56 protein-coding genes, 1 rRNA gene and 1 pseudogene (1 of these 58 running past the window's edge) are annotated in these 57,671 nt (G+C 41.2%); 56 read left to right on the top strand and 2 right to left on the bottom strand.

Features of this window, described 5'->3' with window-relative positions:
• From BS63_RS0105635 to BS63_RS0105590, 10 genes are all read left to right on the top strand, one after another.
• Positions 1–854: the 3' portion of a primosomal protein N' gene (locus BS63_RS0105635; protein WP_414385675.1), read on the top strand. It extends 1,492 nt beyond the left edge of the window; only the last 854 of its 2,346 coding nucleotides appear in the window; its start codon lies beyond the left edge, outside the window; the stop codon is at positions 852–854.
• Positions 855–1,155: 301 nt separating this feature from the next.
• On the top strand, positions 1,156–2,091 hold the full coding sequence (gene fmt, locus BS63_RS0105630; RefSeq protein ID WP_002960303.1) for a methionyl-tRNA formyltransferase: 936 nt from the start codon (positions 1,156–1,158) through the stop codon (positions 2,089–2,091).
• Positions 2,075–3,400, top strand: coding sequence for a 16S rRNA (cytosine(967)-C(5))-methyltransferase RsmB (gene rsmB, locus BS63_RS0105625; RefSeq protein ID WP_019785496.1), 1,326 nt, complete (start codon positions 2,075–2,077; stop codon positions 3,398–3,400). Before fmt ends, rsmB begins: the two co-directional genes overlap by 17 nt.
• 149 nt (positions 3,401–3,549) lie before the next feature.
• Positions 3,550–4,293 (top strand): Stp1/IreP family PP2C-type Ser/Thr phosphatase, encoded by a 744-nt coding sequence (locus BS63_RS0105620; RefSeq protein ID WP_002960300.1) that lies wholly within the window; start codon positions 3,550–3,552, stop codon positions 4,291–4,293.
• Positions 4,290–6,155 (top strand): Stk1 family PASTA domain-containing Ser/Thr kinase, encoded by a 1,866-nt coding sequence (pknB, locus tag BS63_RS0105615; RefSeq protein WP_002960298.1) that lies wholly within the window; start codon positions 4,290–4,292, stop codon positions 6,153–6,155. The genes BS63_RS0105620 and pknB overlap by 4 nt, the downstream gene beginning before the upstream one ends.
• Positions 6,156–6,632: 477 nt before the next feature.
• Positions 6,633–7,331, top strand: a complete 699-nt coding sequence (gene liaF / locus BS63_RS0105610; protein ID WP_002960296.1) for a cell wall-active antibiotics response protein LiaF — start codon at positions 6,633–6,635, stop codon at positions 7,329–7,331.
• Positions 7,328–8,371, top strand: coding sequence for an envelope stress sensor histidine kinase LiaS (locus BS63_RS0105605; RefSeq protein WP_002960295.1), 1,044 nt, complete (start codon positions 7,328–7,330; stop codon positions 8,369–8,371). Before liaF ends, BS63_RS0105605 begins: the two co-directional genes overlap by 4 nt.
• Positions 8,358–8,999 carry a response regulator gene (locus tag BS63_RS0105600; protein WP_002960293.1) on the top strand — a complete coding sequence of 214 codons (642 nt, stop codon included), beginning with the start codon at positions 8,358–8,360 and terminating at the stop codon, positions 8,997–8,999. Before BS63_RS0105605 ends, BS63_RS0105600 begins: the two co-directional genes overlap by 14 nt.
• A 103-nt stretch (positions 9,000–9,102) precedes the next feature.
• A complete protein-coding gene (locus BS63_RS0105595; RefSeq protein ID WP_002960291.1) occupies positions 9,103–10,500 on the top strand; it encodes a bifunctional Cof-type HAD-IIB family hydrolase/peptidylprolyl isomerase in 1,398 nt (465 codons plus the stop codon).
• On the top strand, positions 10,500–10,850 hold the full coding sequence (locus tag BS63_RS0105590; protein ID WP_002960289.1) for a S1 RNA-binding domain-containing protein: 351 nt from the start codon (positions 10,500–10,502) through the stop codon (positions 10,848–10,850). The genes BS63_RS0105595 and BS63_RS0105590 overlap by 1 nt, the downstream gene beginning before the upstream one ends.
• A gap of 218 nt (positions 10,851–11,068) precedes the next feature.
• On the opposite strand, the gene cysK is transcribed toward BS63_RS0105590, so the two are convergent.
• The gene (gene cysK / locus BS63_RS0105585; protein WP_019769631.1) at positions 11,069–11,998 is read right to left on the bottom strand and encodes a cysteine synthase A; all 930 of its coding nucleotides are present in this window, start codon (positions 11,996–11,998) and stop codon (positions 11,069–11,071) included.
• Between the two features lie 99 nt (positions 11,999–12,097).
• Positions 12,098–12,736, bottom strand: coding sequence for a YigZ family protein (locus BS63_RS0105580; RefSeq protein WP_002960285.1), 639 nt, complete (start codon positions 12,734–12,736; stop codon positions 12,098–12,100).
• 46 nt (positions 12,737–12,782) lie between these two features.
• On the opposite strand from BS63_RS0105580, the gene BS63_RS0105575 reads away from it, so the two are divergent.
• The 46 genes and pseudogenes from BS63_RS0105575 to BS63_RS0105320 form a co-directional block, all read left to right on the top strand.
• On the top strand, positions 12,783–14,081 hold the full coding sequence (locus BS63_RS0105575; protein ID WP_028798478.1) for an ATP-dependent helicase ComFA: 1,299 nt from the start codon (positions 12,783–12,785) through the stop codon (positions 14,079–14,081).
• Positions 14,081–14,749 carry a ComFC family protein gene (locus BS63_RS0105570; protein WP_002960281.1) on the top strand — a complete coding sequence of 223 codons (669 nt, stop codon included), beginning with the start codon at positions 14,081–14,083 and terminating at the stop codon, positions 14,747–14,749. Before BS63_RS0105575 ends, BS63_RS0105570 begins: the two co-directional genes overlap by 1 nt.
• Positions 14,750–14,824: 75 nt before the next feature.
• The gene (gene hpf / locus BS63_RS0105565; protein WP_002960280.1) at positions 14,825–15,373 is read left to right on the top strand and encodes a ribosome hibernation-promoting factor, HPF/YfiA family; all 549 of its coding nucleotides are present in this window, start codon (positions 14,825–14,827) and stop codon (positions 15,371–15,373) included.
• 199 nt (positions 15,374–15,572) lie between these two features.
• Complete coding sequence (locus tag BS63_RS0105560) at positions 15,573–15,758, top strand: hypothetical protein (protein ID WP_002960278.1); 186 nt, start codon at positions 15,573–15,575, stop codon at positions 15,756–15,758.
• A gap of 80 nt (positions 15,759–15,838) precedes the next feature.
• Positions 15,839–17,323, top strand: a complete 1,485-nt coding sequence (locus BS63_RS0105555) for a primase C-terminal domain-containing protein (protein WP_002960276.1) — start codon at positions 15,839–15,841, stop codon at positions 17,321–17,323.
• 347 nt (positions 17,324–17,670) lie between these two features.
• Positions 17,671–18,096 carry a hypothetical protein gene (locus BS63_RS0105545; RefSeq protein WP_002960274.1) on the top strand — a complete coding sequence of 142 codons (426 nt, stop codon included), beginning with the start codon at positions 17,671–17,673 and terminating at the stop codon, positions 18,094–18,096.
• The gene (locus BS63_RS0105540; RefSeq protein ID WP_002960272.1) at positions 18,097–18,345 is read left to right on the top strand and encodes an ASCH/PUA domain-containing protein; all 249 of its coding nucleotides are present in this window, start codon (positions 18,097–18,099) and stop codon (positions 18,343–18,345) included.
• A 76-nt stretch (positions 18,346–18,421) separates the two neighbouring features.
• Complete coding sequence (locus BS63_RS0105530) at positions 18,422–19,219, top strand: DNA adenine methylase (protein WP_002960270.1); 798 nt, start codon at positions 18,422–18,424, stop codon at positions 19,217–19,219.
• A 27-nt stretch (positions 19,220–19,246) separates the two neighbouring features.
• The gene (locus BS63_RS0105525; protein WP_002960268.1) at positions 19,247–19,723 is read left to right on the top strand and encodes a hypothetical protein; all 477 of its coding nucleotides are present in this window, start codon (positions 19,247–19,249) and stop codon (positions 19,721–19,723) included.
• Between the two features lie 64 nt (positions 19,724–19,787).
• Entirely contained in the window at positions 19,788–19,970 is a 183-nt protein-coding gene (locus BS63_RS1000000112080) for a hypothetical protein (protein ID WP_162138121.1), read from the top strand.
• 15 nt (positions 19,971–19,985) lie between these two features.
• Positions 19,986–20,408, top strand: coding sequence for a thioredoxin domain-containing protein (locus BS63_RS0105515; RefSeq protein WP_002960264.1), 423 nt, complete (start codon positions 19,986–19,988; stop codon positions 20,406–20,408).
• A gap of 81 nt (positions 20,409–20,489) precedes the next feature.
• Positions 20,490–21,131: a hypothetical protein gene (locus BS63_RS0105510; protein ID WP_002960262.1), complete on the top strand. Its 642-nt coding sequence runs from the start codon at positions 20,490–20,492 to the stop codon at positions 21,129–21,131.
• Between the two features lie 437 nt (positions 21,132–21,568).
• A complete protein-coding gene (locus BS63_RS0105495) occupies positions 21,569–22,579 on the top strand; it encodes a hypothetical protein (protein WP_002960258.1) in 1,011 nt (336 codons plus the stop codon).
• Positions 22,580–22,596: 17 nt separating this feature from the next.
• The gene (locus tag BS63_RS0105490) at positions 22,597–23,466 is read left to right on the top strand and encodes a hypothetical protein (RefSeq protein WP_002960254.1); all 870 of its coding nucleotides are present in this window, start codon (positions 22,597–22,599) and stop codon (positions 23,464–23,466) included.
• Positions 23,444–23,704 carry a hypothetical protein gene (locus BS63_RS0105485; protein WP_028798477.1) on the top strand — a complete coding sequence of 87 codons (261 nt, stop codon included), beginning with the start codon at positions 23,444–23,446 and terminating at the stop codon, positions 23,702–23,704. The genes BS63_RS0105490 and BS63_RS0105485 overlap by 23 nt, the downstream gene beginning before the upstream one ends.
• Positions 23,705–24,234: 530 nt before the next feature.
• Positions 24,235–24,657: a hypothetical protein gene (locus BS63_RS0105475; RefSeq protein ID WP_028798475.1), complete on the top strand. Its 423-nt coding sequence runs from the start codon at positions 24,235–24,237 to the stop codon at positions 24,655–24,657.
• Entirely contained in the window at positions 24,654–25,004 is a 351-nt protein-coding gene (locus tag BS63_RS0105470) for a hypothetical protein (RefSeq protein ID WP_002960244.1), read from the top strand. Before BS63_RS0105475 ends, BS63_RS0105470 begins: the two co-directional genes overlap by 4 nt.
• A 157-nt stretch (positions 25,005–25,161) precedes the next feature.
• A complete protein-coding gene (locus BS63_RS0105460) occupies positions 25,162–25,614 on the top strand; it encodes a hypothetical protein (protein WP_002960242.1) in 453 nt (150 codons plus the stop codon).
• A gap of 17 nt (positions 25,615–25,631) precedes the next feature.
• Positions 25,632–26,132: a hypothetical protein gene (locus tag BS63_RS0105455; RefSeq protein ID WP_002960240.1), complete on the top strand. Its 501-nt coding sequence runs from the start codon at positions 25,632–25,634 to the stop codon at positions 26,130–26,132.
• A 52-nt stretch (positions 26,133–26,184) separates the two neighbouring features.
• Positions 26,185–28,559: pseudogene (gene mobP2, locus BS63_RS1000000111350) on the top strand (MobP2 family relaxase).
• 101 nt (positions 28,560–28,660) lie between these two features.
• Entirely contained in the window at positions 28,661–28,960 is a 300-nt protein-coding gene (locus tag BS63_RS01000000110935; RefSeq protein ID WP_002960238.1) for a hypothetical protein, read from the top strand.
• Positions 28,950–29,204, top strand: coding sequence for a hypothetical protein (locus BS63_RS0105440; protein ID WP_231910489.1), 255 nt, complete (start codon positions 28,950–28,952; stop codon positions 29,202–29,204). Before BS63_RS01000000110935 ends, BS63_RS0105440 begins: the two co-directional genes overlap by 11 nt.
• Positions 29,205–29,346: 142 nt before the next feature.
• Entirely contained in the window at positions 29,347–29,586 is a 240-nt protein-coding gene (locus BS63_RS0105435; protein WP_002960236.1) for a hypothetical protein, read from the top strand.
• 14 nt (positions 29,587–29,600) lie between these two features.
• Positions 29,601–33,668: a PBECR4 domain-containing protein gene (locus BS63_RS0105430; protein WP_028798473.1), complete on the top strand. Its 4,068-nt coding sequence runs from the start codon at positions 29,601–29,603 to the stop codon at positions 33,666–33,668.
• Positions 33,669–33,786: 118 nt separating this feature from the next.
• Positions 33,787–35,532 (top strand): type IA DNA topoisomerase, encoded by a 1,746-nt coding sequence (locus BS63_RS0105425; RefSeq protein ID WP_002960235.1) that lies wholly within the window; start codon positions 33,787–33,789, stop codon positions 35,530–35,532.
• Entirely contained in the window at positions 35,522–37,354 is a 1,833-nt protein-coding gene (locus BS63_RS0105420) for an AAA family ATPase (RefSeq protein WP_002960234.1), read from the top strand. Before BS63_RS0105425 ends, BS63_RS0105420 begins: the two co-directional genes overlap by 11 nt.
• Positions 37,355–37,454: 100 nt before the next feature.
• Positions 37,455–37,781: a hypothetical protein gene (locus BS63_RS0105415; protein ID WP_002960233.1), complete on the top strand. Its 327-nt coding sequence runs from the start codon at positions 37,455–37,457 to the stop codon at positions 37,779–37,781.
• A gap of 13 nt (positions 37,782–37,794) precedes the next feature.
• Positions 37,795–38,862: a hypothetical protein gene (locus BS63_RS0105410; RefSeq protein WP_002960232.1), complete on the top strand. Its 1,068-nt coding sequence runs from the start codon at positions 37,795–37,797 to the stop codon at positions 38,860–38,862.
• Positions 38,863–38,881: 19 nt separating this feature from the next.
• The gene (locus tag BS63_RS0105405) at positions 38,882–39,904 is read left to right on the top strand and encodes an LPXTG cell wall anchor domain-containing protein (RefSeq protein WP_002960231.1); all 1,023 of its coding nucleotides are present in this window, start codon (positions 38,882–38,884) and stop codon (positions 39,902–39,904) included.
• A gap of 34 nt (positions 39,905–39,938) precedes the next feature.
• On the top strand, positions 39,939–41,408 hold the full coding sequence (locus tag BS63_RS0105400) for an LPXTG cell wall anchor domain-containing protein (RefSeq protein WP_002960230.1): 1,470 nt from the start codon (positions 39,939–39,941) through the stop codon (positions 41,406–41,408).
• Between the two features lie 141 nt (positions 41,409–41,549).
• Positions 41,550–41,807, top strand: a complete 258-nt coding sequence (locus BS63_RS0105395; protein WP_002960229.1) for a hypothetical protein — start codon at positions 41,550–41,552, stop codon at positions 41,805–41,807.
• Positions 41,800–44,913, top strand: a complete 3,114-nt coding sequence (locus tag BS63_RS0105390) for a VirD4-like conjugal transfer protein, CD1115 family (RefSeq protein WP_002960228.1) — start codon at positions 41,800–41,802, stop codon at positions 44,911–44,913. The genes BS63_RS0105395 and BS63_RS0105390 overlap by 8 nt, the downstream gene beginning before the upstream one ends.
• Positions 44,914–45,059: 146 nt before the next feature.
• Positions 45,060–45,569 (top strand): hypothetical protein, encoded by a 510-nt coding sequence (locus BS63_RS0105385; RefSeq protein WP_019776010.1) that lies wholly within the window; start codon positions 45,060–45,062, stop codon positions 45,567–45,569.
• A 128-nt stretch (positions 45,570–45,697) separates the two neighbouring features.
• Entirely contained in the window at positions 45,698–47,686 is a 1,989-nt protein-coding gene (locus BS63_RS0105380) for a pLS20_p028 family conjugation system transmembrane protein (RefSeq protein ID WP_028798472.1), read from the top strand.
• 2 nt (positions 47,687–47,688) lie between these two features.
• The gene (locus tag BS63_RS0105375) at positions 47,689–47,970 is read left to right on the top strand and encodes a BRCT domain-containing protein (protein WP_002960222.1); all 282 of its coding nucleotides are present in this window, start codon (positions 47,689–47,691) and stop codon (positions 47,968–47,970) included.
• A gap of 99 nt (positions 47,971–48,069) precedes the next feature.
• A complete protein-coding gene (locus BS63_RS0105370; RefSeq protein WP_002960220.1) occupies positions 48,070–48,399 on the top strand; it encodes a hypothetical protein in 330 nt (109 codons plus the stop codon).
• Complete coding sequence (locus BS63_RS0105365; protein ID WP_002960218.1) at positions 48,389–49,042, top strand: hypothetical protein; 654 nt, start codon at positions 48,389–48,391, stop codon at positions 49,040–49,042. The genes BS63_RS0105370 and BS63_RS0105365 overlap by 11 nt, the downstream gene beginning before the upstream one ends.
• An 11-nt stretch (positions 49,043–49,053) precedes the next feature.
• Complete coding sequence (locus BS63_RS0105360; RefSeq protein WP_028798471.1) at positions 49,054–51,003, top strand: virulence factor; 1,950 nt, start codon at positions 49,054–49,056, stop codon at positions 51,001–51,003.
• Positions 51,004–51,016: 13 nt separating this feature from the next.
• A complete protein-coding gene (locus BS63_RS0105355) occupies positions 51,017–51,289 on the top strand; it encodes a hypothetical protein (protein ID WP_002960216.1) in 273 nt (90 codons plus the stop codon).
• A gap of 12 nt (positions 51,290–51,301) precedes the next feature.
• Positions 51,302–53,152 carry a peptidoglycan amidohydrolase family protein gene (locus BS63_RS0105350; RefSeq protein WP_002960213.1) on the top strand — a complete coding sequence of 617 codons (1,851 nt, stop codon included), beginning with the start codon at positions 51,302–51,304 and terminating at the stop codon, positions 53,150–53,152.
• 14 nt (positions 53,153–53,166) lie between these two features.
• Positions 53,167–53,745: a hypothetical protein gene (locus tag BS63_RS0105345; protein WP_002960211.1), complete on the top strand. Its 579-nt coding sequence runs from the start codon at positions 53,167–53,169 to the stop codon at positions 53,743–53,745.
• Between the two features lie 142 nt (positions 53,746–53,887).
• Positions 53,888–54,718, top strand: coding sequence for a ParA family protein (locus BS63_RS0105340; RefSeq protein WP_002960209.1), 831 nt, complete (start codon positions 53,888–53,890; stop codon positions 54,716–54,718).
• Positions 54,719–54,799: 81 nt separating this feature from the next.
• Positions 54,800–55,024, top strand: coding sequence for a hypothetical protein (locus BS63_RS0105335; RefSeq protein ID WP_002960207.1), 225 nt, complete (start codon positions 54,800–54,802; stop codon positions 55,022–55,024).
• A 67-nt stretch (positions 55,025–55,091) separates the two neighbouring features.
• Positions 55,092–55,442 carry a hypothetical protein gene (locus BS63_RS0105330; RefSeq protein ID WP_002960206.1) on the top strand — a complete coding sequence of 117 codons (351 nt, stop codon included), beginning with the start codon at positions 55,092–55,094 and terminating at the stop codon, positions 55,440–55,442.
• Positions 55,443–55,547: 105 nt separating this feature from the next.
• A complete protein-coding gene (locus BS63_RS0105325; RefSeq protein ID WP_002960204.1) occupies positions 55,548–56,885 on the top strand; it encodes an ISLre2 family transposase in 1,338 nt (445 codons plus the stop codon).
• 561 nt (positions 56,886–57,446) lie between these two features.
• Positions 57,447–57,671: ribosomal RNA gene (locus BS63_RS0105320) — 16S ribosomal RNA — on the top strand; the annotation flags it as partial.

Here is a 57,671-nt window from a genome sequence, read left to right as displayed (position 1 = left end):
ATTGTGATATTTCCCTGACTCTGCATATGGATACCAAAACCATGAACTGCCACTACTGTGGCTTCCAAAAGGCTATTCCTAGAACCTGTCCCAATTGTGGCAGTCGCAGTATTCGCTACTATGGGACAGGAACGCAAAAGGCCTATGATGAGTTGCAGGAAGTTCTGCCCCAAGCAAGGGTCTTACGGATGGATGTAGATACTACTCGAAAAAAAGGAGCCCATGAAAAAATTCTCCAAGAATTTGGTCAAGGCCAGGCGGACATTCTTCTGGGAACTCAGATGATTGCTAAGGGACTAGATTTTCCTAATGTCACCTTGGTCGGGGTGCTCAATGCTGACACCTCGCTCAATCTGCCTGATTTTCGCTCAGCCGAGCGGACCTTCCAGCTCCTAACCCAGGTTGCTGGTCGAGCCGGTCGGGCCGAGAAGGAAGGCCAAGTCATTATTCAGACCTATAATCCTAAGAATTATGCCATTCAATTGGCCAAGGAGCAGGACTACGAGGCTTTCTACACCTACGAGATGAAGGTTCGCCACCAACTGGCCTATCCGCCTTATTACTATACGGTGGGTCTGACTCTCTCCCACAAGAATGAAGAAGTTTTAGTGCAAAAATCCTTTGAAGTGCTGAATTTATTGAAGGGGCAACTGAGTGACCAGGTCAAGATCTTGGGTCCAACCCCAAAGCCTATTGCTAGGACGCACAATCTCTATCATTACCAAATTATTATCAAGTATCGTTTTGAGGACAAGTTGGAAGACGCCCTCAATCAGATTTTGGATTTAACTCAAGACAAGGGGAATAAGGACTTGCGTCTGATAATTGACCATGAACCACAAAGTTTTGTCTAGAAAATGGGCTAAGCCCGTCAATTTTTTCTAGCTGGACTTACTGTAAAATTTGCTAGGGAATGGCCTAGAGATTACTTTATACTGACTTAAAACCAAAATCACTCCGCTCTTACGTTATCGGCTATGGAGCTCTGCAGTTTTAGTAAGACCTGACCCTACCAGAGCCGATAGTTGAAAGGTCTGGACTAAAAAAGAGTATGATTCTTGGTTTCTGGGGCTTTGATGAATAGTCTTTTTGTCCTCCTAGTTTTGATTCCGTCGCACTATTCTAGAAAGGAAGGCCAGCAAGGCCGGAAGATAGATGAAAAAAATTATTTTTATGGGAACGCCCGACTTTGCGGCAACTGTTCTCCAAGGGCTGATTGACAGCTCGACTTATAAAATTTTAGCTGTTGTTACCCAACCCGATCGGGCAGTCGGTCGCAAGAAGGAAATCCGCCTGACACCAGTCAAAGAGGTTGCTCTCAAGTATGACCTAACGGTATACCAGCCTGAGAAGTTATCTGGATCGCAGGAAATGGCAGACCTGATGGACCTAGGGGCTGACGGTATCATCACGGCAGCCTATGGTCAATTTCTGCCCAGCAAGCTACTTGATAGCATGGATTTTTCCCTCAATGTCCATGCTTCCCTCCTACCCAAGTATCGCGGTGGGGCGCCTATTCACTATGCCCTCATAAATGGTGATGACAAGGCCGGTGTTACCATTATGGAAATGGTCAAGGAAATGGATGCTGGGGATATGGTCTCCCAAGCTAGCCTGCCTATCCTAGATGAGGACAATGTAGGGACCATGTTTGAAAAACTAGCTGTTTTGGGGCGGGATTTACTCTTGGACACCCTGCCCGATTATTTAGCTGGTAAACTGCAACCGCAAGCTCAGGACCCTGAACAAGTAAGCTTTTCGCCCAATATCACCCCTGAACAGGAGTGGTTGGACTGGGATAAGTCGGCCCGAGCCCTCTTTAATCAGGTTCGAGGCATGTATCCCTGGCCGGTTGCCCACACCCTCTTAAAGGGCCAACGTTTTAAGGTTTATCAGGCCAAGCCAGTAGAGGGTCAAGGCCAAGCTGGCCACATTATTGAGAAAACCAAGAAAAGTATGGTCGTGGCAACCGGAGACGGGGCCCTGTCTCTTCTGGAGGTCCAACCGGCTGGCAAACCCAAGATGCAAATCACTGATTTTCTTAATGGACTTGGTCAAAAGCTAGAAGTAGGTGATGCCTTTGGCGACTAAAGCGATAAGGTCTGCTCGGGCTCTGGCCCTAAAAATTCTTGAGGAAGTCTTTCAGGAAGGGGCCTATTCCAATTTGGCCCTCAAGCATGGCCTAGCTAAGTCCGACCTCAGTCAGCAGGACAAGGCTCTGGTGACCGAAATTGTCTATGGGACGGTAGCTCGAAAAATCACTCTGGAATGGCAGCTGGCTCATTTCATCGAGGATCGTGAAAAATTAGAACCTTGGGTCTATACCCTTCTCCTACTCAGTCTCTATCAGCTTATCTATCTGAACAAAATTCCCCATCATGCCATCGTCAATGAAGCTGTTAATCTGGCTAAGGTCCGCAGTCAAAAAGGTGCGGACAAACTAGTCAATGCCGTCTTGCGAAAATTAGCCAGGGGACCCCTAGCTGATCCGACCGCTATCAAGCGCAAGAACAAACGTTACTCTGTCCAATATTCCCTACCAGTCTGGCTGGTCAAAAAAACGATTGAACAGTATGGCGAAGATCGAGCTGTTAAAATTTTCGCGAGTCTCTTCATCCGCAACAAGGCCAGCGTTCGGGTGACCAATCCCGCCAAGTTGGCTGAAATTCAGGCAGCGACTGAGTCTGACAGGTCCCTGCTCTCGCCGGTCGGCTTGGTCAAAGAAACCGGCTATTTTGCTGGGACTGATTATTTTGAGCAGGGAGACCTGACGATTCAGGATGAATCCAGTCAGCTGGTGGCCCCTACTCTCAAACTTGAAGGGGATGAACAGGTCCTTGATGCCTGCGCCGCTCCCGGTGGTAAGACAGCCCATCTGGCTTCCTATCTGACGACAGGCCAAGTGACGGCGCTTGATCTTTACGACCACAAGCTGAAACTGATTGAAGAAAATGCCCGACGCCTGCATGTAGCAGACAGGGTTACAACTCGAAAACTAGATGCCCGTCAAGCTGATCAAGCTTTCTGTCCTGATAGCTTCAATAAGATTTTAGTTGATGCCCCTTGTTCGGGTATCGGCCTGATTCGTCGCAAGCCAGACATCAAGTATAGCAAGGGAAGTCAGGATTTTGCTGCCTTGCAAAAGATACAGTTTGATATTTTAAACAGTGTTTGTCAAACATTACGCAAAAATGGTATAATAACCTACAGCACCTGCACCATTTTTGAAGAGGAAAATCAGGATTTGATTAGCAAATTCCTTGAGGCCCACCCCAATTTTGAGCAGGTAAAACTGGAACATAGGCAGAAAGACATTCTGACAGATGGTTTTATCAGGATAACCCCTGAGTTACATTTGACGGATGGTTTCTTTATTGCCCAACTTAAGCGAGTTTATTAGCTTGCGACAGTCAGAAAAGAGAGCCGATAATGCTCGGTGATCTGGCTTAGTGAGAAGTTTAGGCAAGTCACCCTAGTGCTTGCCGTAGGAAATGGAGAGGTTTTAATCTCACATTTCCTTAACTTATCGAAAGGACAGTTACACACTTCATGGAAATTGCTCTGCGTACTGATATCGGTCAGAAACGTTCCGATAATCAGGATTTCATCAATCAATTTTATAATAAATCGGGTGTTCCTTTGATCATCTTAGCCGATGGGATGGGGGGGCATCGTGCTGGTAATATTGCTAGCGAATTAACCGTTACCGATTTGGGAAAAATTTGGGAGGAAACTGAATTTTCCGATTTAACCCAGATTCGGGACTGGATGATTGATGGTATAGAAAAAGAAAATAAAAAGATTCATGAGCTCGGTAAAGAGGAATCTTTTCGAGGTATGGGGACAACCATTGAAGCCGTCTCTGTTGTTGATAATGCCGTTCTCTATGCCCATTTAGGTGACTCTCGGATTGGTTTGATTAGGGATGGTCACTATCAACAGCTGACAACTGACCATTCCTTGGTTAACGAACTTTTGCGGGCCGGCCAGATTACTGAAGAAGAGGCAGCTGTTCATCCTCAGAAAAATATTATTACCCAGTCTATTGGTCAACAAAGTCCAATCGAACTTGATCTAGGTGTTCAACAATTGGAACCGGGCGATTTCATCTTGATGAATAGCGATGGTCTGACTAATATGATTTCTAATGACACCATTGTTAATGTCCTCTTGGCTGACGATGGCGGTGTTAAAGAAAAGGCAGAAGAATTAGTGGCCCAGGCCAACAAGGCAGGTGGTCTGGACAATATTACCGTGGGCTTGCTTCACGTAGAAGGTGAGGCTTTATTATGATTCAGATTGGCAAATTATTTGCTGGTCGCTATCGCATCCTCAAGTCCATCGGTCGAGGTGGGATGGCCGACGTTTACTTGGCTAACGATCTGATTTTAGAAGGAGAAGAAGTTGCCATCAAGGTACTTCGAACTAACTATCAGACCGACCAAGTCGCTGTGACTCGTTTTCAGCGAGAAGCGCGGGCCATGGCTGAACTCAGCCACCCTAATATCGTTTCTATTAGAGATATTGGCGAAGAAGATGGACAGCAATTCCTAGTAATGGAATACGTCGATGGTTTAGACCTCAAGCATTATATTCAAGAAAAGGCGCCATTATCCAATTCTGAAGTTGTCAGGATTATGGAAGAAGTCCTTTCAGCTATGACCCTGGCCCATGAGAAAGGAATCATTCACCGGGACCTCAAGCCTCAGAATATTCTTTTAACCAAGGAGGGAACAGTCAAAGTTACTGACTTCGGAATTGCCGTGGCCTTTGCGGAAACCAGCCTGACACAGACCAATTCTATGCTGGGTAGTGTCCACTATCTTTCGCCAGAACAGGCGCGTGGTTCCAAAGCAACGGTCCAGTCCGATATTTATGCCATGGGGATTATGCTCTTTGAAATGCTGACAGGTCACATTCCTTATGATGGCGACAGTGCCGTGACCATTGCCCTCCAGCATTTTCAAAAACCCCTGCCTTCCATTAGAGAAATCAATTCAGAGGTTCCCCAAGCCTTGGAAAATGTTGCCATTAAGGCAACAGCAAAAAGGTTGACGGATCGCTATCAATCAACCTATGAAATGAGTCGAGACCTCATGTCTAGTCTCAGCTATAACCGTAGCCGAGAAGCTAAATTGGTCTTTTCAGATGTGGCAGATACTAAAACCCTGCCTAAGATTGATACTAATACAGCTAACGCTTCCACAGAGCAGCTGCTGAAGGCTACCGATAAGAATGCTAAGGCTAAGGAGTCTGCAAATCCAGCACCTAAGAAAAAGGTTAAACCTAAGCGTAAGCATAAGGCTAGTGTCTTTAGCAAGGTTGCAATCGGTGTAGCCCTAGTGTTGATTGCACTGGTTGCCTTCTTCATGTTGCGAAATCCATCTTCGGTTAGTGTCCCAGATGTTTCTGGACAGGATTTATCAACAGCTCGATCAACTATTAAGAAATCCGGTTTTAAAGTCGGCCAAGTCATTAAGGTAGAGAGTGATTCTGTTGCTAAGGGTAAGGTTGTTCGGACCGACCCTGCTGCAGGAAGTTCGAAAAAAGAGGGAACCTCGGTCGATATCTATGTTTCTGGAAGTGGCAGTAAATTTAAGATGAAGGACTACACCGGCAAAGATATTGACACTGTCAAGAAGGAATTAGAGTCTGATTATGGTGTCAAAGAGTCCCAGATAGAGGTGACGGAAGTTTCCACATCTGATTACGATGAGGGCACCATCATCAGTCAAAGCCCTTCTAAGGGAGATAAATTTGATACCTCAGGTGATGATACCATTAAATTTACGGTTGCTGTTTCAGGGTCAACAACCATGCCTAATTTAACAGGGATGACTTATTCTCAAGCAATTTCTACCCTGACAGCCATTGGTGTTAAATCGTCACGGATTAAGATTTATTCATCATCAACAGGATCTGAAACCTCCCCTTCATCATCTAGCATCATTTCTGGACAAAATCCATACTATGGAGCTAGCCTAGATTTATCATCTAGCGACGAGATTGTTCTCTATGTACAGGATGCTTCATCGAGTTCATCCAGCTCATCAAGTTCAACGTCATCGAATTCGTCAAGTTCATCAAGTTCAGAAAATCCCCAACAAGATGATAGTGACAACTCAAATTCGTCTGAAAGCAACGGGAATCAATGAGCCCATTGTTAGTTTTCAATGAAAGTATTGTATTATAAGAAAAATCAGCCTAAGCCAGGCTGATTTTTCTTTCGGTCTCAGGATCGATATCAAGGTTCAAAAAGCCAAAGCCTACTGCAATTTGGTGGGATTTTTGGTACAATGGGCAAGTAATATTCAATGAAAATCAAAAGCTGGCGAGAACAAAGACATCAGTCGCTAAGGAGACGGACGTCTAACGGCGATCTGGCGATCTCTTAGCAATTGCCTGGTTTCCTCACTAACTTCACAAGGCTGGTAACATCGACCAACTTTGTTCAGCATCGCTAGGCGACGACCTTCAAGCGGGTCATAAGGTCTGGGAGATTTTTTGAGGTTAAAATGAGGGAGTTTTGCATTCCTCAGCAAGTACGTCAAGGTGAGCTAACGACGGAAAAATTTGATTTTCGAAGAGTATAAACTTAGCGACCTGCAGGCTGGTCCTTACAGAGGATATTTATGAAGAAATTTCAATTTTTCTTGTTAGTTGAGGCCCTTCTTTTATCTATGGCCCTGCTGACAATCCTGTCCAAAAGTTTAACCGCTTTTGTTCTTATTTTGGTTCTGACTCTACTGGCTCTTCTTTTCTTCAATAAAGACAATCGTGGGAGCTTCTTATTGACAGTCAGTTCCTTCTTTCTTTTTATGATTTTTATGCTGAACCCCTATATGATTGCGGCCGTCCTCTTAGCGGTGGCCTATACCATCATCAACCACTTTTCTGAGGTTAAGCACCGCAACCATTTTGCAGTATTGGAATTTGAAAAGGATAATTTGGTGGCCAACCCTCAACCTAACCAATGGATTGGGGCTAGCCGCCATATCAGCCAGGATTTCTATACTTTTGATGATATCAATGTCATCCGAATTAGTGGCTCTGACACCATTGATTTGACCAAGCTGATTGTAACAGGGCGAGACAATGTCATCATTATTCGAAAAATTTACGGACCCACAAAGATTCTTGTTCCAAGAGATGTAGCCGTTAAATTAGATGTTAGCGCGATTTATGCCAGTGTTTCCTATCTGGGCTTTCCTGAATACGACCTGCGCAACCAGTCTATCAAGTTGGAGCAAAAGGATGACCGTGAACTCCTGCGCTCCATCAAGGTGGTGGTTAATATCTTCGCAGGCTCAGTAGAGGTGGTGCGGTCATGAAACGAAATGATTTTCTCTTAATCTTCCTTTATGTCTGCGTGACCGTTGGCTTTATCATCTTTATCATTTTTGATAGTCTCAATCTAGATTCCAGACTTGTCTTCGCAGACCCAAGGGTTTTAGAACAATTCATTTTTTCGGTCGTTTTACTAATGTTTTCGGTTAGCTTCTTGCTAATCTTGGTTTGGCTGGTTGTCGATGATAATAGTAAACGCCACCTCAATAAGAGCCTCCGACGTATTATCAATAATCAGGCGGTAGGTAAGCAGCCAGAGTCTGAAGTTGGAAAGAATATCGAGCGTCTGTCAAAACAGATGAGCAGGATTACAGCTAACTTGCAGAAAACTGAGAATGCCTATATCTCTAATAGCCGGGCCATCGTTACCCAGGAGCGTAAGCGAATTGCTCGAGATTTGCACGATACGGTCAGCCAGGAGCTCTTTGCCTCTTCCATGATGTTGTCCGGTGTTGCTCAGAATCTGGAACATTTGGATAAAGAGCAGTTGCAAGAGCAATTAAGCCTAATCGAGACGACCCTGATCAGTGCTCAAAATGATCTGCGGGTCATGCTCTTGCACCTGAGACCAACTGAACTGCAGGGACGGACCCTCTCAGAAGGGATCTCCATGCTCCTCAAGGAACTCAAAGACAAGAGTAATATTGAAACAGTCTTTAAGGAGGCTGTTGATCAACTGCCTAAGGTCATTGAGGACAATCTCTTTCGAATTGCCCAAGAGTTTATCTCTAATACCCTCAAGCATGCCCATGCCAGTCGTCTGGAAGTTTATCTCTACCAGACCGAGAATGAAGTTCAGTTCAAGATGATTGATAATGGCCAGGGCTTTGATATGGATGCCAGTCGTGAACTCAGTTACGGCCTGAAAAATATTCAGGATCGGGTTGATGACTTGGCTGGAACCATGACCATGCTTTCAAGTAAGGGAAAGGGGGTATCCATGGATATTCGCCTGCCAATTTTAGATAATTTAGATAAAGACGAAGAAGAGAAAGTTGAGGATGAAAACGATGGACAAGACTAAAATTATACTGGTTGATGATCATGAAATGGTTCGTCTAGGATTAAAGAGCTTCTTTAATATGCAGCCGGACATTGAAGTTATCGGCGAAGCTGATAATGGTAAGGACGGGGTTGAAATGGCACTGGAGCTGAGACCAGACGTTGTCGTCATGGACCTGGTCATGCCTGAGATGGATGGAGTTGAAGCCACTCTAGCGATTCTTAAGGAATGGAAGGCTGCCAAAATTCTGGTTCTGACCTCCTATTTGGATAATGAAAAAATCTACCCTGTCATTGAGGCTGGAGCCAAGGGCTATATGCTCAAGACCTCCAGTGCTGCTGAAATTCTCAACAGTATTCGCAAGGTCGCCCAGGGCCAAGTGGCCATTGAAACCGAGGTTGATCAAAAGATTAAATACCACGATCAGCACCCCGACCTCCACGATGATTTGACAGCCCGAGAACGGGACGTTCTAGCCCTCTTGGCCAAGGGTTACGACAATCAAACCATCGCCGATGAACTCTTTATTTCGCTCAAGACGGTTAAAACCCATGTTTCAAACATTTTAGCTAAACTCAATGTTGAAGATCGAACCCAGGCTGTCGTCTATGCCTTCCAGCACAATCTGGTCCCCCAGGAAGACCAATAAATGCTATAATAAAAGGTGACGGTTCAGCAAGTCTATCAGTCAGCTGACTATTGTCCAGCTTCTTGGCTTGATGAACCATTAAAATAAGATAGGAAACTCTTTCATGGACGCAAAAACAAAATACAAGGCCAAGAAGATTAAGATTGTATTTTTTGATATTGATGACACCTTGAGAATCAAAGACTCTGGTTATATGCCTGAGTCTATTAAGCGGGCTTTTAAAGAGCTTAAGAAAAAAGGAATCTTGACAGGAATCGCTTCTGGACGTGCCATGTACGGGGTGGTTCCTGAGATTAGAGAACTCCACCCAGATTATTTTGTCACGATTAATGGAGCCTATGTCATTGATGGTAACGGTAAGGTTATCTATGATAACCCCATGCCGGCTTCGATTAAGGATTCCTATGTTGCCTGGGCTGAGGACGAAAATATCGAATATGGTTTTGCTGGTAAGGATGAGGCCGTCATTTCTACTCGTGTCCCTCTAATCGATGATGCCTTGGTACCTGTTTATGGCCAGACTCGTGTCAATCCGGAATTTCACAAAACTGATGATGTCTATCATATGTGGACCTTTTCAAAGGATAATCCGGATTTGCAACTGCCTGAAGATTTGGCGGACCATTTACGGCTAGTCCCCTGGCATCCGCATTCATCTGATGTCGTGCTTTATAATACATCAAAAGCATCAGGTGTTGCGCATGTCTTGGACAAAGTGGGACTGAGACCAGAAAATGTTCTCTTTTTTGGTGATGGTCCCAATGATCTGGAAATGTTTGACTATGTTGGCCTCAAGATTGCTATGGGCAATGCTGTTCCTGAGCTCAAGGATAAGGCCGATTTTGTTACAAAAAGCGTAGAAGAAGATGGCATTTTATATGCCTTGGAGGAATTAGATTTGGTTGAAAAAGAATTACACTTCCCACAATTAGATTTAGATAATCACGAAGGCCCCCTGGCCACAATTAAGACCAATCAAGGAGACTTGAAGGTTAGGCTCTTCCCTGAACAGGCTCCTAAGACCGTGGCTAACTTTATTGCTCTGGCTAAGGATGGCTATTATGACGGCGTGATTTTCCATCGGATTATTCCTGACTTTATGGTTCAGGGAGGGGACCCAACTGCTACCGGCATGGGAGGCGAGTCCATCTACGGTGAAAGTTTTGAAGATGAATTTTCAGAAGAGCTCTACAACCTGCGTGGTGCCCTGTCTATGGCTAATGCTGGTCCCAATACCAATGGCAGTCAGTTCTTCATTGTGCAAAATAAAAATTTCCCCTACTCGGCCAAGGAATTGAAGCGTGGGGGCTGGCCAGAAGCGATTGCTGATGCCTATCTGGCAGGTGGTACGCCTCATCTGGACCGTCGCCATACCGTCTTTGGTCAATTGGCCGACCAGGCTTCTTTTGAAGTTTTGGACAAGATTGCAGCTGTCGAAACCGGTGCCCAAGATAAGCCTTTGGAGGCTGTCACTATTGAAACCATTGAGGTTGAAGACTAATGAAAATTGGTGAAAAATACAAGGGGGTCATTACTGGTGTCAAGCCCTACGGAGCCTTTGTGGCTCTTGAAAACGGGACGACTGGCTTGATTCATATTTCAGAGATTAAGACCGGCTATATTGAAAATATTTTTGACACCCTCAAACTTGACCAAGAAGTCTTGGTTCAGGTTGTAGACTACGATGAATTTAGCCAAAAAGCCAGTCTGTCCATGCGGACCCTGGAAGAAGAACACCACCATTTTTCCCATCGCCACCGCTTTTCTAACAGTCGTTATAAGATTGGCTTCAAACCACTAGCTGACAGTATGGAAACTTGGGTCAAAGAAGGTTTAGATTATCTCAAATAGCCAAAGGGCCGAATGACAATTAGATCATTCGGCTTTGGCATCAGAGAGGCTGAAGTGAGCCTCTTTTTGTATGCTTAGAAAATGGCAGGTGAACTCTGACCCCTTCTACTTTAGTACTTTTAAAAATAATAATTGGCCTGAGCGGACTCGGGCCAATGATTATTTATTTCAAGAAGCCTTCACAAGGCTTCTTCTTTTATGTGATTTGTTAACCAAGCTTAATTTTCAAAGTCATAAAGACTAGTTGATAGATAGCGTTCGCCATTGTCAGGCAGGAGGGCCAAGACCTTCTTGCCAGCTCCAAGTTCCTTAGCTACTTGGAGAGCCGCATAGATTGCAGCCGATGAAGAGATACCAGGCAAGAAGCCTTCGTGGCCACCGATAACTCGACCGGTTGCAATAGCGTCATCGGATTTGACGCGGACAATGTCATCGTAAGAGTCAGTATCCAAGGTATCTGGGATAAATCCAGCAGAAATCCCTTGAATCTTATGGGGGCCAGGTTTATCACCAGACAGAATAGCTGATTCATCTGCTTCAACAGCGTAAATCTTAACATCTGGATTGACTTTTTTGAGGGCGTGGGAAACACCGGAGAGAGTGCCACCGGTACCAACACCAGCAACAAAGGCATCTAGGCCAGTTGGGCCAAAAGCATCAATGATTTCCGCTCCAGTAGTGGATTCGTGAATGGCAGGATTAGCAGGGTTGTTAAATTGTAGCGGCACCCAACCACCGATTTCGGCAGCCAAATCTTTAGCCTTCTGAATAGCACCCTTCATTCCTTCGCTACCAGGTGTGAGAACTAATTGAGCTCCGTAGGCTTGAATAATCTTGCGACGTTCAACGCTCATTGTTTCAGGCATTGTAATAATAACTTTGTAGCCCTTGGCAGCCCCAACCCAGGCCAGGCCGATACCAGTATTACCGCTGGTTGGCTCAACAATAATACCGCCTGGTTTCAAAAGCCCCTTCTGTTCAGCATCTTCAATCATGGCCAAGGCAATCCGGTCCTTAACAGAAGAGCCAGGGTTAAAGGATTCGAGTTTTACATAGACATCAGCTGCTCCTTCAGGAACACTCTTGTTGAGTTTAACAATCGGTGTATTGCCAATCAGTTCTGTCACGTTATCATAAAGTTTTGTCATACTTTCACCTCTCAAAGATTCTTAGAATTGCTAATAGTATAGCCGTCAAAGGAGCATCTGTAAAATACAAATTCCCTATCAAGTGATAGGGAATTGTTATCAACTATTTGAATCAAGAGGAACTTGGACAATTTTATGACCAGCCTTGCGACTGCTTACTTTCCCCTGGTAAAATTCAACCAAGGCGGAATAAGTGGGCTCCACCTTATCAGGGTCAACATAAATAGTCGTTAAAACCTTGTCCGTAAAGTCTGTGTCTTGCTCTTGCAGGCCTTCCTGGGCCAAAAAGTTGGCCAAGGTTTGATATTGAGGATAGGATAGTTCAAGTTGAATGCCCTCTTGTTCCTTGACCTCAACCAAGCCAGCTCGAAGAAGGGCGTGGGCAACCGCACCAGAGTAGGCACGGATTAACCCGCCCGCCCCTAATTTGATTCCGCCAAAGTAGCGGGTTACTACGGCAACGACATTGGTCAGCCTCTGCTTTTCTAAAACTGTCAGCATGGGAATTCCTGCTGTTCCACTGGGTTCGCCATCGTCACTGGAGCGTTTGATCTGTGAATCCTGACCAATAATCATAGCTGAGCAGGAATGATTAGCCTTATGATAGTCCTTCTTGATAGCTGCAATAAACTCTCTCGCCTCTTCCTCTGAATTCACCCGCTTGAGCTGACAGATAAAGCGGGATTTTTTGATGTCCTCTTCAAAGCTGGTATCTTTGGCAATTGTTTTATAATTCATAAGAAAATTTTATCACATTTCATTTCTACTGCGAATAGATAAGTAAATGAAAGATATGAAAAATTACTATGGCTGGCAGTTGACTGCCGATCAAGTCCCGGACGACTTACGTGATAAGGCTTCGGTCCTGCCTGCTACAATTAAAAAATCTGGGAAATATTACTGTGCTCGCTGCAACCATCTCTTATTGCCAGAGTGGACATTGCCAGACGGTTCGTCTTATTGTCGCAACTGTATTGTTTTTGGCCGCTTGACCACTCTGGATCACCTTTATTATTTTGAGCAAAAGCCTTTCACCAAAGGAGCTTATCTGCGTTGGCAGGGACAATTAACGCCTTACCAGAAGGAAGTTTCAGATATTCTCCTTGAAGCAGTTGAAAAAAGAGAAAATATTTTAGTTCATGCTGTTACGGGCTCAGGTAAGACCGAGATGATTTACCGTGCTCTAGCCAATCGACTTGCTAAAGGAAAGGTAGTCGCTTTAGTTAGCCCAAGAATTGACGTTTGCCGTGAGCTTTATCAACGTCTTAGTCGTGATTTTAGCTGTCCGATTTCCCTCTTATATGCCAATTCAGAAGACTATCACCGCTCTCCCCTTTTGATTTCAACCGTCCATCAACTCTTTAAATTTCGCCAGGCCTTTGACCTCATTGTGATTGACGAGGTTGATGCCTTTCCTTTTGTGGACGATCAGAGCCTCTACCATGCCGTAGCCAATGCCCTCAAGCCCCAAGGGTCAAAAATCTTTCTGACAGCCACCTCAACTGATAATTTAGAGAAACAAGTCAAGAAGGGGCAACTCAGAGAGGTTCATCTAGCCCGACGCTTCCATGCCAATCCCCTTGTCTCGCCATCCTTTGTCTGGCTGGGGGATTTGGATAAAAAGATGACCAAGGGCTTAATTCCAGTCAAGCTTGGCCAGGCTATCCGTCAACAGAGACAAACAGGCTTTCCGCTTTTGCTTTTTTATCCGACGATTGTTGAGGGAGAGCAGTTTGCTCGTCTCTTACAAAAATATTTTCCCAAGGAGAAGATTGGCTTTGTCTCCAGTCGCTCCCAAGACCGCTTGGAGCTAGTTCAAGACTTTCGAGAGGGCAAGTTAGATATCCTAGTTTCGACGACAATTCTAGAAAGAGGGGTTACCTTCCCCAAAATTGATCTCTTTGTTTTGAATGCTCACCATAAGCTTTATACAAAATCATCCTTGATTCAAATTGCTGGCCGCGTCGGACGCAGTAGTAAGCGACCAAATGGCCTCCTGCGATTTTACCACTCAGGGGTGACACGAGCCATGCGACGGGCTTTGCAGGATATTAAACTGATGAATAAAAAAGGAGGCTTTTAATGACTTGTTTACTCTGCGATACACCCGTTCATCAAAAAGAAAGTTTCACCTCGCTCCTCTTTCAGTTTCAAAAGAAAAACTATATTTGCGAGGACTGTTGGTCCCGCTTTGAAAGGATTGATAACCTGCACTGTTCCAGCTGTTACAAATCTGGTGTTGAAGGAATTTGTCAGGATTGCCTCTGCTGGCAGAAGCAGGGCCATGAAATCCATCACCAAGCTCTTTTTATCTATAATGAAATGATGAAGCAGTACTTTTCATCCTATAAGTTTCAGGGAGATTATTTGTTAAGAAAAATTTTTTCAAATGAGATTAAAAGGGCTTTAGCGGATTATAAATCCTATACAATTGTTCCCATTCCTTTGAGTGAGGAAAGTCTTAAAAAGAGGAAATTCAATCAAGTGACTGGCTTTCTGGAGGATGCTTCAATAAGCTACCAAAGACTATTAGAAGTCCAAGGGAAAAGTAAACCAACTCAATCCAATAAGACAAGAAAGGAGAGAATGCAAACAAAACAATTCTTTCAGGTTGCTAATAAAGAAATATTGCCCGAACGGATTCTACTGGTTGATGACATCTATACAACAGGGGCGACACTTCTTCTGGCAAGGCAAGTTTTGTATGAAAAAGGAGTGAAAACTATAAAAACTTTTTCATTGGCCCGCTAAAAATCCTTGCAATAAATTTCAAATATAGTAAAATGAAATAAAAGAAAGCGTTTTAACGCAAGAAAGAGGAAGCCTATGATTAAATTTAGTATTCGCGGCGAAAACATTGAAGTTACTGATGCTATCCGCAATTACGTAGAATCAAAATTAGCTAAAATTGAGAAATATTTCAATCAAGCACAAGAGCTAAATGCAAAAGTCAATCTGAAAGTTTATCGTGAAAAGACTGCCAAAGTTGAAGTTACTATTTCAGTTGATTCTATGACTTTACGCGCTGAAGATGTCTCTCAAGACCTCTATGGTTCAATTGACCTTGTATCAGATAAAATCGAACGTCAAATTCGTAAGAATAAAACCAAGATTGCTAAGAAGCATCGTGAAAAAGTTCCCACTGGGGAAGTCTTCTCGGCCGAATTTGCAGCTGAAGAAGTTGAAGAAAATCCAGAACCGAAAATCGTTCGGACGAAAAATGTTGACTTGAAACCAATGGATGCCGAAGAAGCTATCCTGCAAATGGATTTGCTGGGACACGATTTCTTCATCTATACAGATGCCGAAGATGGCACAACCAATGTCATCTATCGCCGTGAAGATGGGGACTTTGGTCTAATTGAGGCGAAGTAAATTATAAATATTTGAAAATAAGTTGTTAGGCTATGTATTAATGAGAACTCTTGAGTAAAAATATTTCAAGAGTTTTTTGTGTAAGTGGTAAGAGTTTTTAGAATAGTAAAAAGTTATAACCTTGATTAGAGGACAGATTAAAAAATCTGTTCTCTTTTTTGTTCGTTTAATCCATTCAAAAGGAAAGGAGATAGCGACCATGAAAGGTTTGGAAATTATCCTGGATATTGATCGATTAGAGATTTACCAGGTTATTGATCATGATGAGTCCCCAGCAGTAGAAAAAGAAACTGTAACGGCTAATTTATCAGATACAATGACCAACAGGTCTCAATCAATTCACCAGGAAGTTCAACTGAATTTATTTGAGACAATGGGATTATAGATTGGAGGAATCGATATGACGAGTGTTCGTCAGTTAATGACACAACTAGAAGGCTTAAATCCTGATGGGGGAGTGACTGAATGACAGGGATATATGAGCTCATTTTAAAGGATGGTCTCAGACAAACTCGATTTAAGAATAGTAAACTCAGGAGCCTTTCTTCAGCTGAGGAAGGGGCTAAGGGAGCTATCTTCGGGTATCGCTCTAAAGAGGCCATGATTGTGGCCAAGGGTCTAGTCTTAACGTCTCTGGAAGCCGTTGAAAGTCACCAAAAGGCTTTTACTCATTGGACCCCAAACGTTTATCGATACGGAACTTACAGCGATAAGAACCGTCAGATTACTAAGGGCCATAGTGAGGATAATCTGAGACAGATTAATACCTTCACTATAGACTTTGATGAAATTGAAAAGGCTGATGCCATGACTAGCAGCGACATTTTAACTGCTGCGATTGACTTGGGATTTATGCCTACAGCCATTTTAAAATCGGACCATGGCTATCAAGCCTACTTTGTTCTTTCTCAGCCAGCCTATGTAACGGCCAGCTCCGAGTTTAAGGTTATTAAGGTGGCTAAAACTATTTCCCAGAACCTAAGGCTTTACTTCCAAAAAGAGGGTTTGCCTGTTGATCTGACCTGCAACCACTTTGGAATCGCCAGGATGCCCAGAGAGGATAACTTAGAGTTTTATCATCCTGATTATTGCTACTCATTTGAGGAGTGGATTAATTGGTCGATGAAACAATCGGATTGGCCCGTTAAACGGCCCAATTTATCGGTTATCTCTGGGACACAGGGGAAAAAACAGATTGATGAACCCTGGTATCAAAAGCTGATGAATGAGTCGGTTATCAAAGGAGCCAAGGCTCAAATGGGAAGGAACAATGTTCTTTTCACTTTAGCCTTGGCTAATTACTCATCAGGTGTCTCTCAGGGCGATTGTGAGGTCGTTTTAGACCAATTCAATGACCGATTGGTCGAACCTCTCGCCTCAGAGGAAGTTCTCAAGATCGTTAAGAGTGCTTACTCGGAAAAATACGAAGCAGCTAGTAGTGATTATATCTTGTTGTTATGTAAGACCTGGGTTAACGAGAACTTGACGACAAAAGACCTCTTTATCAGGCAGGGCTGGACTAAGTTTAAAAAGAAACGTAGTCAACGGACCCGTTCTCATTTCTATGAGTGGAAAGAAGATGTCCTAGCCTATCTGAGGGAAGAAACTTCAGTGGATAGCCCAATGCTTCAAACCTCTAAGAAAGCCATTAGGGAGGCTCTTAAAATTCCTGAAAGAAGCCTGGATAAAGTCTTGCAACTGCTCAAGGAAGACCAAAAGGTCTTCTACAAGGTCAAAGCTGGCCGTGGTGGCGGTATTTGGATTGGGGCAGTTAGAACTCTACTATTGCAGACTCTCCAGCTGAGAAAGGAAAAGCAGGAGGCTTATATGAGTTATCTAGCAGGTCTCTTCGGAGAAAGAAAGGAAAGTGTCATGAGGATCATGGTAGAAGCCTTAGAAAGCCTAGAACAGGCTAAACAATTGTATTTATTTGAGGCTGATGTTGGCTAAAATTTTAAACCCGCAATCTGCCATTACATTTATATCTATGATAGGCCAAGCCATTTTGAAAAAGAAAGTGCCGATAAGGCAATTAATATTAGCAGGTACTAGCAGTAGTCAGAAAGGAAAAATTTTATGTGCTGGATTATTTTAAACTATGAGACTGGAGATTATGTCAGAGATCATTGTGGGGCTATTAAAGTTTTTGATAGCTTGGGGTTAGCTCATCAATATTTAGAGCATTTCAGATTAGAGATGCCAAAAGCTGTGACCAAAAGGGTTAGTGAATACGACGAGGAAAAAATTTGCTACTACAATGCCCCATTTAAGTTTTTGAGGGCTAGTTAGGAGGTTTTATGGTGGAACTGAGCAGTCGGCCTAAAACGAAGATTATTAAAGGCTACTATCTCACAGGTGCTGGTCAGGAAGCTAATCTTTACTATTTTAAGATAAATGAAGCCCATAAGGACTTTGACCAAGTGGAACCAGGACAGGTTTGCCTGACCTTTTATCAATCGGGCAAAGTGTTAACGGCTCTTCCTGCCTTAATTAGAGTAGATAGTATCATTAGTGCGGACAAGGGAGTCCGACACTTTCTCAACGAGGAAAAACAGCAACATTATCCCTTGATGCCTATTTTGGGAATCTATTCGGAGTTTGATAGTCTGGATTTTGAAAATATCCTAAGGAGCTATCATCACCTAGAGAGTGACATTCATCGCTTGGCTCAGGTGACCAGGGTCCAAGGTACTCTATTTGATTTTATGGAAGGAGAAGATTAGATGATTCACAAGATTAAATTATCTCATGAGTTTTGGTCAGACGTTGTCAATGGTCGCAAAACCTTTGAGCTGAGAAAAAATGACAGAAATTATCAAGTTGGAGATTACCTTTTGCTGAAAGAAGTGGAAAACGGTTCCCCAACAACTCGTGAGTGTTTGGTTGAGGTCACTTATAAACTTGAAAATTATATTGGCTTGCAAGATGGTTATTGTATTTTAGGAATTAGGTTGAAAAGAGGCAAAATATGAATTGGAACAAATTTGAATTAAGAGAGATGACAGTTGAAGAAAAGGATTTTTTTAAACAAGATGGGAGGGGTAGACAATGAAAAGTTTATTACGCTACCCAGGCTCCAAGTGGAACCTGGCTAAAAGGATTACTAATCTGTTGCCTGAACACAAGAGCTATTTAGAGCCATTCTTTGGTTCAGGTGCGGTGCTTTTTACAAAATCAGCCAGTCCTATTGAAACAGTCAATGATCTTTCAGATGATGTGGTCAACTTATTCCGATTGATTCAGTCTGAACCAAAAGCTTTACAGGAAAGACTGTACTTAATTCCGTATTCCAGAACTATTTACAATCAGGCCTGGGAGGTTCGGCCAGCAGACGAAATTGAAAAAGCTGTTAATTTCATTGTTCGTTCAACTATGTCTCATGGTTTTAGGATTTTTGAGAAAAGTGGTTGGAAAAATGATATTTCAGGAAGAGAAGCAGCCTATGCAGTAAAGCATTGGAATGATTTACCTGATATTATTAGGGAGATTGCTCTACGCTTAAAGCAAGTTCAAATCGAACAGCGGCCAGCCATAGAGTTGATTGATCGCTTTAATCGTGAAGAGGTCTGTATGTATATAGATCCGCCTTATGTATTATCAACTAGGACCAGAGAACAATACAGTCATGAAATGACTGATAAGGATCATGAAGAATTACTTGACTTGCTTAATCAAAGTAGAGCTAAGATTATTCTTAGCGGCTATGACAGTGATTTGTATAATAGACGGCTATCAAACTGGAACCATCTTGAATTTGCGGCTACTGCAGAGAAAGGACTTCCTCGTACAGAGGTCCTTTGGATGAATTTTCAGCCAACTCAACAGTTAGAATTATTTGGAGCTTAAAAGATATTGAGTTAGGAGAGTAGAAATATGGTAAGCACACTTCATAAATTTATAGAAAGTCGCTTGTCAGAATTTGGAATTTTAGAATTGATTTCAGAGACAGAAAGCGACAGGTTTCAGTTTCCTAAGTATCAGATAGCCTATAGTCTATCTTTGACTGATGTGATTTCTGATTATGGTGAACTTGGTGATATTGACATTGATGTTTATTATGACGACCATCAAAAAATCACTTACGAGTTAGGAAAGTACAGCTTGCCATTTTTTATTAACTCTAAAAGCAATTTAAAAAGATTCCTTGACCTGCTCATTGATTTGCCTCTGGTACTAACGGTTAGCTATGAAAAAATAGCTGCTGTAGATTGGGATAGGTATTCTATTTCTATCACTGGAGCTGAGACAACAAGTCTCACTGAACTGGTATCAATGATTGAGGTATTCAAGCAATTTCTACTACAAGTCTCTCATGAGCAACTAGATAGCTTACCTAAAAGATGGAAATAAATAGTGTTGGTAGATGTCCAAAATGATAAGGATATGGAAATAGTTAATGTTAAGGACACGGATTTTGTTAATTTTAGAAATGATAATAATGCCCGAAGTAAAAGAAAATCCTAGTTGGACAGAAACTTTCATTGATTTGAAAACATTGGACGGGGATCTCTGGGGAAATTATTTAGCCATTAAATGGCCGCTTGAGAAGTTTGCCAAGGATAAATTGCAATATGGTTATATTCATCATTTCAAATAAGAAAGGATAAATTTTATGAACTCATCAAAAAAGATTTGGCTTGTTTTCCTGGCTTTAGTCATTGTTATTCTGGGGGGAGTTAAGCTTGGAATGACTTATTTTGTCAAAGACTATGACAGCCATTTATCAGCTGCTGTCTATAAAAAGACAGTGATTGATCAGAATGTCAATCTAGTCTTTTATAAATCAGGCTGCCCTTATTGTAAGGCTGGAAAGCAAGCTGTGATTAAAGCAGCAGAGAAAAATCAGTACCCTACTTACTATATTGATGTAACCTCAAAAGAAGGTAAGAGGCTAGTTGATCACTATGGCATTAAGCATGCTGCCACGATTATCAAAATCAGGAAGGGAACAACTAGGACCTACACTTATGCTAAGAAAACCAAAACAGGCAAGAAGGTTGCTGATAAGGAAGCGATCAAGGAGGCATTGGAATGAGTCGGGAAGAACTAGTATTGAAACCTATCTTTTCCTCTGGTTTGTACTTTCTGTGTTTGTCCTTTTAGAAAGGAGATTCTAATGTCTGATGCTTTAATTGAGAAACCAAAATCTAGGATTGATATTTGGTCTATTCTATATCGCACAACAAAGACCACAGTGGCTTTGTGGGCTGTAACATTCTTTTGTCTGACACTATATTTTGTTCTATTTATTCCATCTACGATTGAAAGTAAGAATATTTATTATATTTCTCATACCGATGTTCAAAACCATAAAATCTATTTGAGTAAATCAACAGATAATGCCGCTAGAAGGTTTGTAGCCAAACGTTTTATAATTGATTATCCTTCTGAAAAGATGATTAGTGGGGTTTCTATTGGTGACTTTAGAAAGATTTATGGCCCAGTAATAAGTATTGATAGGGAAGTAGATTTCGTCTCCTATACTCCACAAAAAGGCTTAAAATTCTTGTCTAATAATGAAGCTAAAAAAATTCATTTTTCGGACAAGGACCCTGTTGATTGGGCGATTAAGCAAATTAAACTCTGGATGATTTTAATGACTGCAGGTTTAATCTTTTTGCTTAGGCTTGGAAGTGCTACCTTCAAGAAAAAAGGCAGAGATGATAACAAGTACCAAGGTGTTCCAGTAGATCAAGAAGTAGAGGAATCAATTATCTTATCAGATGAGGAGGAGAATAATGATAAAGCTTTTTATTGAGGTTTTTGGCCTATTTCTTGGCTCGTTGACCCTGTTTTTATCTATTGCATCTAAGTATATTTTCGCTAATCCTTTGCGACTTATGATATTTGTGGGTGTGATTTTATTTCTGATTAGTCTCTCTTTTGATAATAACCGAGGTGGAGATATATGATTGATTTTCTATTTCACAATATATTTGATTTAATTCTGCTTGGCTGTTATTTGCTGCCGATTTGTCGGGTTACTTTTTACTGGCGTGATGAGGAAAAGAGTAAAATTTTTAGTCCTATTCTGGTCATTATCTTAATGATTTTTCAGCGGTTACTAGGGACAGAGTTCCAGGGATTTACCTGGGACTTTTTTAGAAAAAGGTGACTCTGAGCTGTCGGTAAATTTTCTAAAAGACGATTATTATTTATACTCAATTTATTAAAAAATAGAAAGGATTGTAAGCCATGGACAGTCTCAAAAAGGTCCGTGACCGTCTGGAAGAGTCTAGGATTCTTCAGGCGGTTCTTTGGCCCTTTCAGTGGTATAAGAGGAATAAAGTAAGACGGAAACTGGTCAATGTTTTTGCCCTCCTCTCTCTAATCCTGTACTTAGTTGTAGGCTCTTATTTCTCGCCCACAAAACAAAAATATACCGATGCCCAGCTGGCAACTGAACAGACTTTCGGTAACAATTCTGGAAGTATCAAGATGACTTCCCAGACCTATGATGAGAAAAAAGGAGCCATTGTTCTACAGTTTGAAACGTCCGACAAGACGACTGATGTGGACCTGGGTATTAACTCTAATAATCTCTCTTGGCAGATGTTTGCTAAGAACCCTTCTGAGAACTTGCAGATGGAGGTGGTACCAATTATTGATAATAAAATCTCAGTCATTATCACGGGAGTCCCTAAAAATTTTGAAGCAATAGCGGTTGACATCACTAATCATTCTGTTGATGCTTCAGACATTGATGTGGATCTTAAAGACACTTCTTCGTCCTCTTCATTCAATTCAAAACAAACTCAAAAATCAGATGATGATGACAATATTGTTGAGTTTTATGTGACGACTCAGGGACCAAAATTGAAGTACCGTGCTATCGATGGAACCTCACGAGAAGCCTTCACGTTGTCAGAGCTTGAGAAGGAAGTTAAGTTCCAAAATGGACAAATTAAATCACTGAATGGTTCAATTTCTAAACTAAATCAAGCTATCACTGATGATGGTACAAAGATTGACAGTTTGAACAAGGATGCCAAGTATCTAACTGGCCAAGACCTGGAAGATAATCAAACCAATGTAGAAAAAATCCAGGATGACATTGACTCAAAAAATCAAACGATTGATCAGGCCAATACCAATATCACGACAATTCAATCCAAGCTAAAAGCTTTGGATGCCAAAAAGAAAGCAGTAGAAAATGGGACCTTTGAATTTTCAAGTTCTGTTCAATCTATCAAGCTAGGTTCGTAATAAAGAAAGGAAAATTTATGTTTAACTTAAAAGATTATCGCAAAGAGAGCACCAAATTGAATATCGTAGTTACTGCCAATTTGTTACTTAAAAAACTGTTTAAGTGGCAACTTTATTTCTTTGCTTTTGTTTATTTTGGTTTTATAGGTCAGCTGACGTTGAGTTCATTTGGCTTATTTACGTTTAGTATAGGAGCAGGTTTCCTACCTGCAATTTTGGGCATGATTACTTATAGTAAAACTCATAATTTTACCCCTCTTGTCTTCTTAAAGCTGTTTTATTTCTTGCTCATAATTCCTTTTCAAATAGGAGCCCATTTGTCTGTAACGAATAATCAATTCTGGCAGATTAATATATTGGCCTTATTGTCAGCTGTGCTTGGCATCGCAGGTAAAAAGTTTTCAAGAATGATGTTTGAAGATTATCTGTTTTTCCATGTTTTCAATAAGGATTACTTTTCAAATTTTGAGCTTGCTGGGGCTGTAGATAAAAATCATAATCCTGTTAATATTGATTGGATTTATCAAGATGTGATAATAAGAAATGTTGAGGAAAGGATGGCTGCGATTTCTAATCACTCTGTTAAAGAAAAGTATCAAGACATTGTTGAATGTAGCCGTCTAATCAAACAAGAGACGAGTAAGATTTCATATTGGACTGAAGCTTCATCACATAAAAAAACTAAGGAAATTGACAATGACTTACTTACGTTGATACCCGAATTTAGAGCTTATCCTTTCGGGAAATTTGGACCAAGTTATCATCTCCTAACTTATCCTATAATAGCTCGGCCAAGAGCAGTTGAGATGTCTAGTCATTCAATGAAATTATCCAAAAATAAAACAGAAAGTGAGACTAAAAACTATGGCAATGAAAAATCTAAGTAAGCTGGATAAGGACTATGCAGCACAAGCAAAAAAATTAAAAGCGATTGAAGCAGAACGCAAAAAAGCTGAAGAGGCTTACCTGCTAGACCTAGGGAGAATTTACTTCCAGATTCGCAAGAAAAAGGACAAATCTGCTGAACTGGTTTCAGTCCATTCTGAACTTAAAAATCAATTACTGACTCTCAAAAATGAGGAGAAAGCAAAGCGGCAGGCAAGTCAAAATGTGGCTGAAAGCTAACCTTCTTTTCAGCTGGAAATGGGCGGAATCTAATTTTTAGATTCGGCCTCTTTTCGTAAGAAAGTAGAGGTAACATCTAGCCAAAAATGGCTTGAATGTACCAAGTGTACTAGGTATGCTATCTATTATTTAAGTATGTTTACAGTATGCAAAACCGCTAAAATAGCGGTGTGCCATGAGTATGCGATAGCAGAGAAAGTTCCCGGTACGGGAAACCCCGTCACTGACGGGTCCACACAGAATGTGGGGACAGTTTCCCTTATGCTCTTTTCTGACTCTGAGACCTCTAAAAAGGCCTTAGCCTTGGAGGGGAGTCTCAGACAAAGGAAAACCGCACAAACAGAAATTTTATATTTCGTTGTGGTGCGAGTCCGAGTTTTCTTTTTTGCTTCTTTTGGCTTTTTCTCCGTAAAAAGAAAAAAGAAGGGCGGCCATTTTTGGCTAGATGAAAAATTTTCTTTGTAAGGGAATTGACTGAAAAGGCCTTATCCCTTATGATGTACTTGGAAAAAGAAGTGGAGACAATTTTTATGGCAAATCATAAAAATAGAATTGAAATTTCTGGCCTTTTGGACAGCGAAGTAAATTATTTAAAATCTCTCGCGAAGAAAGAGAAGGCCACCTCGTTTAATCAGTTTCTTTTGAAGATGTGTCGGGAGAAAATTCAGTATGGTGAATTTAATCGGGCTGAACATTTGTACTTGGCCCACCTGACACAGATGGCAGAAACAACTGCCTTTCTCAAACAACAATGGGAGAAAAAACAAGAGCAGCTTAGACAGATGAATGAGCGACTGAAAAAAATCAATGGCCATATTTCTAAGTGGTTAGAATATGAGGAAATGATTGAATCGGAAAAAGGTGATAATCGAAAAAAACAAGAAAATGATTTACTGATGTCTGGCGATTTCGAAAGTCTACAAGACCTACTATTGGAGGATAGCGATTTATGACTAAAGAAATAAAAATCAGAAATGTCCCTGATGAGATTTACGGCCAGCTGAAAAAAATTTCATCAACCTATAATTATCCGTCCTTTAATCAATTTATGTTGAGTCAATGTCAGATCATTGTGGCCAATGATGGTTTGAATTATTATCAAAATAGTTTTGCTAAAGAGCTGAACAAAATCAAAGAACAGCAGAAAATTTTGGTGGAAAGTATGGTCAAAGAAGATGTAACTGAAGCAGCTATCTTGGCCAATCTGGATATTACTGAGGAGTTAATTTCGGATTGGTTAGTCTTCATGGATGATGTCGATGCATTGGAGGCGGAAAGAAAGGTAGGTGGGGGCATTTGAAGAGGGGAAAGATTGCTTTTATTATTATTGTGATTCTAGCTATTATTTTAATCCAACCTCATAATAGAGCCGCAATTTATGACTGGTTTACTCATCAGTCAATTGCAGAGCAGTTGGGATTCAAATAGCTAGCTGAAAAAAATTTGGAGGAAGAAAGATGGGAAAAAAAGAATTGCGGATAGGGGTAGTCATGCCCCCTGAGGTGGAAGAAAAATTGACAGCTCTGATGTGGTATAAATATGGGCCGACTGCTCAAAAAAAGAAAGGAGTAACGGTTAAAGATTGTATCAATCTTTGTTATGATTTGCTGATTGAAGATAATCCAGAACACCTTCCTTTTGATGTTAGAGTCCAGGAGCTAAGAGAGCAGAATACAGCAGCTGAAAAAATTGAGCAGCGGCTCAAACAGATGCAAAGGAAACAGGATGAGTTAATGTATCTGGAGCTGGCTAATTTTCAACTTGGCCAACATGGACCAGGTTGGGATCCATTTGATTTGCTAAGTCGTGACTCTGGTCAGGATCCAAAACAAAGAGATTTGTTTGCTCAGGTTGATGAGCTGATTAAGGAAGATGTGGCCAGAGGTCAAACCACAAAACACTCTCACTAAAGTAAAGGAGCCAGCTTGTGACAAAGAGCCAAGAATTATATCAAAAACTCATCCATTATGACTTCGTTGGTTATATTGATCCTTTTGAAGATTTGGGAACCTTTGATCGGGTTAATCAGACCTTTAAAGAAGATGTTGCTGACTTAATCAATCCTCATTCAAAGAAAACTTATTCTGCTCAATGGCAAGAAACTATTTTACAAATGAGGAAACTCTACTGCGATTATCAGAGAGCTTTACATGAAGAATCTGAGGATGGTCGTGCGGAAGTCACTCACTACTATTTGACCTCTGAAGAGGATAAGGCTGCCTTTAATAAAAAGGTGACTACTTATTTGAGCTTGGGATTTACTTTTCCTCAAGTGGCTAAAAAAGTTAATCGAGCTTCTTCTAGCTTACGAGAAAATTTTAAGCGAAGTGAGGTTATCACTTTTAATAGTCCCAGCTTCTTTAAAAAGGATGATTTGGCAGATGGAGTCATTGCTCCCCTAAATCAGTTGCCGTTGAACTGGAATTAGAAAGGAACCATTGTGATCCGTTTGGAAGCGTTATAAGGAGGAGCCAAAGAAGATGAGTAAACAAACTAGTCCAAGCATTACTTTTATGTTGCAGTACACAGAAGCCAATGCTCAATACGTTGATTATACGAACCGTGATGAGGCTGTTGAACTTGATAATGATATTGTCCTTGATCAAACAACCCAAGCTGTAGAGGGGCTATCTGAGAGCCAGATAGCTGCTATCAAGGAGTCGGTTCCAGAACAAGGATTGGATTTTAAAAACTATATCAACTACATGAACCGTTCCTATGCAACCGAGAAACAAACCGAAGAAGTGACGGCTATCTTTAATCAAGATACTAACTATCTGGCATCTGACCAGGTTGCTGACTTGAAGTCTAACCTTAATGAAGCTTACAAGCATGGCTCTTTATTGTGGCAAGGCGTTATCTCTTTTGATAATGCTTTTTTAGCTAAGGAGGGGCTTTATGATGTGGAGACTGGAAAGGTTGACCAGCAGGCTATAAAAAATGTAGTTCGGGAAGCCATGCCTAATCTGATTAACCAGGAAGGATTGGATAGCTCAGCCTTTTGGTGGGGAAATATTCATCTTAATACTGACAATGTTCACGTGCATTTTGGTCTGTCTGAAAAAAATTCGGGCCGTGAACGGTTCTTCTATGAACCGAGAGGCCGCTGGGAATATCGAGGAAACTTTTCTCAAAAGACTATCAAGCAATTAAAAAGCCAGGTCTTAAATGGGCTGCTTAATGAGCAGACCAAGGAACAACATTTGAGGCAAGAACAGATTTTGGCCAACTTAAAAACCAATCTGATCCAGGATGTCTTTAAACCAGAAAAGATTACACAGTCGGCTGAAAAAAATTTTTGGAACAAGCTTTCAATCATCTTCCTCAAGATAAAAACTGGCGATATGGTTCTAATGCTAGAGACTTTGCAGTCAGTAAGTTCTTCTTAGACAAATACATTGATTCTTACTTAGCCAACGATGGCAAAGAGGACTACGAAGCCTGGCAAGCGGAGACTAGAGAATTTTTGAAGTTTTACCAAGACAACTACACGAGCTCTGAAGGTAAAGAATATGAAGCCTTCCGTAAGGTCAATGGAGAAGTTCAGCGAAGGAATACGACCAGCCAAGGTTTTCAGCTGGAAAAATTTTTCCAAAAGCGTGAGCAGGAGCTAAGGGATCGATTAGGCAATCGGATTCTTAAAGAGTTTAAAAAAGAGGCTCCCCGAATTGCTACTGAAACCCTCAAAGCTAACTTGGATTCTTTTTCTGAACGAAACCAAGCACGGATTTTAAGACAGCTACCAACGGCCAGCTTATTAAAGACGGCTGAAGCCTGGAGATATCAAGGCTATGAAATTCCGAAGAATACTCAAGCTATCTCGGTGTTGCGGCCAGTTTATGAAAGCTATGATAAGTATGGTAATGGCCAAGGTAAGCCAACTCATTTTGAGTCTCATAACTATTATGATATTGGTCAAGTCAAGCAAAGTCTGGCTGAGAAAAAATTGACTGTTAAAGAGCTGGATGTTTTAGGGAAAGACGATCTTGGACGGTTAATCGATGCTGCTAGTAAAAAAGACCATAGGAGTGAAAAGGAAACCAAAGAGCTTGGACTCTTTCGCTATGCTCTGAGACTGAGAGGTTACCAAGAAGAGCAGGCAAGTTTACTAGTTACCCAACGCCTTCTTGGCCAAATTGAGCCAACGAGGAACAATCAGAACTATCTGATCTTTAAGCAGCAGGAAATCCAAGAACGCCTGGAATTGACCAAGTTAGCTTTAACCCCAGGTTATAAGTTGACTGACCAGAATAGACAACGAAAAGAGTATTTAGCTAATACTTATGCTAAGAGTCGGCAGTTTCCACTTGATAAGGCCACAAGAGAGGAAATTGATAAACCTGTTAGTCGGCTGAAAAAAGAATTAGAGCTGGTTAAGAGGACTCACGATCCTGAATTAATTAGGATAGCCTCTGGACAAGATATGGACAAAAAGGCTTATCAAGAACACTTGGAGACTCACTTGGCTGTCTTTGAAACCAAGCACAGAATTCACTCAAACAATGAGGCTATGAAAGAAACTACCGATGAGCAGCTGAAAAAAACTTATCATCAGGAAAATGGCCGCTACTTTAAAGAACTGATTAGCTATTATGATAAATTGGCTAACAAGCCAGCCTCTCCTTCAGCTGAAAAACAAAGACCCGAACTTCAAAGAGTGGTGGCTCATCAACTGGAGCAGAAGAAAGTTCAGAAGCACAGTCAACTTCAGTCAAGCCAAGGTTTCAGAGCTACCAGCCAGTTTATGTCTGGATTGTCTAAGTCTCTGAAATCTGCTGCTAGACAAGAAGAACGAGCTTACAGGAATAAGCGAAGAAGTGATGACCGTGAGGAAGAAGAGAACTTTAGCCGTTAAAAACACACGTTTATATAAATATAAAAATAACCATTTTAATATTGATTAAAATAGTTATTTTTAGTATAATAAGACTATAGAAATAAGGAGAATATTAAATTATGAAATTAATCTTACATGAATGTACTGAAGAAGTTCAGAAATACCTAAGTTCGTCTAGGTTTAAATTTAGAAATGATTCATTAGAGTTATTAAATAAGTTACCTGGTTCAAATGATCACTTTTATGAGGTAGTTTCAGAAGGTCCGTTAGTGTTTGGAGACCTGACATTGAATTCAGGAGATATTGTACATGGTGAGGAACTTAGAAAACAGATTCTAAATAGTGACATTTCCGTTGCAAAAACACTAAAGGCTCTTAACGATAAACATTTTAATGGCAAGGAGAAAAATGATGACTAACGAAAATACAAAAGCAAAAGGCGAATTTTTAACCAACCCGCAAGCATTTGGGGGATTTGGGATGAATAAGTCGGACATGATGATATTGCCCATTAAATATGGTAATCGTGCGTTAGCTAAAGAAGAAGCATTAGATTACCTGATTGAAAATGGAGTGATTGAACCACGGAAAGTAGTTGAAGCGGTCAAGGATAATCCTGCATATTCAAAGATTTTGAAAGAGGAATATAAGGATAATTTTTAGTTAGTTTAACCCATTAAATAAAATGATATTTAAAGGGTCTCACGGTTGTGAGGCTCTTTTTTGTCCTCGACTTGTCGGTAAATTGCTGGAAATAGGGTTATCTCTTATGATTGTGAAATACTAAAAGAAAAGGAGAACTCTTATGTTTTTATTTCCAGATGTCGCTGAAGAAGCTTTTGACTTCTCAGCTGAATGGTTAGTTAGCCAGATGGATGATACCAGTCGGATCGTTACTTTTGAGGGGACAGGTCAAAATGCAGACCTGTCTATGAGTATTTCTTATGAAAATAATCCAGAAGACTACCAATCCCTTGGCATTGGTGAGTTGGTAACTTTTCCTAGGGAAACTTTTTTTGATTTAGGTCATAATCTTGCTTTGTAGAAAGGAGTTCCATTATGGCTAATAAGCTTAATCGTAAGGAGTTGCGTGATCTCGCTAAGTCTCGTGATATTGTTGAAGTGGCCCAAAGTATGGGAATGGAACTCTTTCGGTCGGGTAAAGATTACCGCTGGAAAGACCATGACAGTTTAGTGATCAGTCCAAATAATGGCCTTTGGAATTGGTATAGTCAGCACAAGGGCGGTGATGTGATTTCTTTAGTTGAAACGATTAAGGAGATTAACTTTAATCAGGCCATTGACTATATTACTACTGGCAATTATAGCCAACAGTCGGTTAAACCCGTTGAACATGAGGAGTTTAACTATTACCTGGAAAATTATGAGCAGCCCCTAGATGAAGGTAGGAAGTATCTGAAAGATAGAGGACTATCTGATGAAACCATTGACTTTTTCAGCCAGCGGGGACTGCTGACCCAGGCCAATATCCTGAATCGGGATGAGGTGGAACCAGGACTAGTCTTTAAAAGCTATAATGCTGATGGGGAGTTGGTCGGGGCCAACCTACAAGGTATCCGTGAAAATCGGATGAAATATCCTAAACGTGGCTACCTCAAGCAAGTTATGAAAAACTCTGACGGTCTTACTGGTCTCCACGTGGATGTTGGCCAACCAAACCGCTTAGTCTTTGCAGAAAGTCCTATTGATTTGATGTCCTACTATGAATTGCACAAGGACAGCTTACAAGATGTCCGACTTGTTTCCATGGATGGTCTGAAAGATGGGGTTATCGGTCGCCACTTATCAGAACTGACAGCTGAACAAGCTGGCCGCTTTATTTCTTGGTCGCCTGAAGAATTGGCTAAGGGGTTAGAATTAGCTAAGGAAAATGGCTATTTTGCCAATGGTAAGCACGCTGACATGATTACCTTAGCCGTTGATAATGACCAAGGTGGTCGAAAATTTATTCAGGACTTGGTAAAGGAAGGAATTCCCGTAGTGGCAGACATTCCTGATTTACCAGCTGGAAAAAATAAGATGGATTGGAATGACCAGCTTAAACAGTTTAAGCAGGAGCCACAAATAGAAGATAATCCAACACTTTATCAAGCATCACCAGTTGATCCATTTGAGGGACAATTTGACCAAGGAATTGAAGAAAGTGAAGGATCACTCTATATTAATCCTGAGACAGGTGAAGCCAGTGAAACACAAGAAGGTGCCCAGGAAGACATGGTCTTTTTGGATGCTAATGGCTATCCACATGAAACAGAAAAAGAGGCTTTAGAAGCCTCACAAGAAAAAACTAATTCTGAACCAGATTTACAAGTCGCTTTTCGCTCGTCTGATGAAAATTTTCTATCGGAGAAGTATTCATCAGGAGAAGTAGTCCCTTACAATATTTTTGTAAAGGATCTTTATCTTGAAAATAATAAACGATTAGAGGTAATAGAAGAACCTCTTGTTTTTCCAATATTACATACAACAAATCAAGGAGGAACCTGGTTTGATCTGCTAGATGAAAATGGGAAACCCTTAGTAGACAATTTTCGTTATGACGTTGGAGAAGAAAACCAAACAATTTCAGAGCGGTTAGAAAGAACATTACCTTCAGACTATTTAAATATTGCTCAGCGAGAAGATGCTACTTTCCCTAGGCCTGAGCTACCATCGTTCAATCCAGATTCAGGTATCCCAGTTGATTTATATACTGGACACCAAAATTTTGGAACAATTGACTTTAATGATTTGTTCAATAATAGTGATTTTGGAAGCCAAGCGGATGAATTAGGCTATGGTTGGGCAGTAAATCCAAAAGAAATGTTTGCAGTTATTCATGGCGAAACGTTAACACAAACTCAAGTTGATCACATTATTGATCGGATGTTTAAAGAAAATATATCCAACCAGCAGTTGAAATCTCTCTTAGAAACAGATGATTTCACCCTAAAAGATTATGCGGCTGGGACTGATAAGAGACCAGATGAACAAGAAAAAGCCCTTGACCGAAGTCAAGAGCTCAATAACACTGGGGGCGAACTATTCAATCGCAATTCCAGTTTTTTAGAAGCCGAAGCTTCAGGGACAGCACCGCAGCCCGTTGAGAAAAATTCTCAACCTGATTTTCCTGCCAATGTTCAGTTACATTTTACCACTGATACAGACAGGAAGTCAAATAAAGTCTATAGGAAAAATTTTCGGACTTTGAATCTGTACTCTAATACACTTAGAGATTCTGCTCAGTGGTATCTCTCTGAATTAGCTGGGTCAAAGATACACTATGTTTACAAGACTCCTGATACTGATTCTTTGCAAGTATTAAATATCAGTTTCGAGAAAAGAAATTGGATGCACTTAACGGGAGTTACACCAAGGTATGAAAATTATGTAAATTCACTTTCAGAGTCATTTGTTGAAGACGTAGCTAATGGTAGAGGTCATTTTAAAGATCTGAAGTTCGCTCCTGGAATGTCAGATAAGTTGAAAGTATTGAATTTATTACCTGAAATTATTGAGTCAGATTCATTTGTATTTAATGATTTAACGTCAGTAGAAAAACTAAATAATTTGAATTTATCAAAAGCTATTACTCCTGAAGACAGCGACCTTCTACTATTGTTTAGAGAAGAAGAATTTGCTCATGTACCTGCTTCACTTATGAGAATAAAAGGTAGTTTAGGTGAGCAACTTTCTTCACTTGAAAATGGTGTTGTCCTGGGTGTTTACCTTGAACGAAATGGAGAAATCAGTCAAAAATCAATAAATAACGATTACATAAAAGATGGGGGGAAAGAAATGTTCAATACCTTAAAGGCTATGAACCTTTCCGATCAGGAAGATGTGGACTATAACCTTGTTGAACCCCCTCAAGTGCCCTTAGAACCTCGTCCTAAGAGTTTGGCCCAACAGGCTGAAGAAATCATGGAAGAGGACCGCCTGAAGGCTGAGAAGCAAGCTCATTCCCCTTCAGCTGAAAAGGACTTTGATCCTACTAAGGCTAGTCCTGAAGAATTAAGTGCCCATGCCTTAGACCAAATTAGGAAGTATTCTACTGACCCTAAAGCCATGAAAGAGTACCTTGATTTCATGAGTCATTTCCCTGGAATGTCACCAAGAAATGCTGCCTTGGTTCAAGAACAATGGCCAGGTGCCCAGGCAGTCGCAACTTATAACCAATGGCAGGATAGAGGCAAAGCCTTAGGTATTAAACCAGAGGATGTTATGCAGTCAACCCGTACTTTTACCAATAAGAAAACTGGAAAAACCAAGACTGTCCACTATGACCGGTTGTCTGTCAAGGCAGGTGAAAAGTCTAAGATTACCTTGCTGCGGCCAGTTATGGTTGATATGATTCCTGTCTTGGACGCTACAGGTAAGCCTGTTAAAACCTCACAAGGACGGACCAAATATAAGCCACGGTCGGAAGCTTCTCCAGCAGAAAAAGCTAAAATCCAATCAAAGGAACTACCCGTCAAAGAGTTTATGAGTGGGAAATTCACGACTTACAAGGTCTTTGAATTATCGCAAACCACCCTGAAGCCTGAAAGCTATCCTAAGGCTATGCCTAACCGCCAGTTTGATTTTGACATGGATAAGGTACAGACAGACAAGGTCTTAAAAGGACTTTGTGATTATGGCCAAAAAATCGGAGTGGACATGGCCTTTGATAATGCTCATCAGCTGGGTAATGCTAAAGGGGCTTACTATCCCAAAGCTCAAAAGATTTTAATTAATCCCGATAATACACCTGGTGAACAGGTATCTGTTGGCATCCATGAATTGGCTCATGCAACGCTCCATAATCCAAAGTTTATGAGTAAAGGGGATGTCAACTTAGATACTAGTCATAAGGAGCTTGAGGCAGAGATGACCGCTTACATTGTTTCTAAGCATTTTGGTCTTGATACAAGTGAGGAGTCCATTCCTTATATGGCAAGTTGGACGGATAATCTCAATAAAATGACGGATAAGGAATTGGATTACTCTATGAAGCGAGTTCATAAGGCTGCGGATCAGGTTGTGAAATGTGTTGAGAATCGAACAAATCCGACACCCCCCAGAACAAGGGACAGAGGGATTTCACCAAGTCCAAAAAATTCTGTCCCTAAACCTTTAAATCCTTAATGAAGAGTTCCCACGTGGGACTCTTTTTTGATGTGTCCGTGAGCTGTCGGTAATTTTTCAAAAGAGCCATTATCCCTTAAACTCTATCTATCTTAATTAGAAAGGAATTATTTTATGAATGCAAACAGTAATATTAACCGAAAAATCTGATCAGCGGAAGGCCTATGCCAAGGCTTTGGGGCAGGCTACCAATGATGGACCAGTCTCTATTGTCCGTTCCAGTCCTTTCTTTGAAGGAGAGGTTCATGTAATTGCTCCTGAGGGGCACTTGTTTGAGTATCCTCTGCCTCAAGATAATTGGGACTTGTCCAAACTGCCTTTGTTGGACATTTCCTTTAAGGATCTCCAACTGAAAAAAGATAAGCGGTCTAAAGACCTCTTTAAACGGATTTCCCAGGAAGTTCAGGCAGCGGATCAGGTGATTATTGGGACGGATGCCGATCGGGAAGGGGAACGGATTGCTTATGCGATTCTATCTCATATTCCTGGAGGACTAGATAAGGTTGCTAAACGGCTATGGGTCCAGTCTATGAGCCCTGAAGGTATTCAGGAAGCCTTCCAAAACTTGAGGGATCCAAAGGAAACTTATAACTATTTTTTGGAAGCAGAAGCGAGAAGTCAAAGTGATTGGCTGGTAGGAATGAATCTATCGCCTTTTACGACCCTAAATCTGCAGTATCAAGGAAAGTTGAGGAGAGGAAAAGGTAGCTCCTTGTCAGTCGGTCGGGTTCAAACGCCAATCGTACGGCTGATTTGTGAAAACGACTTAGCTATACAGACTTTCCAGCCGAAGCCCTTTTATAAGCTTGACCTACATGATACAACTTATCAAGTGACTTTTACTTATAAAGACCCCTTAGAAACAAGCGAGGAGGCTTTGGGGCTCTTGCGAGGACTAGATAAATCGAGCCGAGTCATTGGAATAGAAGGGAAGAGGGTTACGCAACTTGCCCCCCCTTTATTTTCTTACTCTAGTTTGACAGCCTTAGCTTCTAAGCGGTTTGGCTTGCGAGCAGATGAGACCCTGAAACATTTGGAAAGTCTTTATTTGAAAGGCTATATCTCTTATCCAAGGAATCAGGATAAGACTCATATCACTTTCAAAGAATTTGATTATTTAAAAGGTTTAGTAGCTGACTACCAAAAACTCATTGATTGTCACTTTGAAGTCGCTCATCCTGAACCTAGGGAGGCTTATGTAGACCCTAGCCAGGTCGGGTCTCACTACGCCATCATTCCAACCCAAAAAATTCCAGACCTCTTTCAACTTCCTTCAGCTGAACGCTTGATTTATCAAGCGGTTGTCAAGCGGAGCTTGCTGATGTTTGCCAAGGATTATAGTTATGAAACAACTCAAATGACCTTACTGAATAAGGGGCTTGAGTTTAAAACGTCGGGCCACCGTATTCTAGAGCCTGGTTGGCGGGACTTACTGGAAACAAAAGTCCGTAAGGATAGTCTATTACCTGACTATCAACTAGATGATTTAGTACCAACTAAAGCAGTGGTCCGCTCTGAAATGACTAAACCGCCAAGACGGCTGACCGAAAGCCTACTGATGGGTCAGGTCTTGCCAAGTTATGGTCTGGGGACTTCAGCGACCAGGGCAGCCATGCTGAAGAAAATTCAAGAGGTCGGCTATGTTCAGATGGATAAACAATCGGGTCAATTATACCCTACACAAAAAGGTTATCTTCTGGTCTCTGCACTTAAAGATAATGATTTCTCAGACCCCAATACAACGGCTGGCTGGGAAAATTTCTTAGAGCAGATTGGCAAAGGAGAACTTTCACCAGGGGAATTTGTTGAGGGCATCAAAGAGAAGTTGGTCCAGCAGATGAAAGGAGGAATTTATGGCAGGTGAAACCGAACAGAAACCAAGTGTTTTAGAGGAATTTGCGAATAATTTATCGTCCAAGGTTTTGTCTAAACCTGACGATTATGAAGTTTATGGCCGTGATGAAGAAGTGGAAGATGTTATCCTTGCCCTTCTGAGAAAGGGAAAGAATAGTCCTGTTTTAATCGGTGAGCCAGGTGTCGGTAAGACTGCCGTTGTTGAAGGGCTAGCTCTAAGAATTGCTAGGGGACAGGTTCCTGCCCGATTACAAGGACTAACCGTCTATAACCTAGAACTCTCTAGCTTGACTGGTGAGGGTGATTTTATTGCTAAATTTAAGCAGATTATTGATGAACTAGTTGACCGACGAGGCGAAGTTTTAATGTTTATGGATGAAATTCATACCATTGTTGGGGCTGGCGGTCAGGAAGGCCAAGCCCTTGATGCAGGGAATGTTATCAAACCAGTCCTCGCTCGTGGGGAAATTCAATTAATTGGTGCGACTACTTTGGATGAATATCACCAATACATTGAAACAGACAAAGCCCTAGAGCGGCGGATGCCACCAATCATGATTGATGAACCGTCAGAAGAAGAAGCTATAACAATTCTCAACTTGGCCAAGGCTCCTTATGAAGAGTTTCACCAAGTGACCTATTCTGAGGAAGCTATTCGTCAAGCGGTTAGTCTATCTATACGCTATATCACCGATAAATACCTACCTGACAAGGCCTTTGATTTAATTGACGAAGCAGGAAGCCTAGCTGCTAGTAGAGGACAAATTGAAATTACTGAAGCTGAAGTTGCTGAAATTCTCAGACGAAAAACAGGTATTCCAGTTACCACTATCCTTCAAGGTACTGATGACCGACTGGAAAAGTTATCTGATGCCCTTCATCAAAGAGTTAAAGGTCAGGATGGTGTGATTGATGCCATGATTAGGGCCGTCTCTATCGCCCAGGAAGGCCTGCAGGATGAATCTAAGCCCTTTGGAACATTCCTTTTGCTTGGTCCTACTGGGGTTGGGAAAACGGAGTTTGCTAAGGCAACAGCTCAAGGTCTCTTTGGTTCCGAGGAGTCTTTAATCCGCTTTGACATGTCTGAATATATGGAAAAAGGAGACGATAAGAAGCTGATTGGGGATGCTAAAACTGGAACGAAAGGGGACTTGACCGAGAAAGTCAAACGGAGACCTTATAGTGTTTTGCTCTTTGATGAAATTGAAAAGGCTGATGCCAGTGTTCTAGACTTGTTTTTACAGATTTTGGATGATGGTCGCTTGACAGATGCGACTGGACGGCTGGTAAGTTTCAAGAATACCCTAGTTTTAATGACGACCAACCTGGGTGCTCGGAAGGTAAATGATCAGTTTGACATTAAAGGGGATATTGACAAACTGGACAATGAGCAATTGAAAAAGCTTGAAAAGAATATGAACAGGGTTCTAAAAAATGACTTACGTCCTGAGTTTATTAACCGCTTTGACTATAAACTGATTTTCAATGTTTTGACAGAGAAACTTATTTTGAAAATTGTCGATAAGGATATGGATTTAGTTGCCCAACGCCTAGCTAAACATGGTATGAGTGTTAGCTATGATCAGGCAGTCGCCAATTATTTATCTCGTAATGGAACCGATGAGAAAAATGGTGCTCGACCATTGGCCCGTCTTATTTCAGACGAAGTTGTCGCTCCAATCGCTGATTTAAAGCGACGACTCAGAAGAGAACACGGCTCATCTGCGGGCTATCATATTATTATTTCGGCGGTTGGGGAGTTAAAGGATGAGTCCCACAGAAAGGAACGGCAGCACTTGGAATTTGAAGCCATCTTGCAAGAAGTTGCGTAAAAATGTCCGTGAGCTGTCGGTAAATTTTCTAAAATTCTTTTTTCCTTTACTATAGGACCGTCAAAAAAATAAATTATTTAAATAAAGGAGACATTCATCGATGAAAGAAATTTTGACAACAAAAATTCAATCAGCTACTTTTGAAGTTCAGAAGGCTGGACTGACATTGGCAGCTGGAAATAACCCATTTACTCCCGCTAAAAATGGGATTGATGAGTTAAGGGGCTGGATTATTCCAGTTGGTCTTGCAGGGTTGGCTGTTGCTGCGGTAGTTACACTAATTATTTATGGTGTTGCGGGTCGTGAAAAAAAGCAAGCCATGAAGGATAAGCTTGGTGGTATAATTTTGGCAGCTATGGGAATTGGTATAATCCCTGGTGCACTCTTATGGGCTTATACTTGGGGTAAACAAACATTTGGATACTAAGGAGGTATAGCTAATGGCTTTTTCCCTATTTTCTTCAGGTGAAAAGACCGTGATCTCTGATAAGCTCTTTATAAAAGTTGACTGGGAAGAAGGTTACTCACCTGAAACCAACGAGGCTTTGTCAGCTTTGATTCAAGGGATTGATTCGGTAATGCCAGAAACCAGTTTTTTACTAGAAGAAACCTTACCTTATCTGACCTTTTATCAGACAATGGTCTTGTTAGATAATCTAAAACGGCAGTTTGGCGTGTTTCAGCTCAAGGCTCTGAGGGTTTGTCATAAAAAGGATGGGCTTGCTTCTACACAAGATGAGGTTTTTTTGGAACCCTTGGTTATTGATGACCAATTTAATGATTTGTTATCCTTACTCATGGAGGCAGTCTTGATCCAGGATAATTTCAAATCCTATCCTTATGCCAAAAAGAAAGCTTATTTTACAGATCAAGTATTTCCTGATTACGTTGACAGTCTGAATAAAAACAACTGGGCTATCAGCGAGGAAGACTTACCAGAATTTCCTGAGGCAACCGAGACAGAGAAGTTGAAGGAGGAAGCTCAGGAAGCACAGACAAGACTACCAGTAGCTAGTTCGACCAAGACTCCGGGTTGGTTGAAAATTGTAGCTATTTCTGGTCTATGTGTAGGTTTGCTTGGCCTATTCTTTGGTTTTTCTTTTTTGGGGCGAGCTAGTAAGCTGGCTAAACAGACAAACTATCTCTATTCAGAGTTCACCAATGCTAAACAAGTTCAAACCCATGAGCACCAGGTTGATACCTTTTCAAGGTATTTCTTGTCCGCTTATTACAGTAATAACAAGGACACTTTAAAACCTTTCCTAGATAAGGGAGATGCAAGATACACAGCTCCAAAAGATGCGACGATTACTTCGACCATCCTGGAAGGGGTAAGCTATGATGAACAGTCTAAGACCTATACCCTTAATTATGTATTGGGGCTTAAAACCAAGGATGATACGAAGCAATCTCGCTTAACCTTCAAGGTCAAGGAAAACAAAAAAAGTGATTATGGTTTTGTTCTAACAGCAGAACCAACTGAAGAAACTTATCCAAAGGATAAGTAATTAGAAAGGAAAGTAAATCATGACAAAAAAACAAGTATTGACTAGCGTTCTCGTTGCTGGTTTTGCTCTATCAAGTGGTGGTGCAGCTTTTGCGGATGAGGTTCAATCTCAAAGCGTTCAACCACAAACCTCAGCTGCGACAGTTGTTTCTCAGCCCGCAGCTGATAATTCAACGCCGACTGTTCCTGATTCAGGACAAGCCTCAAATTCAGATACTCAACCTGCAGGTGGTGATGTGAGCCAACCAAGTAGCTCAACCCCGTCAAGTTATGACACAGGAAGCAGTAGTAGTCAAGCTAGTCAACCATCAGAACAGCCATCACAAGATAATTCAGCTCCTGCCTCATCGGACACTCCAAGTGTACCAGAGGCTTCGCAGCCAGCTGGCAACCAGGGAGATACAGCTCCAAGTGCAAGTGGTGATAACTCAGGGGCTTCAACTCCTGATAGCTCTGCTCCAAGTTCTTCAACCCCTTCCTCATCATCAGATAAGGACAAGGAGAGACAGCCACAAGCAGCACCGGATCAGTCCACTCCAGATGCTAGTGACTCCAACCAGGGAAAACCTGATAGTCAGTCACAGCCTGGTAACCAAGCACAAGCTAAACCAGCTGATAAAGGAGACCAATCTTCTCAGCCAACTAATCAGTCCAGTCAACCAACCGCTGGCCAAGCCTATGACCAAGGTCAAAGCCAAGTCGGTTTGACCAGTGAGGTTACTGGACAAGTAGTTCAGGATGTCACCCCAGAAGCCCCTGTCACAACTGAAAATGGCTCTACTATTGTCTCTGTCCAAAATGGCCAACCTATTGTCAGCCAGAGTGATGGATCAACTCAAGCGGTTGACCCAGGTAGCGTTGGGGCTACAGTCAACTCTGATAAAACGCTTAGCGTTAAGGGAGATGACGGAAAAATGAAGACCTTGCCTCATACAGGTGACGGTGCTAGTTCAGCCGTTATGGCTTCTGGATTAGGCATGGTCCTTAGTGCGGTATTGCTTTTCATGCAAAGCAAGTTCAAACTTTTTACTAAAAAGGATTAAATTAAATAACAGTATATTGAGGGAGAAAAAATTAATGAACAAACAACTTTTATTCAATGCGACTGATAAAATCAACGGCCATGGTTCTTACCGCAAACGTGGTAAGACTCTGCTTGGTACTTTAGCCGTGGCTGGAGCTTTGGCTTTGGGAGCTGGTACAGTAGTATCTGCTGATGAAGCGACACCAGCACAAGAGCCTCAAACAGCACCAGTTACCTCACAGACGGCTGAACAGGCTAATGTGCAGTCCGTTTCTGTTGATAATTCCACAGTAGAAACTGCTGCTACCAATGCCCAAAATGCAGGCGTTGAGGTCACTCAAGAGCCTGCCAAGGACATGGGAGTGGCTCAAAATGACCAAGATTTAGCTAATAAACAAGCTGAAATTGCTGCTGATCAGGCTAATCAGGTTCAGTCTCTGCAGGAAGCTCAAAAGCAAGCTACCGAAACGAACCAAGCCTATCAGGAAGCTAAACAGGCCGTAGATACTACCAATGAGCAGGCAGACCAAATGGCTAATGGCCATAAGGACTACGTGGCAGAGGTTAAGACCGAGCCTGTAGACCAAGGTAAAACGCCTGAGGCCTATAAGGCAGTTACTCAAAAGGCCCAAGATGTCCAAAAGCAGAACCAGTCTGCGGTTGATAATCTCAATAAACAGTTGGCTGACTATCTAAATTCCACGGCCTTTAAAGCTAGTATGCAAGAAACCACTCAAAACGTGGATAGCTTGCAATATGGTAATTCCGAAATGCACGCTACCGTTAATTCAGAAACGGGTGCTTTCCAACTTACTCATGATATGAATGACGGGGACAATGATCGCTTGGGAAACCTTGGTACTGGTGTCCTGGACGGTAAGTTGAATTGGCACTCTACGTCTAATGGTGATGGTAGCCAATCCATTACGATTGATAGCGTAGACCTTGGTAAGTACGTCTATACCAATTACCGTCCAAGTACGGCCGTCAATAAGAATGCTGAAATGGTTGTGAAAGACCTAGACGGTAATATCATTTGGCGGTCTGGTATCTACAATGTTGACAATAACCTGTCACAAGACATTAACAAGAATTCTGCTATCAATAAGACTGTAACCGTTGCTGGTAATGGTACAAAAAGTGACTTGCTGGAAGTCTTGAAGGTAGATGATAATTGGATTATCAATACTCATGGTCAGGTTCAAGTTCAGTTCCAAACTGACAATAAACAACCAGACAAAATTACCCTTGTTAAGCTCTCTAATCCAGCTGAACCAGAACCCGTTAAGGCTAATTATCATACATATCAGCTAGCTGTTAAAACGCCAGCCCCTCAACCTGGTCAAACGACACCAGCCCCTCAAAAGGCCCCAGCTCAACCTGTTAAGGCTGCTGCCTTACCTCAAACAGGTGATAAGAGTTCTGTAAATGCTGTAGCCTTGGGAGCTATCTTTGTTGGTATGTCAGCTATGGGAGCTGCCCGATTTAAACTCAAAACAAAAGAAACTGAAGAAAACGACTAGAAAGGAATTTTGATAAGACTACTAGGGCCATCTCAGAAAATTCTGGGGTGGTTTTAGTTGTCTCTGGCTTGTCGGTAAATTTTCTGAGGGCCTATTATCCTTTATGCTAGAGTCATAAAATTAAAAGAAAGGAGCTTTACTATGGCACTTGACTCTGAAACTATGGATGATTTGTTGGCTGATTCTCTTCAGCTGGAAACTCAACTAAGACAAGAAGAGAGACAGCAGTTATTTTATTGTGGCGATCTCTCTCAACTTGTCCAACAATTTAAAGATCGATTTCTCTCGTTGACGGAATCAACTCAGTTCCAGTTGTTCCGCTATTCCAATTTACATCTAGGACAATTAGAGCGGTATTCACTCAAGCATCAGGAACAGGAGGAAGATACTTATGTCTAGTATTAAACTACTAATTGATTGGCTATTAACCTTCGCTTTTTCCAGCTGGTTAAATGGGCTTCTCAGTCTTTCTGTTATTGGGTATCTAACCTATAAGTTCTATCACTGGTATAAGCTACCACTAAGCAGATTTATCAAAACAATCAGGTATTGGTCCGGTCACCCTCAGGAGTTGAAGTCAAACCTATCTCCTAAACGGTTGAGCCAAAAGGTAAAACAAAAAGGGCCAAAAGAAGTGGCTCGTTTAATTTTCTGGCCTGTGACTTGGCTATTTTTACTTGTTCTAAACGGCTTTGTCCGTTTAACTTATCAAGTGAGACAGTTCTTCTTTCGTACCTTTTCAAAAGAAGGCCGTGAGTCTAATCGTTTTAATCGAGAAATGAAACCTTTCTTACGCTTTCGGACTTACCGCTCTGTCGTTAATATGGGACTGGTTTTTAGTCTCAGTGCCCTATTTCTGACCTGTTATGCTGTCTCAGTTATTCGAGCAATTAATCACTTTTTATATCAATCGGTTACTAGTCATTTAGATTTGGTCCAATTTAATTGGTCCAGTATTCTTTTGAGTAGGCTCTTTTATTTTGAAGCATTTAAGATTGCTCCTATCTTAGCTTTACCGTTATTCGCTATTGGTCTCTATATGGCTTGGCGCTCTGCTTGGGTCAATTTTGAGCAGTATCGAGATTATAATAATAACGAAAAAGGAAATGATCGTTTTACGACAATTAACGAGGTTAAGCGACAATACAAAGCTATCCCTAACAAAACTAAGACCTATCCTGGCCGTGGAGGCTTTCCTGTAATGCACTTAAGAAAAAACTCTTTACCTGGTCTTACTCTTGGCAGTCAAATGCTCTGGCAAAATCGCAAACTAAGCAGTTGGTTAAGCAATTGTCAACGTTTCTTAGGAAATTTCTCGACCCCATCAGGTACCTATTTTATTGACGATGGGACCGTCAATGTTTTATCAGCTGGGATGACTCGCTCAGGTAAAGGGGAAGGGTGGATTACAACGACTATTGAAATGAATAGTCGGGCTGAATTTCAGCCCTCTATGATTATTGGCGATCCCAAGGGGGAACATTATCAGTCAGAGTATGAAACCCTGCGAAAACGAGGCTATGATGTTGATGTGCTCTCGTATCTCAATATAGATTACTCAATGTCCTATCAGCCTTTGCAGCTGGCTATCAATGCTGCAAAAAAGGGTTACTATGAGAAGACTCAAAGCTATATCAATTCAGTTGCGGAATCCATTTATCGTCATACGAAACCAGGGGCAGGCAATGGTAATGCTAAATACTTTGAAGATAGCTCTATTGCTCTATTTACAGCAGTATCTATGGCCTTATTAGACCGTGCTCATGAGACAGTAAAAAATGGAGAAGAGGATGCCTGGTCTACAGTTACCATCCGCAATATTGCCAAATTCATGACTAATTTGGGTTCTGAAACGGTCTATATGGATTCAGACGGTAACTTGATTGATAATCCAACTCAAGATATGATTGTCGAACGTTGCTCAAAAATTACTGCCTATTTTGATAACCTGCAAAAGGTCAATCAAGTACAATTTTCTAAATTTAGAGAACAAGCTATTTTAGCTTTTGCCTCGTCAAATTTTGCGGTCGGAGAAACCCAAGGGAATATCTATTCTAGTGTGATGTCAGGGATTAACCTCTATCTCCAAGATAATATTGCTAAGATGACTTCAATGAATTCTGTTGACCTGGCTTCCTTTGGCTTCCCACGTCGTTTAGTCATCTACTTTAAGTCCAGTACCAATAAAGAGCTGGCCAATAGCTATGCCTACAGGAAAGCTAAGGTTACGATTAAAAGCACTAAAAATTTTGCTGGGATGACAAAAGAAACAATCCACGTTGATCACCAAGCAGCTGATGTGGACGGTTATGGTTATCTTAACTTGGTAATTGAACCAAAACTCCCAAATCGGTTTACGATTATGATTGACTTTGAAGATGAAGTCTTTGAAATTGCAGCTCAAAAGGTTTATCAGTGTCATGAGGGCACTAAACGCTATATCTTGGATGAGTACACGAAGCAACCTATTCTAAACAGGATTGACCTTTCTATCCTTTCTCAGCCTGTAGGAAGCCTTTTAGAGACTTCAGACATTGATCTGGTTTATTCAGATAAACCTAAGGCCATCTTTCTGGTGACACCACCAAATAAAACAGAATATAATGCTCTGATTTCTCTATTCCTAGATCAGCTCTTTAATGTCAATGCAGAATTGGCTGGCATGGCTCCTGGTCGGAAATGTGTCAATCAAATTATCCAAATTCTTGATGAATTTACCAATCTTCCAGCCATTCCTAATATGGACACTAAGATTTCTATCAATCTGGGACTCAATATCCTTTATTATCTTTGGGTTCAAAACTTTGAACAACTGGATGAAAAGTATGGAGAGAAGATAGCCCAGACCATCAAAGATAACTGTTCTTTACAAGTCTATATCAAATCCAAGGGTAAGACAACTGAGTATTTCAGCCGTGAGTCAGGCCACAAGACAATAACAGTTCGCAATCGCTCCAGTAATATCCTAGGTGATGAAGCTAATCCCAATGTTAATGTTCAACAGGACAAACAAGAACTACTGGACAAGAGCCAATTAGCTAAACTGCAAGAAGGGGAGGCTCTTATCCTACGTGGGGTTAAAGCTAGGGATAAAATGGGCTTTAAGGTTACCACTTACCCTATCTTTCTAACAGGAAAAACAGCTATGCCAATGCGGTATATGTTCTTGCAGGATGAGTTTGACCAAACCAAGAGCTTCTCAGACATTCCAGTTGATAGTCCTCACCGTCATCTGGATTTGCAGGATGTCGCTGTCCCTGCAGACCAGGCTTTAGATAATCTTATTAGCTGGCGAATGTTGCTGCTAAATCCAATGCGACAAGGAGAAGCCCCTAAATTAGCTCCTCGTAAACGGCCTATAGCTACACAATTTGAAACCTATGAGGAACAAGTAGCCTCTCATGTTGCTTCCGTCCTGGGCGGTGATGTAGCTCTTCCAGCTGAAGAAGAAGCCCCTAGTTTTGAAGATGATTGGGACTTAGAAGACATGAGCGATGTCCTTTAAAGTCGGTATTAAAATAAGTATTCTAATACTATTATAAATCATTATAAAAATAATGATAAAAAACAAAAAGTAGTTATTTTTATATTGATTATAATCCTCATCTTTGTTATACTTACGATAAATAAAGCGGAAATAGGAGAAATCTAATGAAAAGAGCATTTAAAGTTTTATTAGCTGTACTATCAGTTGCGGCTATATTTACCTTGGCGGCCTGTGGTCATAAGCATACAAAAGAAGGTCTTTCAACTGATTTGAAGTCCTCTTATACTGGTATTACAAAGGGAATAGGCTATACAAGCTCTGTGTTTAATGATGATAGTGGAAAAGATACTTTAAAATTTGATACTAAAAAGCATACGATAACAAATTCATCTGGTGAGAGTATCTATTTTAAAGTTATCACTGAAAAGGACTTTAGCAAGGTTGAAAATTTCACCAATATTCAAAAGGTATTTAATAAACATAAGTCAGAACTGAAAGGAAAAGATTATTTTTTAATTAAGACTGATACATTCAAAAAGGACTTGAGGAACGATGCAGACGCTGCAGAAGTATATTGTATTGTTTTGACAAATGGCGGAGAAAAGATGCACATGTTTCAACTAGAAGCAGATACTCAAGATGAGTGGTTTGATTTTAATGGTACCGCTAACTAATTTATAAATTTGGAGTCTCACAAATTGTGAGGCTCTTTTTTTCTTTTCCTTGAGCTGTCGGTAAATTTTGTAAAAATCCATTATCCCTTATTCTTTAGCTATCAAAAATAGAAAGGATAAGTCTATGTATGGATTATGCCAAATTTTCTGACTTGATGAATGATGTCAAATCTTTAAATGGCGATATTGATGGGGACAATGCTAGTAAATTGTCTCAGTTCTATCACTATTGGTCTCAGTATCTTCATCCTCAGTCGACCTTCTGGGCCTTTATTTACATTTTACCAGGAGGCATTGCCAAGGCTATGTACCAGATTACGGCGGCTTTGGAACATGTCTACAACAATCTCTTTAAGCTCTTTGGCCTTTTCGGCTACCTAGGGGATCAAAAGACCATTATTGGCCAGATTTACCATTACGGTCAACTCTTTGGTTTATCAGGATTCTTATTGGTCTTCACTTATAAGATGATTTCAACAGCTTGGGGGAAGAAGCCCAAGTATGGGGAGTACATTACCAACTTTCTGAAAGTGACTTTTATCATTTGTGTTTTACCGTTTCTAGTTACGACGGTGTCGACGGCCTTCGCTAAGGGTGCCCAAACAGCTCAAACCATGTCGAGTAATGGCAAGCAGTTTAGTTCTTTAGCTCTTCAACCAATGAAGTCAAATGTGGTTGACCTTAAGGCTTTGATTAACAACGACTGGGACACTTCCAAATTTGAGTTGGATGACCAAGGAAACCTCAAGCCTAATCAAAAATCTGGGGTGCAGCTCAACTACATTACGGACAGTACCAAGAAGCGAACCAGTTCTAACTTTGTAACCAATCTTGACTTTACCGCAAACTATGGGGCGACTGATACAGCGGTGCTTGAAGATATGGACTCTGAAAATAATGGAGCTTATAAAGGTGTGAAAGGTCTTATGCTTCATAAGTTGGATGCTAATGGTTCAGGTATAAGTACCATTGATGAGCATCGGATGATGAAGAAACTAAATGCTTTAGAGTCTGTCTACATGCGTTATCAAGTCAACTGGATAGGAATGTACCTGCAGTATGGCTTGCTGATTTTCCTGCTCCTCTTTATGTCGGTTAAGTTGGTTAAGTCTGTGGTGGATATTTTGATTCAAGGCATGCTTTTCCCAGCCTATGGCTACTTTACTGCAGCTTCGAGTTCTAAGAAGCTTAAGGAGTTTGTGATGACCATTTTTGGAGCCTTTATGGGCATTCTCTTTGAGGTCATCATCATGCGGGTTGTGCTAGAAATTTGCCGAGACTTCCCAAGTATTAGTCTGGCAGCTGTTAAGGGTCTGGACTCCAGTTTCTTCAGCGGATTGACCATGTGGGAACAAGTCATGGCTTCTGCTCTGGTTTACCTCGGAACCTTCCTCGCTGCGATACAAGGAACATCCCTTATTGAGCGTTGGCTAGGTGTTTCAACTGGTCATGCGGATGCGATGCAACAGGTCGCAGGTAGCTTGCTGATGACTGGTGCCTTGACTCAAGGAGCAACGGCAGCTGGTCATGGTGCAGCTGCGGCAACAGCAGCTGGTGCTAAAGCCGCTTGGGCTGGAACTAAAGCTGCTGGTCGAGGAGCCAAGAAAGTGGCTGGTGGTGCTAATAAGACAGCTGCAGCTCTCAAAGGTATTAATGAAGCCATGCGGGAACAAGGCGTTGGCGGTGCTCTAAAAAGCGGTGCTACAAACGGTTGGCAAAAAGTTTCCGACTCTATCCAATCAGGAATGGATTGGGGCAAAGAACAGGCTAATGGTGTCCTAGATAAAGCTTCTGACCAATTTGACAATGCTTCAGTCGGTGCTCACAATGCCTTTACAACTGATCCGATGGATAAACAACAAAGTGCTTCTGACATAAGAGATAACTTCAGCGGTGATAGCAGCGGTATTAATAATGCTCTAAATCAAGGGGCTAAGCAAAACCATCCCCCTAAGAAAGCAGGCCTTGCTTATGACCCAACCAAGGGTTATGCGAAACGCCATGCTTCTCAAGCTCGGTCTAATCTCAGTCAGGCTAAGAGTAGTCTCCAACAAGGGAGCCAACAATTGAGTAGTGGTCAAAATCATATCAAGGGTTATACCAGTGATGAGGATTAATTATGGGAGTTTTTCAAAACCAAGTTGTGGCCATAACAGGAAGTCTACGACCAGTCACGAGAGACCAAGCCATTCACTTTGTCCAGGACCAAGGGGGAACTTATCAGGGCTTTGTCTCTGATAGGACTACCCTCTTAATCGCTGGACACAAGCAGTTGGACCTCTTTAATCCTGATAACCGCTCACTTAAATATCAGGCAGCTAAGACCAGGCAAGCCTCTGGTCAAGCACTCACTATTATTGGTGAAGATGATTTCTTCAGCTTGATGAAGAGTCTCCGCTAGGGGACTCTTTTTTTAGTTTGTCCGTGAGCTGTCGGTAAATTTTTAAAAAGACCATTATCCTTTAAACTCTTTATATCTTAACCAGAAAGGAAAGAATTCATGGATGAAAATTTTGAACAATTTGGGATTGTCAAAGATATTAAGACCGTCTCCAAAATGTGGATGTTCCTGATAAGGGACTTCGTCATTGTTGCAGTAACCATTACTGTGACCTTTATGTTTGCGACTGGTTTTTTTCCACCAACAATGTTGGTTCAGATGTTGCTCTTTATTGTGTTAGTTCCTAGTCTGGCTATTTACTTATTGCTTCCCTATAACGGTGGTAAGCGAAATTATCATGCCGTCTGGCTAACCCTTACCCTTCGCCGTCATCGCTTTACAGCTTTAAATCCTATAGAAAAAAAGGAGGAAAACCCCCATGCCAATTGAAAGAAGTAGCCGAGAGGAGCGGCAAGGCTCTAGTTTGCTGACAAGACCTTGGCGAAATGCCAAAATTGATAATCAAACCTATTTTGACCTTCATTCCACTGTTGAAGGGATTGATACCAAGGCTATAATGACAACTCGTAAAGGATATATTGACCTGGTTGATAATGGGTATCTTCAGCTGATGGAGATTCCAGGAAAGGACCTAGATTCTTTGTCTGAAAAGGAAATCTTACGGGTTCTCTTGAATTATCGCTTATGGTTGACTCGTTTCACCCCTGACTGTCAGATTGAAACAACCACCTTGCCAACAAATACGGATCCTCAAATTAAGCATTTACGGCATATCCTGGCGGATGTCCGTCAAAATCTTAAAGAGGTCTCCGAAGGTAGCCAACGGTATCTTCAGCTGAAAGATCGAGAAGACGGCTTAAAGGTCAGAATTCAGGTTGAGCAGGTTATCCGAAAGAAAAACTACAACCATGAATTTATCCTATGGCTTTGGGGGAAAACGACCGAGGAATTAGATGAGGTTGTCTCTAAAGCTAAACGCTATGGTAATAGTGGCTTTATGCCTAGGGAAATTCCTAGCTGGAAAAAATTCCAGATTATTAAGCAGTACAACAATATGAACGAAAAAGTATAGGGAGGATAGAAATGCCAACAACGCTTTCACTAAAACGCCAACGGCAGCTAAAAGAAGACGGTTACGATTTAGATTTTCTCTGGCGGATTCAACCGCAAGGAGGAATTATCTTTCATGCGGATGATTATTGGAAAAGCGGTGATGGGTATCATACCTGTTTACACTTTTATGCCTACCCTTCTGAGGGCCTTGAACGTTTCTGGCTACAGGACTTGACTCAGTTGAAGGATACTCAATCTTTTGTTTCTATCTTGCATCGAGATAGTGATGAGGTTAAGAAGGAGCTTGAAAGGTCCATTGAAGAAAAGATGACTCGGATTTCGGAACAAGCTAAGACAACTACAAACATGAAGGAAATTGATGAAGTAGCTGACCTTCGGCAGATGTTCCGAGAAATTGATAAGCAAAACATTGGGGTCTTGGCCTTCTATGTTCGGGTCTATGTCTCTGCCTGGACTGAAGATGAGCTTTTCACAAAGGTTGAGGAAATAAAAGATAAAACGTCTGCTTATAAATGCACGATTTTGTTAGGCGAACAAGAATTGGAATACCATGCACCTTTTGTGCCGACTTCTAAACAAATCCTCTTGCCTAATGGACGTAAGCCCCAAACTGTCCGTGCTCATGATTTAGCTGGTGGTTACTTCTTTAATCACACAAAGCTAGAAGATGAACGTGGCTCCTTATATGGCTTGACCAAAACTGAAGGAGTGGTCAATTTCAATTTTTTGACACGTGATGATAAGCGAACTCGCTCCTTTATGATTATTTCGGGTAATCCTAGAATGGGGCAAACAACCTTCCTACTACGCCATACTGATGACCTTTATCATCGTGGTCATTTCATCAGAAATATTGATGCCTCAGGTGCTTTTAATGATTTAACCCGTAAGCAACACGGAAAAATCCTTGACCTTTCTGGTGGTGAAAATCGGATTAATATCTTCCAGATCTTTCCTCAGGCAACCATGGAAAATGGGATTGATGTTGATGAGAAGGAGTCTTACAACCTTCATATCAGTAAACTTAAGAACATTCTTAAGTTGATGAATGCGGATGTCACCAATGATGATTTAACAACCTTTCAGGAAATTCTCAATGATTTTTATATTGAAGAAGACCTTTGGTTTGGTAATCCTGAGCTTCATGAGAATGAGCTTAGGGCTACGAAATTAGCTAGGGAAGAATATCCAGTTCTATCTGATTTCATCATGTTTCTGGAAGATTATGAACAAGAACTACTGTCTAAGTCTAATGTTGATAAGCTTGAGGTAGCGGCGACTAGGAGGATTAAGAAGACCTTCCGAGGGATGTTAAGTAGTCATGCTGCTATCTTTGAGGGGACAACTGAGTTTGAAGATATTTCACAAGAACAAGTTGTTACCTTCGATTTTTCAAAATTGAAAGGTAATGATAATCTCTTTAACGCTCAAGTCTTCAATGTCCTTTCTATTATCTCAGCAGATGTGGTTAATAATGGGAAACGATGCAAGCAAGCCATGCGTGAAAATCCTCAGCTAGCAGAAGAAGATATGCCTCACTATATTGTTAATATTAGTGAAGCCCAAATATTGCTTGATCCCCGGTTTGAATTGAGTGTAGAGACCTTGGCAAGTGTTATTGGTTCCATGGGGAATAACTTTGCTGGCGTTGTTCTCTCCGTCAATTCTCTCCAGGGTATTATCTTTGGTTCAGGTGATGGGATTGACCGAGACCCCTATGTTATTGCCGTAAGACGGATATTTGGAATGATGCAGTACAGGGTACTGGCTCAAACCGATGAAACTTCTGTTCCCCTGTTGGCCAATGCCTTAGCTGGCTCTATGACTGAATCGGAATTGGAGTCTTTACCTAGCCTAGAAAAAGGCGAGCTCTTCTTAAATATAGCTGGTGTCGGAAATATTGTGTTTACACAAAGCTATTTGGATTACGACCAGTATCGTTATGGTCAAATGTACTAAGAAAGGATAAAGGATGTTTAGACGGAAAAATGACCCTTACTATGGTATGGGTCCCATTGAAAAACGAAAAGCTAAGTTTCATGATTACGTTACCATTCGTAAAGAAATGGGCAGACGACAAAAGGAATACTTTTCCTCTGAAGGGGAGTCCGATCCTGAACGCCTCAGAGCTCAAGAAGAACGAGACCAAGAGTTTATCCGCTCGCTTAAAATAGCGGGGATTTGGATTGGTATTCCATTTTTATTGCTCTATTTATTATTTATGACTATGGCAGGCCTTTGGTAAGGAGGTGGAGCCATGTATGAAACCATGCGAAAGCTAAGAAAGTGGCTCTTTATTAGTACCTTTATTGGTAGCCTCTTTGTGGCTATAGTTCTTGTGGTCTCTATCCTTGGGGCGGTGTCAGGAGCTGTGGGTGGCTCAGGAGCCAACTGTAATACAGATGATACCAGCTCCAGCGTTTTTTCAGCTGATGATTCGCTTTCATCCGCTAATGCTTCTGTGGATGATTTCGTCAAGAAACATAAAGAAGCCTACATGGATAGCTGGAAAGAGGCTGGGGTACTCCCGACTTTTTCTATCACTCAAAGTATGCAGGAGACTAGCTTTAGTTCAGCAGTTCCTTCCTTTGCTCAGGCCCATAATATGGGGGGTGTCAAATGGACCTCTAAGGCAGATTATCCTATCACGATTAAAAAGTATGGAGATGATGCTGTAGCTGGTAGTGGACCAGGGACAACTGTTGGGGATGGTCCTGGGGTATATACCTATTACAAAAGCTTTGATGCTGGGATCTTAGGAAAAGCAGAGTTTCTTTATAACAACTCTAACTACGCTAAAGCTATTAATAATACAGATGGCCATTCTGTTATTAAGGCAGTTGTCGAGGGGCATTATGCCCAAGCACCTGATTATCAAAGTAAATTAGATAGTCTTTACGATTCCTTAGGGAAAAAGTATGAATGGCTGGACAAGGAAGCCATCAAGAAATACGGAGAGAAGCCTGTCAAAAATCCAGGATCTAAAAGCGATAGTGGAAGTTCTTCTTCTGATAGTTCAGATGATGGTAGTAGTGATTCTGATAGCAGCGTTGATTTTAGCGGAGCTGAACAATGGTATAAGGATAAGATTGGCAAGGTTACCTATTCTATGTCCGCTAGGACAGGCCCAAACTCCTATGATTGTTCTTCATCACTCTACTATGCACTAACGGCTAATGGGGCTTCTAAGACCAGCGGTAATGCTCCAGTTTCAACCGAGACCGAGCACGATTGGCTGATTAGTAATGGCTACGAGAAGGTCTATGAAGGCAAGTGGTCCTCAAATGATGACACCAAGGATCGTCAAGAAGGAGATGTCTTTATTTGGGGGACTAAAGGTGGTAGCGGTGGAGGAGATGGCCACACGGGTCTCTTCCTCGACGATAAAGAGATGATCCATTGTTCTGCTTCTAATAATGGTATCCAAAAGAATAACTACAAGGACTATAAGTCAAAAGTGACCTCTGATCACGGAACGGTTTATATCTATCGACTGAAGAACGCTGGTAGCTCAGGCCTTGCTAATTGTAGTACAGATGATGATGACAGTAGCTCTTCCTCAGACGGCAGTGGTTCCTCTTCAGATAAAGGAGGTAAAGTACCAACAGATGCCAAGGAATGGGGCTATAAACCTTCTGATGCTCCAAGTAGCTTGAAACCTTATATTCATGACCCTGAAGCTTTGGGTCTGAAATATGGTGGCCCTGATAACTGGCAAGAACATAGGGGGCAATGTGTTGACTTGAGTCAAAGTCTCGGTAATTTGATTTGGGGACATCAAGGTGTTGTTTCTTCGGGTTCAGGGGCCAATCAGGCTAAAACTTGGGCTAGCACTATTTTTAAAAATCAGGTTAAGAAGACCCCTAAGGCTGGAGCTATCTTCTCAACTCCAACGGGAGGAGCTGGAGCTGGTCATACAGGGATTGTCTCTCATGTCTTTGATGACGGTTCTATTCTCATCATTGAACAAAATAGCCCTCTCTCAGGCAGCCAATATGGCCAAGTTGATACCTGGAATTATCGGATTATTAGTAAATCGGACTTAGACAATGGCCAATATGAGTTTGCTTATCCTGATAAGCAAGAACCAAAATGGTCTAAGCAGTAAAGGACAGAAAAAATATGGAAGGAAAACAAAAGAAAATGCTGACCCCTATCATTATTGGAGCCCTTTGTATCATTGTTGGAGCTTTAATCATTATTGTGGCCGTTCGCCAGAAACCGTCTGATAAGCCTCACCAAGCACGGACAAGTCAGACAAGTTCGTCAGATGAATCAATGAAGGGACTGACCAAGAATGAGCGAAACCATCTAAAGCTTAAGAATAAGCTGGAACATCCCTACCAAAAGGTTTCTGAGGATAAAGCCCAGAAATGTCAGGTGGCAATTAAGGATGCGGTTGACTATATTTCAACAGCTCAAAATCTCTCAAAGGTTGAAGCCTCTTATGATCACCATCTTAGCTTTACCCATGGGGGTCAGCTTTCTCAGCTAGCCATGGTTATAAAAGTTAATGGTTATCAGTTATCTTCTGTCGAAGTATCAAAATCAGATAACAAGGATGTTGTTCAGTTTATCTGTACGTTTACAAAATCGGGGGAAGATAACTTTTATTACGCTGGTAATTTCAATCTTGATGTTGACCAGCTTCAATTCTCTCAACATTTGGGAGGAAGTCATTTAGGTGGGACCTATGGCTAATTCACTAAGGTAGTTACTTGGTAACTACCTTTTTATCGTTATTAAAAACAATATAAAAAACATTATATAAATATGTATTTTAATATTGATAAAAATAAAAAGGTGTGGTAAAATAAGACTATAAAATCAAAGGAGGCAACTTATGCCAGTTTTACGTCATCCATGGCCAAAGACTATGAGTGAAATCGCCCTAAAAGGCGGTGATGGAAAAACAACCATTACCCTACTTTGTGCTACTCGCCTAGCCGCTTTTAAATTGAAGGTTCTCTTGGTAGATTTGGATAGCCAATGTAACCTCTCTCATTATTTTGATGTCTATCAGAATACTGGTACTGTAGCTAATATTTTTACAGGAGTTGGCTCGGTTGAGATTGTTCCTGTCTCTACTAATATCGACCTTATCCCTGGGTCTATGCGACTGGATGAAGTCGAAGCTAGTCTAGCGACTAAGTCTAATCAGAATACTATTTTTTACGACTGGCTGAGTGAACATTGTGAAGAATTGAATCTGGCACAATATGATGTCATTCTTATTGACACTCACCCCGACTTTGGCATTATCACAAAGAATGCCATTGCCGTTAGTGATGTCACTTTGACTCCTGTTGCTCCAGGAAAGGACTTCTCAGCTGAAGGGAAAGCTAACTTAGAGCTCCGACTTGAAGCCTACCGCAAGGAAGAAATCATGCGACCAAGTAGAGAGTCTTTGATTCAAGCAGAGTCCTACTTTATTCTTAATAAGATTTCTAAGTCTAAGAAGAAGTCAAAAGAACTTCTAGCGGAATTGAAAGATGACCCTAGTGTTCTTGGTCAGATCCCTGAAAAGGAACTGTTTAACCAGGATACAAGAGATTGGACTATTGTGGATATGATGGACGATCCTAAGATGTTTAGCGAGCATCGAGCTTTCTTTGTTCAGCTGAAGAAGACCTTGAGATCTATCTTTAAGGTTTTAAAACTTGATTTAGAGTAGGGATTAAAATATCTATTTTAATATTGATTAAAAACAATAGATTTGCTACAATATGGCTATCAAGTATTTTGGAGGTTGACAGTGGTCAGTAGAAAAGAAAAATTACAGGCGGCCTTAAATGAACAACTTTCGCCAGCTAAGCGAAAGGTTGGTCGTCCAAAAGGAAGAAGTACCAAGCCTTATTCGTTCACGTTAAAGCCAGCTAATCGGGATAAGTTAGACAAGATGGCAGCTAAAGCTGGATATACTGCTGCGGCTACCTATCTGGATCATTGGATTGAAAATTATGACCTAGATAATGACTAAAGAGACTAAGTTTTAATCCTAATAAAAATAGTGATTAAAATAATTATCAGAATGTAGGAGGTTCCCCATGTTTTATATCTTAAGAGGAATTTATTGGCTATCATTTATTTTCTTCATTCTATTTGGCTGGAATTGGGGAATAGCTGCCTTTGGAATTGACCAGATGATGTGCCTGGTTTTAGCCTTGCTGTTGTTGAGATTTTGGCCGAGTGGGGGCTTTATCTTCACGGTCTGCTGGTTGAGCTATCTGTTCTTTACAAGGTTTCAAACTGCAGTAACAGCTCTTAATTGGGTCTTGGTAGGGATTTTGGCCTTGGAAGGTTTCTTCCTCTGGAGAGAGGAGTACAGCTTTAAAAAGACTAAGGCTCTTCTTAGAAAAATTCGTCAAGGATTTTTAAAAAGTATTACGAATAAATAGATATGAGGTTCTGAGATACTCAGGCCTTTTTTCTTGGGCAAAATAGTTGCGTGTCCGTTCTTCCTCTTGGTACAATACCCAACAAAAATAGTAAAGGGGTTTAGTATGATTGATGAAAGTTCACTCAAGGCCAGCTATGCAGAGACGACAAAAGAGGACTTTAGAGCCTGGTTGGCTAAGTATGATGACCAGGTCGCTTCTAGTATGCGAGCTAGAGGCTATAGCTGTGTTCACTCAATGGAGCGGACGGTCATCTTTACCTTTGGTGAGATTAGTTTCAGTCGTAAACGCTGGAAAAGAGGGAAGGAGTGGGCTGTTCCAGTTGATGACATGCTAGGTTTGACTAAAAACTCTAGGTACTCTTATGAATTTCTCTATCAGATCGCCAAGCTCTCTACCATGATGCCCTATGATAAAGTGGTCCAGGTCATTGATTTACTTTACCAGGTGACGATTACGAAACCGACAGTTGTTAAGGCTACTAAGTTAGCAGAAAAGTTGCTGGATGAAAAGAAGGATTATCGCTTTTTCAATGAAAACAACCAGCCTCAAAAGAAGCCGGTTGATGTTATTTACATTGAAGGTGATGGAGCCATGATTAAAACCAAGTCAGGGGACCCTGAGAAACGAAATACAGATTTGACTCACTTTGTCGTCCATACAGGCAGTCAGCAGATAGAGCCTAAACGTTTCCAGCTGATGGATAAGAAAGAGTTTGTTTCTCCTAGCCATAGATTAGCGAGAAGGGAACTGCTGGATTATCTCTATAATACCTATGAGATTAAGGACACGACCTTGCTCATTACCAACTCGGATTGTGGTGTTGGCTATACCCCTCAAGTCTTTGATGAAATTTCCAGGGCTCTTGGCATCATTCATCATGAACATTTTTGGGATGCCTATCACGTGCATAAAGAGTTACGGGCCTTCTTTAGGAATTATCCTGAAGACTTGCAAGAGCAGGCTTTTACTGCTGTAAAGAGTCATAACAGACATAAACTGAAAGTTGTCTTAGACACCGTTGAGTCTATGATTACAGATGAAAAGGAGCAGGAGGACTTTGAGAATTTCAAGTCCCGCTTTCTCAGTCGGTTTAGATATACCAAACCAGCTAAGTTAAGAGGGTTAGAACCAGCAGGTATTGGGATTATGGAAAGCCAGCATCGAAAGATTACTTATCGCATGAAAAAGCGGGGAATGTACTGGACTCAAAGAGGATTAAAAACTATGAGCCAGTTAATAGTTCTGACTTATGAGAATAGCCTTGAAGAGCTATTCTTTGGTGACTGGAGGACAGACTACAAGCAACTAATTGCTAAAGAGCTTGAAACACCAGGGGACATCATTGCCCGTCAACGTCGGCTTAGTAAGCAGTATCAGCCCCTTGATGGTAGAAGAAAAAGTCACCTGCCTGGTTTAAAAACTAACCTTGCAAAACGGTAGAAATAAGTTTATAATCTGCTGTAAAAGTTTTATAAAAAGTGCTTAAAAAAACTTGCTATAGTGCGGATGGTATGCTATAATATACCTATATTAAATGAATAAAAAGAGCGATGGCTGGAACCACCGCTCACCGAGCAAGATCACTTCAACTCCTGCCTTGCTCAGTCTAATATATTTTAAAGGATAACCTTTTGAATGTCAAGACTGGGCGAAGTAAAATTTGTTCAGTTTTTTATGTCTCGGTTAAAAAGAGCCTCTTTTCAGGGTTATCAGATGCTTTCTAAAAAATTTTTCCACATACGTTTTTTGTAATTCTATTGACAGTCGAATTAGTAGATGTTAAACTTAAAAAGCTGAAAAATTAAAGCAAAAGAAAATAGTTTACGAATTTTTTTCAAAATTGTTGACAAGTGTTTAAAAAGATAGTAAACTATAAAAGTTGCTTTTAAGAAAAGCACAAAGACCTTTGAGAACTGAATAGCGAAGCAACCAAGACGTGCGGGTTAAGGAATTAACCTGTCAAAAAAGCAATAAATCTGTCAGAGACGGATTGAGTAAAGATTAAATGAGAGTTTGATCCTGGCTCAGGACGAACGCTGGCGGCGTGCCTAATACATGCAAGTGGAACGCATTGGTAACACCGGACTTGCTCCAGTGTTACTAATGAGTCGCGAACGGGTGAGTAACGCGTAGGTAACCTGCCTGATAGCGGGGGATAACTATTGGAAACGATAGCTAATACCGCATAAGAGGAGTTAACTCATGTTAACTGTTTAAAAGAAGCCA

Origin of the sequence: Streptococcus sobrinus DSM 20742 = ATCC 33478, from assembly GCF_000686605.1 — a bacterium.
GTDB classification, from domain to species: domain Bacteria; phylum Bacillota; class Bacilli; order Lactobacillales; family Streptococcaceae; genus Streptococcus; species Streptococcus sobrinus.
This window is presented reverse-complemented; position numbering and strand designations above follow the sequence as displayed.

What these genes read in the sequence shown, in the direction of transcription:
- rsmB (WP_019785496.1), top strand. Translation starts at nt 2,075, where the DNA reads ATGCCTTTGGCGACTAAAGCGATAAGGTCTGCTCGGGCTCTGGCCCTA.
- BS63_RS0105620 (WP_002960300.1), top strand. Translation starts at nt 3,550, where the DNA reads ATGGAAATTGCTCTGCGTACTGATATCGGTCAGAAACGTTCCGATAAT.
- BS63_RS0105420 (WP_002960234.1), top strand. Translation starts at nt 35,522, where the DNA reads ATGGCAGGTGAAACCGAACAGAAACCAAGTGTTTTAGAGGAATTTGCG.
- BS63_RS0105530 (WP_002960270.1), top strand. Translation starts at nt 18,422, where the DNA reads ATGAAAAGTTTATTACGCTACCCAGGCTCCAAGTGGAACCTGGCTAAA.
- BS63_RS0105355 (WP_002960216.1), top strand. Translation starts at nt 51,017, where the DNA reads ATGTTTAGACGGAAAAATGACCCTTACTATGGTATGGGTCCCATTGAA.
- BS63_RS0105595 (WP_002960291.1), top strand. Translation starts at nt 9,103, where the DNA reads ATGGACGCAAAAACAAAATACAAGGCCAAGAAGATTAAGATTGTATTT.
- BS63_RS0105400 (WP_002960230.1), top strand. Translation starts at nt 39,939, where the DNA reads ATGAACAAACAACTTTTATTCAATGCGACTGATAAAATCAACGGCCAT.
- BS63_RS0105570 (WP_002960281.1), top strand. Translation starts at nt 14,081, where the DNA reads ATGACTTGTTTACTCTGCGATACACCCGTTCATCAAAAAGAAAGTTTC.
- BS63_RS0105560 (WP_002960278.1), top strand. Translation starts at nt 15,573, where the DNA reads ATGAAAGGTTTGGAAATTATCCTGGATATTGATCGATTAGAGATTTAC.
- BS63_RS0105330 (WP_002960206.1), top strand. Translation starts at nt 55,092, where the DNA reads ATGTTTTATATCTTAAGAGGAATTTATTGGCTATCATTTATTTTCTTC.
- BS63_RS0105525 (WP_002960268.1), top strand. Translation starts at nt 19,247, where the DNA reads ATGGTAAGCACACTTCATAAATTTATAGAAAGTCGCTTGTCAGAATTT.
- BS63_RS0105345 (WP_002960211.1), top strand. Translation starts at nt 53,167, where the DNA reads ATGGAAGGAAAACAAAAGAAAATGCTGACCCCTATCATTATTGGAGCC.
- BS63_RS0105495 (WP_002960258.1), top strand. Translation starts at nt 21,569, where the DNA reads ATGGACAGTCTCAAAAAGGTCCGTGACCGTCTGGAAGAGTCTAGGATT.
- BS63_RS0105425 (WP_002960235.1), top strand. Translation starts at nt 33,787, where the DNA reads ATGCAAACAGTAATATTAACCGAAAAATCTGATCAGCGGAAGGCCTAT.
- BS63_RS0105360 (WP_028798471.1), top strand. Translation starts at nt 49,054, where the DNA reads ATGCCAACAACGCTTTCACTAAAACGCCAACGGCAGCTAAAAGAAGAC.
- BS63_RS0105460 (WP_002960242.1), top strand. Translation starts at nt 25,162, where the DNA reads ATGGGAAAAAAAGAATTGCGGATAGGGGTAGTCATGCCCCCTGAGGTG.
- BS63_RS0105410 (WP_002960232.1), top strand. Translation starts at nt 37,795, where the DNA reads ATGGCTTTTTCCCTATTTTCTTCAGGTGAAAAGACCGTGATCTCTGAT.
- BS63_RS01000000110935 (WP_002960238.1), top strand. Translation starts at nt 28,661, where the DNA reads ATGAAATTAATCTTACATGAATGTACTGAAGAAGTTCAGAAATACCTA.
- liaF (WP_002960296.1), top strand. Translation starts at nt 6,633, where the DNA reads ATGAAGAAATTTCAATTTTTCTTGTTAGTTGAGGCCCTTCTTTTATCT.
- BS63_RS0105395 (WP_002960229.1), top strand. Translation starts at nt 41,550, where the DNA reads ATGGCACTTGACTCTGAAACTATGGATGATTTGTTGGCTGATTCTCTT.
- BS63_RS0105435 (WP_002960236.1), top strand. Translation starts at nt 29,347, where the DNA reads ATGTTTTTATTTCCAGATGTCGCTGAAGAAGCTTTTGACTTCTCAGCT.
- hpf (WP_002960280.1), top strand. Translation starts at nt 14,825, where the DNA reads ATGATTAAATTTAGTATTCGCGGCGAAAACATTGAAGTTACTGATGCT.
- BS63_RS0105490 (WP_002960254.1), top strand. Translation starts at nt 22,597, where the DNA reads ATGTTTAACTTAAAAGATTATCGCAAAGAGAGCACCAAATTGAATATC.
- BS63_RS0105325 (WP_002960204.1), top strand. Translation starts at nt 55,548, where the DNA reads ATGATTGATGAAAGTTCACTCAAGGCCAGCTATGCAGAGACGACAAAA.
- BS63_RS0105600 (WP_002960293.1), top strand. Translation starts at nt 8,358, where the DNA reads ATGGACAAGACTAAAATTATACTGGTTGATGATCATGAAATGGTTCGT.
- BS63_RS0105590 (WP_002960289.1), top strand. Translation starts at nt 10,500, where the DNA reads ATGAAAATTGGTGAAAAATACAAGGGGGTCATTACTGGTGTCAAGCCC.
- BS63_RS0105580 (WP_002960285.1), bottom strand. Translation starts at nt 12,736, where the DNA reads ATGAATTATAAAACAATTGCCAAAGATACCAGCTTTGAAGAGGACATC.
- BS63_RS0105485 (WP_028798477.1), top strand. Translation starts at nt 23,444, where the DNA reads ATGGCAATGAAAAATCTAAGTAAGCTGGATAAGGACTATGCAGCACAA.
- BS63_RS0105340 (WP_002960209.1), top strand. Translation starts at nt 53,888, where the DNA reads ATGCCAGTTTTACGTCATCCATGGCCAAAGACTATGAGTGAAATCGCC.
- BS63_RS0105375 (WP_002960222.1), top strand. Translation starts at nt 47,689, where the DNA reads ATGGGAGTTTTTCAAAACCAAGTTGTGGCCATAACAGGAAGTCTACGA.
- BS63_RS0105440 (WP_231910489.1), top strand. Translation starts at nt 28,950, where the DNA reads ATGATGACTAACGAAAATACAAAAGCAAAAGGCGAATTTTTAACCAAC.
- BS63_RS0105605 (WP_002960295.1), top strand. Translation starts at nt 7,328, where the DNA reads ATGAAACGAAATGATTTTCTCTTAATCTTCCTTTATGTCTGCGTGACC.
- BS63_RS0105555 (WP_002960276.1), top strand. Translation starts at nt 15,839, where the DNA reads ATGACAGGGATATATGAGCTCATTTTAAAGGATGGTCTCAGACAAACT.
- BS63_RS0105515 (WP_002960264.1), top strand. Translation starts at nt 19,986, where the DNA reads ATGAACTCATCAAAAAAGATTTGGCTTGTTTTCCTGGCTTTAGTCATT.
- BS63_RS0105365 (WP_002960218.1), top strand. Translation starts at nt 48,389, where the DNA reads ATGCCAATTGAAAGAAGTAGCCGAGAGGAGCGGCAAGGCTCTAGTTTG.
- cysK (WP_019769631.1), bottom strand. Translation starts at nt 11,998, where the DNA reads ATGACAAAACTTTATGATAACGTGACAGAACTGATTGGCAATACACCG.
- fmt (WP_002960303.1), top strand. Translation starts at nt 1,156, where the DNA reads ATGAAAAAAATTATTTTTATGGGAACGCCCGACTTTGCGGCAACTGTT.
- BS63_RS0105415 (WP_002960233.1), top strand. Translation starts at nt 37,455, where the DNA reads ATGAAAGAAATTTTGACAACAAAAATTCAATCAGCTACTTTTGAAGTT.
- BS63_RS0105470 (WP_002960244.1), top strand. Translation starts at nt 24,654, where the DNA reads ATGACTAAAGAAATAAAAATCAGAAATGTCCCTGATGAGATTTACGGC.
- BS63_RS0105370 (WP_002960220.1), top strand. Translation starts at nt 48,070, where the DNA reads ATGGATGAAAATTTTGAACAATTTGGGATTGTCAAAGATATTAAGACC.
- BS63_RS0105510 (WP_002960262.1), top strand. Translation starts at nt 20,490, where the DNA reads ATGTCTGATGCTTTAATTGAGAAACCAAAATCTAGGATTGATATTTGG.
- BS63_RS0105540 (WP_002960272.1), top strand. Translation starts at nt 18,097, where the DNA reads ATGATTCACAAGATTAAATTATCTCATGAGTTTTGGTCAGACGTTGTC.
- BS63_RS0105430 (WP_028798473.1), top strand. Translation starts at nt 29,601, where the DNA reads ATGGCTAATAAGCTTAATCGTAAGGAGTTGCGTGATCTCGCTAAGTCT.
- BS63_RS0105390 (WP_002960228.1), top strand. Translation starts at nt 41,800, where the DNA reads ATGTCTAGTATTAAACTACTAATTGATTGGCTATTAACCTTCGCTTTT.
- BS63_RS0105575 (WP_028798478.1), top strand. Translation starts at nt 12,783, where the DNA reads ATGAAAGATATGAAAAATTACTATGGCTGGCAGTTGACTGCCGATCAA.
- BS63_RS0105475 (WP_028798475.1), top strand. Translation starts at nt 24,235, where the DNA reads ATGGCAAATCATAAAAATAGAATTGAAATTTCTGGCCTTTTGGACAGC.
- BS63_RS0105380 (WP_028798472.1), top strand. Translation starts at nt 45,698, where the DNA reads ATGGATTATGCCAAATTTTCTGACTTGATGAATGATGTCAAATCTTTA.
- BS63_RS0105545 (WP_002960274.1), top strand. Translation starts at nt 17,671, where the DNA reads ATGGTGGAACTGAGCAGTCGGCCTAAAACGAAGATTATTAAAGGCTAC.
- pknB (WP_002960298.1), top strand. Translation starts at nt 4,290, where the DNA reads ATGATTCAGATTGGCAAATTATTTGCTGGTCGCTATCGCATCCTCAAG.
- BS63_RS0105350 (WP_002960213.1), top strand. Translation starts at nt 51,302, where the DNA reads ATGTATGAAACCATGCGAAAGCTAAGAAAGTGGCTCTTTATTAGTACC.
- BS63_RS0105385 (WP_019776010.1), top strand. Translation starts at nt 45,060, where the DNA reads ATGAAAAGAGCATTTAAAGTTTTATTAGCTGTACTATCAGTTGCGGCT.
- BS63_RS0105405 (WP_002960231.1), top strand. Translation starts at nt 38,882, where the DNA reads ATGACAAAAAAACAAGTATTGACTAGCGTTCTCGTTGCTGGTTTTGCT.